Source organism: Enterobacter cloacae complex sp. 309I3, assembly GCF_050031595.1.
GTDB lineage: Bacteria > Pseudomonadota > Gammaproteobacteria > Enterobacterales > Enterobacteriaceae > Enterobacter > Enterobacter cloacae.
In genome coordinates, this window is sequence record NZ_JBLGWI010000001.1 from 4,058,509 (window position 1) to 4,113,210 (window position 54,702).

Consider the following 54,702-nt stretch of genomic DNA (forward strand, 5'->3'; position numbering starts at 1 on the left):
TATCAGGTGCAGGACGGCCCGGCGAAAGATCTGAAGCTGAAACTGCGTTATTCCGTACTGCGCGTCTCCAGCAACGCCAGCGATTACAACGTGGGCGGGGATGAGATCCGCGCTTACGTGGAATACCCGTTTAACGTGTTCTGAGTTTGTCCCCTCACCCTAACCCTCTCCCAAAGGGAGAGGGCCGGGGTGAGGGAAAAACAGCTAGTAAAGCGTCTTCTGTGGGGGCCCGGCAAACTTCAGCGCGCCAATTTGTCCCATCCGCACTTCCACTACCGATGGTCCCGGCATCGCCAGCGCTTCCGTCATCACCGCATCAAAATCCTCTGCCCGCTCAACGCTCCATGCCTGCAGGCCAATCGCCTGTGACAGCAGGGTAAAATCCGGCGTATGCAGCTCGTTATAGTACTGACGGCCACCGAAATATTTGTCCTGTATACCGCGCATCACGCCGTAGCCGCCGTCATTCATGATAAGCAACGTCACGTTGGCCTTCTCCTGCGCCAGTGTCGCCAGTTCGCCCAGATTCAGGCTCAGACCACCGTCCCCCACCAGCCCCACCACTTTGCGCTGTGGGTTGGCAATCGCGGTGCCAATCGCCATCGGCAGGCCCATGCCAATTGCCCCGGCCAGAGAGTGAATATTCATCAGCGGCCCCCTGGCGCGGAACAGTCGGCTGCCCCACAGGCTGCCGGAAACGGTAATATCGCGCACCAGCAGGCCATCTTCAGGTAGCGCTTTCTCTATGGCATCGTTGAGTTGCGCATAGACGCCGCACTGTTCACGCAGCCCACGTTCTGCCTGTGTCACCGCCTCCTGAACCAGACCATCCCACTGAGCATTCCCCCATTCACGCCCCTGTGCTTTTTCAGCCAGCGCGCTCAGCAACGCTGAGCAGTCGGCTACCAGCGTGTTATCCATCAGATAGTTACGGCTTGCCGCCGCCGGGTCGATATCGATCTGTACGCGCGGAGAAGGCAGTTCGAGCGTCCATGAACGGGTCTCATTGCTGCGCAGACGTGAACCGGCGATCAGCGTAAAGTCACACTGCGCGATCAGCGCTTCAACCGATGGCGAGTTGTGGAATGCCCGCAGGCTGGCGCGATGGCTGTCCGGCAGTACGCCGCGCGCGTGAGTACTGGAGATCACGGTGATACCTGCATCCGCCAGCTTTTTCACTGCGTCCGCGCAGCCCAGCGCACCGCCGCCCAGCCACAGCAGCGGCTGTTTCGCCTGCTTGAGTTGCGCCCAAAGCGCATTAACACTCCCTGCATCTACCGGCGAAACCGACGCCGGTTTCACCGGTGCGGTCACCAGCGACAGCGGAATTTTCGCGCCCTGAATATCAATCGGGATCTCCACGGAGACCGGCCCGCACGGCGGCGTCTGCGCCTCCTGAATCGCTTTATGCAAAATCGCTATCGCCTGACTGGCATTGCTGATGCGATACGCCCGTTTTGAGCTGGCCTTCAGGAAAGTCAGCTGATCGCGGGTTTCATGGATAAACCCGGTGTCGGCATCCAGCCAGGCTTTTTCTACCTGCCCGGTCAGGTGCAGCAGCGGCGTGCAGGCGTTCATCGCCTCCACCAGCGCGCCTACAGCGTTACCCGCGCCCGCGCCGGTGCTGGTCAGCGCCACGCCAAGGCCGGAAAAACGTCCGTGGGCATCAGCCATGGTGACAGACCCCGCTTCGCCGCGTGCCGGTACAAAGCGGATGTTGTCGCGCTGCCCTACTGCATCCGCGATGGGCAGGTTGTGAATAGAGATGACGCCGTAGATGGCCTCAACCTGATACTGCTCCAGCGTTCTGGCGATGGCGTCGCCGACGGTTATCATTTCGCTCATTGCTCACCCTTTCTCAGTCGCACCAGTGGTTGACGCTGTTACCCGTCGCCAGATAAATGCTCTTTTGCTGCATCCAGGCTTTCAGCCCCTGAATGCCCTTCTCGCGGCCCAGACCGCTCTCTTTAAAGCCCCCGAACGGGGTCGAAATCGCAAATACTTTGTAGGTGTTGATCCACACCGTGCCGGCCTCAAGCTGTTCGCTTAAGCGCAGCGCGCGCCCGGTATCGCGTGTCCAGATCCCGGCGGCCAGGCCGTAAACCGAGTCGTTGGCCTCGCGGATAAGCGAGGTTTCATCGCGAAACGGCATCGCCACCAGCACCGGGCCAAAGATCTCCTCCTGGCAGACACGGGCGCTGTTGCTCAGCCCTTCGATAATCGTTGGCAGGAAGAAGCTGCCGCTTGCCAGCGTGGGATCGGCCGGGATCTCTCCGCCGCACAGCACGCGGCCCCCTTCACGCTTTGCCAGCTCAACGTACGCCTGTACGCTCTGACGATGTTTTTCATTGATCAGCGGCCCAACGTGGACACCGTCGGCAAACGGATGTCCGACGCGCAGACCGCGGGTTAACTCCAGCAGCCTCGCCATCAGCGGGGCGTAAAGGCTCTCGTGGATAAACAACCGTGAACCGGCAATGCACGCCTGCCCCGCCGAGCTGAAAATGCCGTAGCAGATCCCGCGCGCGGCCTGCTCGATATCCGCATCCTCCAGCACGATAGTCGGCGATTTTCCGCCCAGTTCCAGCGATGCCGGGATCAGTTTTTCCGCCGCCACGTGGGCCAGGTGACGGCCCGTGGTGGTACCGCCGGTAAAGGAAATTTTGCGTACCTTAGGGTGGCGTGCCAGCGCATCGCCAATCACCGAGCCTTTGCCCGGCAGCACGCTCAGCAGCCCGGCGGGCAGCCCGGCCTGTTCAAATATCCGCGCCAGCTCCAGCGCCATCAGCGGCGTGGCTTCGGCGGGCTTGAGGATCACCGCGTTACCCGCGGCAATGGCCGGAGCGACCTTCTGCATCTCGCTGGCAATCGGCGAGTTCCACGGCGTGATGGCCGCCACCACGCCGAGCGGCTCATAGCGGCTCAGGGTCAGTAAATCCGGCTGGCGCGGCGTCGGAAGTTCCCCTTCCAGCAGCTCGCAGGCGGCGGCAAAGTAGCGCGCCGTTCCCGCCGCGCTCATTACCAGCCCGCGGGCCTCCGCCAGCGGCTTGCCGTTATCGCGGCTCTGCATCTGCGCCAGCTCGTCGACGCGGGATTCAATGAGATCTGCCACCTTGTGCAGGATCTTCGCCCGTGTATGCGGCAGGCTGTGGCGCCAGGCGGGATCGCGCCACGCGCGCTCGCCGGCCTCGATCGCGTCATGCAGATCGTCGGGACTGGCCGCATTCAACGTCGCGTTGATCGACCCGTCTGCCGGGAAATAGCTCTGCATCGGGTTGCCGCCACCGTGTCGCCACTGGCCGCCGATAAATATCTTCAGATCGTCCATCGTCACTCCTCAGCTCATGGCCAGCTCGCGGCAGGCACGTACCGCGCTGAGTGCCGCCAGGGTGGAGGTTTTCGGGTTAGAGGCAAGCGGCAGGCCGCTTAGCTCCAGATGGAATTCACCAAACGCGCCTTCAACGTGCAGCGTGTGGGTGTTACGTTTCGTTGACGGGTCGACCATCAGCTGTACGCGCGTGTCGTCCATTCCCACGCCGCCGAGTGCCACGGTGGCCGCCACGTTGGCGTTGGCCGGAAACAGTCGTGCCGCCTCGCGGGCGCTGCCTTCAAAAAAGACCTGCGCAGCAGATACCGAATTAAGATCGATAAGCTGCTCGGCATAGCTGCCGCGCCAGCTGGCCGGGCTTTTACGCGACTGGTAGGTCACACGCGCCAGCCCGCCCTCTTTCGCCGCCGCCAGCCCGTCGATACCGGCTACCGCCCCGGAGAGCAGCGTCAGTCTGCCGCCGGCGTTGAGCAGGCGCTGTTCGAGCGCGCTGTCCGCCAGTGCGCCGGTCGAAATAACCGCCAGATGCCAGCCGCGACGTAAAATATCCTCACCGTACTGCGCTACCGCCTGCTGGCTGGCGCACTCCAGCACCAGGTCGGGCGTTTGCGCGCATTCCAGCGGTGAGGTCAATGCCACTACCGCATCACCAAACTGCGCGTGAATCGCCGCATGATGGGCCTCGCGCGCCACAATCCAGCCGATAGCCACGCCAGCGGGCAGGCGCTCAATCACCGCCTGCGCCATGGCGCCAAAACCAATCAACATAATCTTTTTCATGATGTGTCCTTACAGATGGCGGCAAAAGCCGCCGGAAACGTCCAGTGCCGCACCGGTGGTAAACGAAGCCAGCGGCGAGGCGAGGAACAGCAGCGCCTGCGCGGGCTCCTGCGGCTTGCCGAGACGCGCCATCGGAATACCGCGTTTACGGGCGATCTCCGCCGTCCACTCCGGCCAGCTCTGGCTTTTGTCTGTCCGGTTTTCAAAGCGACGCTGCCACTGCCCGGACTCCACCATGCCAAGCAATATCGAATTCACGCGGATGCCTTTGCCCACCAGCTCTTTTGAGAGCGTCAGCGTCATATTCAACAGCGCGGCGCGGGCGGCAGAGGTGGCAATCATGTGCTCCTCCGGCTGCAGCGCCAGCAGGGAGTTCACGCAGGTGATGGAAGCGATGTCGGACTGCTCCAGCAAAGGCTGAAACGCCTGCACCGGGTTGATCACGCCAAACAGTTTAAGTTCGGCTTCATGCAGCCACGCCTCGCGCGGGGTGTCATGAAAGTGCGCCACGTATCCTTGCCCGGCGTTGTTGATCAGCATGTCCACGGCACCAAAGCGCACCTGAACGGCATCCGCGAAAGCCTGCATCTCGTCAGCGTTCAGCACGTCGCAGCGATAAGAGAAAACCTCCCCGCCGGGGTATTCGTTATGCAGCGCGGCATGGGCGCTGGCGAGGCGATCCGGATCGCGGCCACAGAAGGCCACTTTTGCCCCCTCGCCCAGCAGCAGGCGTAGCGTTTCAAAGCCAATACCAGAAGAACCGCCGGTGACGACCGCTACGCGTCCGTCAATTTGTGCATTCATCGCGCACCTCTTCGTTAATACGTAAAAGCTGTTGGTTAAAAAACGCGTCGTTATCGAGATAGCTGGCATGTCCCGCCTGGGCAATAGCGATAAACGGCATGCCGTAGCGCAGCGCCAGCCCCTGCACCAGCTCGGGTTGCGTGATCGCATCCTGCTCGCCGCACCACACTTCAAAGTTGCCTGAATAGCGCTTCAGCCAGCCATGAATATCGTCGTGCGCCAGCATCCACGCGGCGGCGAGGTAGCCCTCGGGTCGAAGCCTGCGCATGCCCGCTGCCACGGTGGCGATATCCGCTTCACGCGCGCCGGGACGCAGCAGTTTTGCGGCGCGGGTCTGCGCGAGGATTTCGCCGCCGAGTGCAATCTGTTGCTCACGGCTGCGCCAGACCTGCTCGCGCTGCTCCGGCGCGGCGCGGCCGTAACCTTGCGCGGCGTCCGCCAGCACCAGATGCAGCACACGATCCGGATATTTCGCCGCAAAGGCGCTGGCAACCAGTGCCCCGAGTGAATGGCCCACCAGCACCGCCTGCCACACGCCAGCCCGGTCAAGCATCGCCGCCAGCGCATCGGCGTAATCCCCCGCGTTCGCCCGTTCCGCGGCCAGCATCGGGCTTTCGCCATAACCGGGCATGTCCCACGCCAGCACGCGAAAACCGTTCAGCGCCATCTGCTTGTGCCAGGAGGCTGCGCCAGAGCTGATCCCGTGCAGCAGCATCAGCGGAATGCCGCTTCCCTGTTCACGAAAACCCGTCATCATGCCCCCTTAGTTCCGCTTCACTTTCGAGAGCGGATGGTCCGCCGGGTAGGTCGGAATTTCCGGCTTGTTGGTGCCCAGCATGACGCACATCAGCGCCTCTTCTTCGCCGTGGTTAAACAGCCCGCGATAGATCCCCGGCGGCACGGAGATCAGGTCACGCTCGCGCAGCACGGTTTCGGTGTAGTTATCGCCGTCCTGGATCATCAGCGTGATCTGCCCTTTGAGCATGAAGAACACCTCTTCCACATCGTCGTGCAGGTGCAGCGGCCCTTCGCACTTCGACGGCAGTACCATGGTGGAAAAGGTAAAATGCTCCGCCTGTACGGTGTTGGTGTCGCTCGCCACGCCGGTAGCACCGGTGCCGATATAGCGCATCTGTGCGCGGCGGTATTTCGGGTCAAAATCGGCCTGGAACTTCAGCGCGTTCCAGTCGTATTTACGGCCCTCAAAGCGCGCAATACGGGACTCGACCCACTCTTCCATCGTCAGGTGGTCAGGTTTGATGCCAGATGGGTTGGTTACGGTTGAATCAGTCATGACACTCTCCTCAGTAACGTCTCAGCAGCGGCAGTAACAGGACGCAGCCCACCGCCGCCATCACCGCCAGAAAAATCAGCCCGGAATCCATGCTGTGGGTGAAGGCGATAAGCGCGCCCATCACCGCTGGCGACAGCGCGCCCGCAAAGTTTCCCAGCCCGTTGAAAATGCCGCCCGCCGTGGCGCTCACCCGTGGATGGGTGGCCTTTGCCAGCAGGGCGAAAATGTTGGGTGCCCCGGTGCCCCACATGAATGTGCTGAAGCTCATCGCCGCAATGATGGTCAGCGGGGTATCGAGGTGCATTACGGCCGTGAGCCCGACAGCGGCCCCCGCCATGGAGATGAAGCAGGCCGCTGCGCGCTTATCGACCCGGTCAGAGAGCCATGCGCCAATCACTTCCCCCGCCAGCATGGCGATGAACGGCATCGACGACAGCCAGCCCGCATGCTCCAGATGAATGCCCTTCCCCTTGATCAGGTAGCCCGGCAGCCAGCCGTTAATGCCCCACAGGTAGGTCAGGAAAGCGATGTTAAAGATGCAGATGATCCAGAAGTGCGGGCTGACAAACAGCTCGCGCCGTGCAGCACGGCGTTCGTCCCGGGAGGTCTGTGACGTATCGCTTTTCGCCTCCAGACGGATCCCGCGCAGACCGACGCGCACGAAGATCAGCACCGGTACGGTCAGCATCGCCATCACGAAGAAGGTGCTCTGCCAGCCGAAGGTGTTCAGCAGCCAGAGTGAGAGCGGGAAGCCAATCGCCGCCCCTACCGGCGTGCCCAGCAGCCACAGCATGGTGGCGCGCGCCTGCAGATGCTGTGGGAAGTTGTGGCGCACAATGGCGAAGGCCAGCGGGAACAGCGGCCCCTCCGCCACGCCCAGCAGAATGCGCAGCACGATCATCAGCGTGTAGTTATGGGTAAAGCCCATCGCCACCATCAGCACGCACCACACCACCATCATCCCGGTGAGCAGGCGCAGCGGGGCGATTTTGTCCCCCAGCCCACTGAGAAAGACCGATGAAAAGCCGTAGCTCAACAGGAAGGCGCTCATCAGAATGCCGAGGCGCGTGGTGTCAAAATCGATGCCCATCGCCTGCTGGAAATGGCCATCAGAAAATAGCGCGGCAATGCTGATTTTGTCGAAAAACGCCAGCAGCACGCAGGCCAGCAGCGACAGCGGGATGGCCCAGCGCACCGCTTTTTCAGGCGTGCGGGTCCCCTCACCGCTCGCCTCAACGGGCGCGGTGTTAGTGTCTAATGTGGTCATGTCTCCCCCTACGGGTGCGGGTTAGCTATCGCAATGACATCAGTGAAAAAGTCGGGTCGGCGAGCGGCACATCTGATAAATCCCGCCCGGCCGCCATCCAGCGCTTCGCCAGCTTGACGGTGCGCGCATCGTTGAACGCCACCAGCTGCGTCAGGCGCCCGTTTTCGTCCAGCGAGAAGTACAGCGCGTCTTCACGAACTATGGTGCGGCTGCCCGGCTGCGGAATGCCGAGGATCTGAATGTTGTGCTGGTATTGATCCGACCATAGCCACGGCGCGTCGTCATAGCCTGCGGCATCGGGGTTAAGCATCGCTTTTGCCGCCGCCACCGCCTGATTCTGGGCGAAGGCCCAGGACTGAATACAAAGGCCGTAATGATGATGCTGTGCCACATCCCCGGCAGCGAAGATGGACGGATCCGACGTGCGGCCCTGCGCATCCACCACGATCCCGCGTTCGGTTTGCAGCCCCGCGTCGCGCGCCAGCTCCAGATTGAGATCGACGCCGATCCCTACCACCACCGCATCAAAGGTTTCACGTTTGCCATCACAGTGAATGACCGGCAGGCCGTTATCGTCCTCCAGCTCCAGCGCGCCGCAGCCGGTTCGGATCTCCACGCCCTGCTCACGGTGAATGGTCTTTAAGCGCTGCGATACCTCGCCGCTCACCGAGCGCATGCACAGCGCAGGCTGCTGCTCGAACAGGGTGACCGCCACACCGCTTTTGCGCGCAGAAGCGGCAATCTCCAGGCCTATCCAGCCGCCGCCCACAATCGCCAGCTTTTGACTTTCCGCAAGCCGACGTTTCAGGCGCTGCGCGTCCTGCCAGTGGCGGAGGGTGTAGACCTGCGGATGCGCAGCCCATGCCTCGCCCGGCAGGCGCGCCCGCCCTCCGGTGGCAATTAAAAGTATGTTGTAACTAAGACGTTCGCCGTTGCTCAAACGCACCGTTTTCGCATTGCGGTCAATCTGCTCCGCGCGCAGCGGACGGTACCAGGTCAGATTCAGCGCCTGCTGAGCCTCTTCAGTAAAGAGTCGCGGAAGCGACGCGTCCGTCTCCAGCAGAGCCGCTTTCGACAGCGGTGGACGTTCATAAAAATCCCACGCCTCTTCCGCCACCACGCAGATCTCACCGTCAAAGCCCTCGTCGCGCAGGGTTTTCGCCGCCCAGCCTCCCGCCTGACCGCCACCAATAATGACAATGCGCGACGTCATACCGCCTCCGGTTTTTTCTGCTGGCGGCGCGTGTCGTGATCGATCCCGCCTTCCACCGCCCACTCGGTAAAGGAGACCAGCGAATGCTCCAGCTCGCGCGGCTGCCAGTTTTCCGTCAGGTAGTCGTCATTGGTGTAATACTCGAACGCCCCGCCGGTCGGGCTGTTGACGTACCAGAAGTAGGCTGACGACACCGGATGGCGGCCGGGTCCGATAAACGTGCTCCAGGCGTTTTTGTTCATCGCAATCCCGCCGCCGATCACTTCGTGAATATCGCGCACGGTAAAGGCCACGTGGTTCAGGCCGCGCTTGCGGTTCGGCAGCTGCAGCAGGAACAGGTTGTGATGACCCCCGCGCACGCCGCAGCGCAGAAACACGGCGCGGTTGATGTAGCGGTCAGAGACCTGGAAGCCGAGCACCTCGCGGTAAAATGTCTCCACCGCCGCGAGCTCCTCCACGAAGAACACCACGTGCCCCACGTTAATGGGCTGGGCGCGATCGTAAACCGGGCTGGGGGTATCGATACGGCGAGCGTCGCCCCACTGGTTGATCGGCTCAACATTCAGTTCCACGTCGCTCTGCTGGCTGACCTGCACACGCAGCGTCATGCCGTTCGGGTCAAGACACTCCAGGGCATCACCCACTTCGCGAAAGCCGGGTTGCTGCGCAAGCTTCGGACGCAGCGCATCCAGATCGGACTGTGCGGCAACCGCCCACGTCATGCGGCGCAGGGTGTTGCCCGCTTCAAACGCCGGGGGCAGGTCGGGGCTGTCGATCGGGTTTAGTTCCACGCGCGCGCCGCTCAGGGTGGTAAAACGCTGGCCGCTGGCATCGCCCGTCAGGCCAAAATCACGCATAAATTTGGCGCAGTGCGTCAGGTCTTCAACGCCAAATTCCAGCTTTTCAATTCCGGTTACACTCATCGTTCGTTGCCTCATCTGGCCCAAATTGGGCGTAAAACATGCCCGACGCAGCAAAGCGCCTGACGTTAACTCACTGATTTAACTGGCCTGTGATAAATACCCTAAGAAGCCAGAAATTTTGTCCGCCGCCAGACGAACCTCGTTTTGCAGTCGCTCGCGGTCGGCTTGTGGGATCTCTTCCGACGGCACCAGAATGCTCACTACCGCCGCCACGCGATGGCTTCGGTCAAACACCGGATAAACGATGGAGGAGATACCGTGGCGGAAGAAGGATTCACCGATCACGTACCCCCGGGCTTTGTCCTGCTGCACCATCTGCCACAGGGCTTCACGGTCGTGAAGCTGACCCGGTGTGTTGCCCGGCAGGCGCTCATGCGGGAACAGCTGTTCGAAATCGGCGCGGGAAATATCGGTCAACAGCATGCGACCAAGCGAGGTGCAGTGCACCGGCAAACGGGTACCAATGCTGACCTGGTTGATGCGTGATCCAGCGGCGCTGACGCGGGCGATGTAGATGATGTCGCGACCGTCGCGGATCGCCAGATGACTGCTGCACTGGCTCACGTCGCGCAGTTGTTCAATCACCGGCTGACCCACCTGCGCCACATCCAGCGAGGCGATGTACTCAAAGCCCAGACGCAGCACGTTCATGCCGAGCGAGAAGGTATTGGTACGGGTGTTGCGCTCCAGAAAGCCCATATACTCCAGGGTCTGCACCACGCGGTAGGCGGTGGCCTTCGGCATATCCACCAGCCGGTGCAGCTCGGCAAAGGTCAGTTCGCGATGCTGCTCACCAAAGGCTAACAGCAGCTGCAGGCCACGCTCCAGCCCCGGTACCAGATACTTCACTTCCTGATCGTTTGCCATCATCGCCCTACCTTAGTTAAAGACAAAACCGCCGTTGACCGGGATCAGCTGCCCGGTGATAAACCGCGACAGATCGCTTAACAGCCAGACCACGCTGCCGGTGACATCTTCCGGCTGCTGTGCCCCTGTTAACGCCCGGCCGTTTTCGTAGAGTTGGTGTCGTTCGGCGGGAACATATTCCGTTGCCTCGACGCGGGTCAGCCCCGGCGCGATGGCGTTGATTCGAATACGCTTTTCACCAAGCTCGCGCGCCATTGAGCGGGTCATGGCAATCACGGCCCCTTTGCTGGCCACGTAGGCCATCAGGCGCGGCGCGCCCCAAAGTGCTGTGTCGGACGCCACGTTCACGATCCCTGCGCCATCGCGCAGCAGCGGCACGGCGGCGCGCGTCACCAGCCAGGTGCCTTTGACGTTGACGCGCATCACCCGGTCCCACAGATCCGGGTCGTAATCGAGCATATTTTTGCCGCCCACGCCGGTCGCCATCGCCGCGTTATTTACCAACCCGTCAATCTGCCCCTGCTCGCCAATCGCATTGAATACCTGCTCAATGGAGGCCGGATCGGCGAGATCGATAACGTACGATTCGATCGTAAAACCCTGTGCCCGCAGAGCGTGTGCGCTTTCGGCCAGCTCGCCTTCAAGAATGTCGCACATCACCACCGCGGCGCCCTGCTCCGCGCAGGCGCTGGCGAAGTGATAGCCCAGCCCGCGCGCGGCGCCGGTCACCACGATGCGTTTCCCGCTCAGCAGCGCATTCATCAGGCCGCTCCCTGCTGCGCTTCACGCATTGCCAGTTGCTCTTTAGCGGCCTTTTGCATCATGCGGCGCAGGCGCGAGAGGCCGACATCGTGCTGGTACAGGTATTCATGGTCGCGGGCATTTGGCGCCAGGCTTTCCAGCACCACGCGGTCCTGCTCCAGCACCTCCCAGTGCAGCTTTTCCAGGCGGTTGCGGTACATGAAGCGCCACATATCGCGCTGCCAGCCCTGTACGCGGCGGATACGCCAGAAGAAGACGCGGCAGTTGTCGTTATCTTCCGGCACCACCATGCCAACGATGAAGAAGTGGCCACCCGGTCCGAAACGCTTCTTATAGGGAATGGAGAGTCTCATCCAGCAGGTGCCACTATTGCCCAGCTCCACCCAGTCGAAGTTGACGCCGCTCTGCCCTTTTTTCTCGAAGATAAAGCCGGTCTTCGTCGGCTGGAGGACCATGTCGGCCTTGCGATCCCCTTCCGCCATCGAGTGCGAGGAGGAGTGGAGATACGTACCGTGCATCGGATCCATCACGTTTTCCAGCGCGTACTGATAGTTACATTTCCAGGCTGCGGTGCAGAGGAAGTTGCTGAAATGTTCCGTGTCGGCGAGTTCATCCGGGAAGGTCAGCTCGTCCGGCTGCTGATCGGCGGTGACGCCAAACCACAGGAAGATGGCACCGTGCGCCTCCTGCACCTGATAGCTGCGCACGCACTGCTGGCCGACCAGCGGACATTTGTCTACGGCGGGCACGTCTTTCACTTCACCGTTTCCCGCCACTTCCACGCCGTGATACCAGCAGGCGATGCGGTCGCCGAGATTCCAGCCCATCGACAGACGCGCACCGCGGTGCGGACAGCGGTCTTCCAGCGCCTGCACCTGACCATCTTTATTGCGCCAGACCACAATCTGTTCGCCCAGACGAGTAATGCCCACGGGCGCAGACTGCACTTCCCAGCTCGCCAGCACCGGATACCAGAGGCCACGCAGACCTTTATCGAGATAGTTTTGTACGGTAGTTGTCATCGCGTCGTCCTCAGTAGCCGTTAACCTGTAAGAATGCCTGGAAGCTGGCGTCGCTCCACGGCTCGCCCTGCTGGTCATGCATGCGCACCGCATTCAGCCCGTTGACCAGCTCCGGCAAGGTTTCAACGCCCTGCTCAAAGAGATCTTCCAGCGTGGCGATAAGGCTCATTTCCCAGTTTTCCGGCACCCGGCTGCGGGTCTGCCAGATCAGGTTCTGATACTCACCCGGTTTATGAATGGCGCCGTTCCCGCCCTCTGCCGGGGGCGTAAACTGGCGGCTTTCGGGCAGCGCCGGGTTGAAGTTCAGGATGTCGCTCATGCCACGGTCTCCTCGACAAAAGTAATCTGGATTTGGTTTTCAAATACCCGAACCGGGTAGCTGTTGAGGTTTCGGCCGCCGGGGCCGTGCAGGCACTGGCCGGTTTTGACGTCGAACACCGCCTCGTGCAGCGGGCATTCCACTTTGCCGTCCTCGACAAAGCCCTGACTCAGCAGCGCATAGGCGTGCGGGCATACGTCTTCCAGCGCGTAATATTCGCCGTCGATTAAATAAACGCCGATCTCTTTACCTTCAACGTTGCCGCTAAAAGGGAAATCTTCCTGTACTTGTTCTGCGTCACATACGCCTATCCAGCTCATCACGATCCTCCAGGCTTTTGTTTCATATATGAAACTCTGTTTCTTATTTAATACGGTCAATATAAAAGCGATGAATGTTTCGTCAAGCGTCAATGTGACGAATTTGTTAATAAATCGGCAATTAATAAGCTAAGTGTGCAAGGGATCACGAAAAAATGCAGCGATATGAAATTTTCATTATTAAGGCGTGAATGAATACGTTTTAGTGATGAACTCAAAGCGCAAATAAAAAATATTGACTTCTTTTCTTTTTCTTCCTTAAAAATAAACAACTGAAAAAGCACCGTGTTTCACCTGTGAAACACATTTAAAAATACATCTTTAAAAACAACAAGTTTCACTGGTGAACCATTTTACATCCGTGACAATCACATTGATAAAAATATAAATGCGAGAACGCATAAGGCGGGCAATATGACGGCAAGATGGCAAGGCACAATTGCACTGTTATTTCTCATTATTATTTCCTACATTGACCGGGTAAATATCTCGGTGATGATTTTAAACCCGGAATTTGCCGAACACTTTCAGTTAAATGAAAACAGAATGTTACAGGGAATGTTAATGACCTGCTTTCTTCTGGGTTATGGATTATCGGCTTTATTATTAACACCGGTTATCGAAAGCAAACTGCATTATCGACATGGATTATTAAGCAGCATTGCGATTTGGGCTCTGGTCTGCGCCATTTCTCCCTTACTCGGATCGCTAATGGGAATGCTCATCGCCCGTGTGATTCTGGGGATCGCTGAGGGACCGCTCTTTTCACTGAAAACCCGCTTTATCAGCGATAACTTTCGTGCGGAAGAGGTTGGCAAACCCAACGCCGTGACCGCACTGGGCGTCTCACTCGGTCTGGCCGTGGGCTTTCCGCTGGTGACCTGGCTGATGGCCCATCTGAGCTGGGCCGGATCGTTTTATGCGCTGGCGGCAATCAACCTGGTGCTCGGTGGCGGCCTGATCTGGCGTTTCCTGCCGGCACCGCGCGGTACAGTAAAAATGCACAAACGGGGGCTCGCAGAGACAGTGATGCTTGCGTGGCAAACCCCGCTGTTGGGCTGGATCCTGCTGGTTGAAATCGCCACGCTGAGTTATCTCTGGGGGAGCAGCGCCTGGCTCCCGGCGTGGCTACGCGACGAACATCACTTCTCACTGCACGCCACGGGCATGCTCGCGGCCATCCCCTTCCTGTTGAGCCTGGGCTCAAAATTCCTTGGCGGGGTACTGCTCGATAAAATGCGGCCGGAACAGGCACCGCTGCTGTTTGTCGCGGGCGGGGCGCTGACGGCGTTATCCGTGATCGCGCTGATGCTCAGCCATCAGCCTGCCTGGCTGGCGCTGTTTATGCTGTCGGCTAACGTCTTCTGGGGACTTCAGGGCGCGGCCATTCCGGCGGTGATCCAACATCACGCCGCGCGGGAGGCGGTGGGAAGCGCGTACGGCATCATTAATGGGATCGGCAATCTCTGCGCCGCCTTTATTCCACTGCTGATGGGGATGGTGATGAGATCGGTGGGGTCGGTCAGCTCTGGCTTTTCCGTGCTGGTGGTGTCGCAGATTATCACTCTGCTGGCGGGAGGAATGTTGCTGCTGCGCATGCGTCGCGCAGCAGCAATCAGCGCGTAAGGTTTATTCGCCTTTTTTCGCAGCCTGGATATAGAGCATTTCCAGTGCCAGGGTCGCCGCGGCCAGCGCGGTGATCTCGGACTGGTCATAGGCAGGCGCCACTTCCACCACGTCCATCCCGACAATGTTCAGATCCTTCAGGCCGCGCACCAGTTTGATGGCGCGGTCTGAGGTCAGCCCGCCGATCACCGGCGTACCGGTGCCCGGCGCAAACGCCGGATCCAGACAGTCGATGTCGAAGGTCAGGTACACCGGCATATCACCGACGATCTGCTTAACCTGCGCGATGATGTCATCCACGCCGCGATCGTTCACCTGACAGGCGTCCAGCACGGTGAAGCCGTTGTCTTTGTCAAACTCGGTACGGATACCGATCTGCACGGAGTGGTTAGGATCGATCAGACCTTCATTCGGCGCGGTGTAGAACATGGTGCCGTGGTCGAACTCGCAGCCGTTCGCGTAGGTGTCGGTGTGCGCATCGAAGTGCACCAGCGCCATTTTACCGAAGTGCTTCGCGTGGGCGCGCAGCAGCGGCAGGGTCACGAAGTGGTCGCCACCGAAGGAGAGCATGCGCTTACCGGCAGCCAGCAGTTTCTCGGCGTGGGCCTGCAGCTTCTCGCTCATTTCACGGGCGTCACCGAAGGCATACACCAGGTCGCCGCAGTCCACCACGTTCAGGCGTTCGCGCATGTCGAAGTTCCACGGGAAGCGGTTATGCTCCCAGGCCAGGTTGGTGGAAACCTGACGGATCGCCGCCGGGCCGTGACGACCGCCCGCACGGCCTGATGTGGCCATATCAAACGGCACGCCGGTGATCACCCAGTCAGCATCGCTGTCGTACGGCTGGAAGTTCATCGGAAGGCGTAAAAAACCAAACGCGTTAGATACCAGAGAGTTGTCGTACTGATGACCTAAAGTGCTCATGTCCTGACCTCTTTTAAAGTCGATGCGTTAAAAACAGATGAAAAAAAATCCCCTCCGCGTCGTTAAACCCGACGAGGAAGGGATTGATTCGTAAATCGCTTATTGGGGCGAATTATCGCCGTTAATTCATACGGGTTCAAGTGAGTATAGGGCATTGTGCGGCCTTTGGCCCTCACCCTAACCCTCTCCCACGGGGAGAGGGAATTTGAATACCCTCTCCAACCGGGAGAGGGAGGTTTGCCTTATTCGTCTTCCAGGTAGGTGTACCCGTACAGACCCGCTTCAAACTCTTCCAGGAACTGCTGCTGCAGCGCGTCATCCAGACCGGTGTTTTTCACCTGATCGCGGAATTGCGTCAGCAGGGTTTTCGGATCCAGCTGCACGTATTCCAGCATGTCCGCCACGGTGTCACCTTCGTCAGACAGCTCCACTTCCACGCTGCCGTCAGGGAAGACAAACACGTCAACCGCTTCGGTATCACCGAACAGGTTATGCATATTGCCAAGGATCTCCTGATACGCGCCGACCATAAAGAAGCCCAGCATTGGCGGGTTCTCCGGGTCGTATTCCGGCATTGGCATGGTCGTTGCGATACCGTCGCCGTCAACATAGTGGTCGATGGCACCGTCGGAGTCACAGGTGATGTCCAGCAGCACCGCACGACGTTCCGGGGCGTGATTCAGCCCTTCCAGCGGCAGAACCGGGAACAGCTGATCGATACCCCAGGCATCCGGCATCGACTGGAACAGCGAGAAGTTGACATAAATCTTGTCCGCCATACGTTCCTGCAATTCGTCGATAATCGGACGGTGCGCACGGTTGCTCGGGTCCAGCTGTTTCTGCACTTCATGGCACATGTTCAAATAAATCTGCTCGGCCCACGCGCGCTCCTGCAGGCTAAAGGTGCCTGAAGAGTAGCCGACGTGAATATCATGCAGGTCCATCTGGCTGTCGTGCAGCCATTCGCGCAGTGAACGGCGCGTGCCTGGCTCGTGCATCTCCTGCCAGGTTTCCCACATGCTTTGCAGCGAACGCGGGGCATCGTCTTGCGGAGGCGTCGCTTCGGTGATTTCGCTGCGCTCAACGCCGATGATGTTAGAGACCAGCACCGTATGGTGCGCGGTCACCGCGCGGCCAGACTCGGTGATCACCGTCGGGTGCGGCAGGCCGTGCTCTTCACAGGCATCGCCAATCGCCCAGATAATGTTGTTCGCGTATTCGTTCAGGCCGTAGTTCACGGAGCAGTCGGACTGCGAGCGGGTACCTTCATAGTCCACGCCCAGGCCGCCACCCACGTCAAAGCACTGAATATTGACGCCGAGCTTGTGCAGCTCAACGTAGAAACGCGCTGACTCACGCACGCCGGTAGCGATATCACGAATGTTGGCCATCTGCGAACCGAGGTGGAAGTGCAGCAGTTGAATGCTGTCCAGACGACCGCGCTCGCGCAGAATTTCCACCAGTTGCAGTACCTGGTTTGCCGCCAGACCGAATTTAGATTTTTCGCCGCCGGAGGACTGCCATTTACCGGAACCCTGCGAGGCCAGACGCGCACGCACGCCAAGACGTGGCACCACGTTCAGGCGCTCGGCTTCTTCCAGCACGATAGCGATTTCTGTCATCTTCTCGATAACCAGATAGACCTTATGGCCCATCTTCTCGCCAATCAGCGCCAGACGAATGTATTCACGGTCTTTATAGCCGTTACAGACGATCACTGAACGGGTCATGCCCGCATGCGCCAGTACGGCCATCAGCTCTGCTTTTGAACCCGCTTCCAGGCCCAGCGGTTCGCCGGAGTGGATCAGGGATTCAATGACGCGGCGGTGCTGGTTCACCTTGATGGGGTAAACCAGGAAGTAGTCGCCTTTGTAACCGTAAGATTCACGCGCACGCTTGAACGCGGCGTTAATAGAACGCAGACGGTGTTGCAGGATCTGCGGGAAGCAGAACAGTGCAGGCAAACGCTGGCCCTGCGCCTCACGTGCTTTCACCAGTTTGGCGAGATCCACGCGCGCTTCAGGGACGTCCGGGTCCGGGCAGACGCTGATGTGGCCCAGCTCGTTGACGTCGTAGTAGTTATTGCCCCACCAGGCAATATTGTAAGTGCGCAGCATCTTGCTGGCTTCCTGGGAGCTCATCGCAACCTCCTGCATGGAACGTAGTACACCCTGTTCGCCCGCTGACGAAGGCGAAAAAGAAGACATGTCGTCAGACATAGCGAACCTCAACTCTTTGTATTAAGTGTAAAACAGTTGACTACTATCGCAGCGTTATACGGCGATAACAACCCATAAACGGCTCCGTTTCCCAGCAGAGTATGCTGAAATCCAGACCGTGCGACCGGTTTCTTATTCATATCATTGTAAAACACGTATCCGAACTCTGTATGACAAGGTTCGGCGAAACCACGAGAAAACTCTTGTATTAACAAGAGCGCCCTTGTTCAGTTTTCACAAAGCGTGACCGGCTCTGGAATCCTGAGAAGCGCCGAGATGGGTATAACATCGGCAGGTTTGCAGACTAGAAATGCGGGTTGCGGGAATCAAATGCGCGCCAGAACGGCTGCGCTGAATTAGCGGAAAACGATGGTTCATTATCTCGTATCACCTCCACGGCCGCCTCTGCTGAAACGGACCACAAGCCAAAGCTAAAAGTTCACTGCTTAACCCGGCTGGAAGTGGCGACACGATGAGTTCATCGAGCGCTTTTTTGGTATGAGCCGCGCGCCGCGTTTTATACCGAGAACAGGGGTAAAAAGCAAAAGATAAATACGCGGGTTGCCAGGAGCGTCAGGAAAAATTTCCAGTAATGAATTCAACTCAGTGAGAGCGTTGTCAAAAAAAACTGGAAATCGGGCGAAGAAGTGACCTAAAATAGCCATCCAGATGTTAATCCATCTATACTGATTAACACTCATACTGCCAGTGTCAAAAAACCTGCGGCCTTGGTAGAATTATCTCCTTTGGCTATTCCACACAGCAGCTTGAGCTAACCAAATTCCTCTTAGGTGAAATAAAACATGGCAAAACACCTGTTTACGTCCGAGTCCGTATCAGAAGGACATCCTGATAAAATTGCTGACCAAATCTCCGATGCGGTGCTGGATGCGATCCTGACTCAGGATCCGAAAGCGCGCGTAGCGTGTGAAACCTATGTCAAAACCGGCATGGTTCTGGTTGGCGGTGAGATCACCACCAGCGCATGGGTTGATATCGAAGAGATCACCCGTAACACGGTACGTGAGATCGGTTATGTACATTCTGATATGGGCTTTGATGCCAATTCCTGCGCGGTTCTGAGCGCAATTGGTAAACAGTCTCCAGACATCAACCAGGGCGTTGACCGTGCCGATCCGCTGGAACAGGGCGCGGGTGACCAGGGCCTGATGTTCGGCTATGCAACCAACGAAACCGACGTGCTGATGCCAGCACCGGTGACCTACGCGCACCGTCTGGTGCAGCGCCAGGCTGAAGTGCGTAAAAACGGCACCCTGCCATGGCTGCGCCCGGATGCAAAAAGCCAGGTGACCTTCCAGTACGACGACGGCAAAATCGTCGGCATTGACGCGGTGGTTCTGTCTACCCAGCATGCCGAAGATATCGATCAGAAATCCCTGCAGGAAGCAGTGATGGAAGAGATCATCAAGCCTGTTCTGCCAACCGAATGGCTGAGCAGCGCAACCAAATACTTCATCAACCCAACCGGACGCTTTGTGATTGGCGGCCCAATGGGTGACTGCGGTCTGACCGGTCGTAAAATCATCGTTGATACCTACGGCGGCATGGCGCGTCACGGTGGCGGTGCATTCTCCGGTAAAGATCCATCAAAAGTGGACCGTTCTGCTGCTTATGCTGCACGCTATGTGGCGAAAAACATCGTTGCTGCAGGCCTGGCTGACCGCTGTGAGATCCAGGTTTCCTACGCCATCGGCGTGGCAGAGCCAACCTCCATCATGGTTGAAACCTTCGGTACTGAAAAAGTGCCTTCAGAACAGCTGACCCTGCTGGTGCGCGAGTTCTTCGACCTGCGTCCATACGGCCTGATTCAGATGCTGGATCTGCTGCACCCAATCTACAAAGAAACCGCTGCATACGGTCACTTTGGTCGCGAACATTTCCCATGGGAAAAAACCGACAAAGCCGCTCTGCTGCGTGAAGCTGCCGGTCTGAAGTAATCGACTACCCGCTGCTTAAACAGGCCAGCCTTTGTGCTGGCCTTTTTTATGGCGGGTGGCGGCAATGTTTGGAACCGCTTACACCTCACTTTCTATACCCCGCTTTCAGAATATTCTCTTTGCATGATCGCCTTTCTTCTGCTGTTACATTTCCTTTCAGTTAAGTCTGAAATTCAAACAAACGCGATGCACATCAATTAATTTACCTCTATATTTTCAAAGCTTTAATTATTTTTACGGTTGCAGCTTAGTGTAACCGATTACACCATTGTGATTTGTCTCACATATTTTTACGGGTCGCTCACCTACCCTTAACATCGATAAAACTGATAACCCAACTGGAGGGCATAATGCCTGACAATAATAAACAGGGGCGTACGTCCAACAAGGCGATGACTTTCTTCGTCTGCTTCCTTGCCGCCCTGGCAGGATTACTCTTTGGCCTGGATATCGGCGTGATTGCCGGCGCTCTTCCCTTCATCGCAGACGAATTCCAGATTAACGCACACACCCAGGAATGGGTGGTCAGCTCCATGATGTTTGGCGCGGCCGTTGGGGCCGTCGGCAGCGGCTGGCTCTCTTTCAAACTGGGACGTAAAAAGAGCCTGATGATTGGCGCGATCCTCTTCGTCGCCGGTTCCCTCTTCTCTGCCGCCGCCCCTAACGTTGAAGTGCTTATTCTTTCCCGCGTGCTGTTGGGGCTGGCCGTGGGCGTGGCGTCTTATACCGCGCCGCTTTACCTGTCAGAAATCGCGCCGGAGAAAATCCGCGGCAGTATGATTTCGATGTACCAGCTGATGATCACCATCGGTATTTTGGGCGCTTACCTGTCCGATACCGCGTTCAGCTACAGCGGCGCATGGCGCTGGATGCTGGGCGTGATCATCATTCCAGCCGTTCTGCTGCTGATTGGCGTCTTCTTCCTGCCGGACAGCCCGCGCTGGTTTGCCGCCAAACGCCGCTTCCACGATGCTGAACGGGTACTCTTACGCCTGCGAGATACCAGCGCAGAGGCGAAGAATGAGCTGGAAGAGATCCGCGAAAGCCTGAAGGTGAAACAGTCTGGCTGGGCGCTGTTCAAAGAGAACAGCAACTTCCGCCGCGCGGTGTTCCTTGGCGTGCTGTTACAGGTAATGCAACAGTTCACCGGGATGAACGTCATCATGTATTACGCGCCAAAAATCTTTGAACTGGCGGGTTATACCAATACCACCGAGCAGATGTGGGGCACCGTGATCGTGGGGCTGACCAACGTGCTGGCGACCTTCATCGCGATCGGTCTGGTCGATCGCTGGGGACGTAAGCCAACGCTGACTCTGGGCTTCCTGGTGATGGCCGCCGGTATGGGGATTCTCGGTACCATGATGCACATGGGCATTCACTCTCCAACCGCGCAGTACCTGGCGGTAGGTATGCTGCTGATGTTTATCGTCGGGTTTGCAATGAGTGCCGGTCCGCTGATTTGGGTGCTGTGCTCTGAAATCCAGCCGCTGAAAGGGCGTGATTTCGGTATCACCTGCTCTACCGCGACCAACTGGATTGCCAATATGATCGTCGGTGCCACGTTCCTCACCATGCTCAACACGCTGGGTAATGCGAACACCTTCTGGGTCTACGCCGGTCTGAACCTGTTCTTTATTATTCTCACCGTCTGGCTGGTTCCTGAAACCAAACACGTTTCACTGGAACACATTGAACGTAACCTGATGAAAGGTCGTCCGCTGCGCGAAATCGGCGCACACGACTAATCCTCTTGCGGGAGGCGCCTCTTGCGCCTCCCCGCTTCGCGCTTTATGCTCTGCCCCTATGAAAGCACCCCGTCTCCCCATCGCCATTCAGCAAGCCGTTATGCGCAGCCTGCGGGAAAAACTCGCCCAGGCCAACCTGAAGCTCGGCCGTAATTATCCGGAGCCGAAACTCGTCTACCACCAGCGAGGAACCGCGGCGGGTACCGCCTGGCTGGAATCCTATGAGATCCGCCTGAACCCGGTTCTGATGATGGAAAACCAGCAGGCGTTTATCGAGGAGGTGGTACCGCACGAACTGGCACACCTTCTGGTATGGAAACACTTCGGCCGCGTGGCTCCGCACGGCAAAGAGTGGAAATGGATGATGGAGGCGGTACTCGGCGTTCCGGCACGCCGTACTCATCAGTTTGAACTGGAATCGGTACGCCGTAATACCTTCCCCTACCGCTGCCAGTGCCAACAGCATCAGCTCACCGTTCGTCGCCATAATCGTGTGGTACGCGGCGAGGCAACCTACCGCTGCGTGAAGTGCGGCGAGCCACTGGTCGCAGAATAACCAACTGAACTTTCAGGAACTTTCCTGATCTGGCTGATTGCATACCGGAACAACTTTCGCTACGTTGCGGGCTCGTTTTGACACGGAGTGTAAGATGTCCCGTAATTTCTCTCTCGCGGTTGCCTTTTTGACAACGGCCCTCTCCGGCCAGGCTCTGGCCGACGGTATCAACAGTTTTTCCCAGGCCAAAGCGGCAGGCGTGAAGGTCAACGCCGACGTGCCGGGCGATTTCTACTGTGGTTGCAAAATTAACTGGCAGGGTAAAAAAGGGATCGTTGACCTTGGATCCTGCGGCTATAAGGTGCGTAAAAACGAAAACCGCGCCAGCCGCATCGAGTGGGAGCATGTGGTTCCGGCATGGCAGTTTGGTCATCAGCGCCAGTGCTGGCAGGATGGCGGACGTAAAAACTGCGCCAAAGATCCGGTCTATCGTCAGATGGAAAGCGATATGCACAACCTGCAGCCGGCGGTTGGCGAAGTCAATGGCGATCGCGGCAACTTTATGTACAGCCAGTGGAACGGTGGCGAAGGTCAGTATGGCCAGTGCGGTATGAAGGTTGATTTTAAAGAGAAAGTCGCTGAGCCACCCGCCCGGGCACGCGGCAGCATTGCCCGCACGTACTTCTATATGCGCGATCGTTACAACCTCAACCTTTCCCGCCAGCAAACCCAACTGTTTAACGCCTGGAATAAACAATACCCGGTCACCGAGTGGGAATGTCAGCGCGACGAACGCATCGCCAGGGTCCAGGGGAATCATAACCCTTACGTCCAGCGGGCTTGCCAGGCGCAAAAGAGCTAACCTACACTAGCGGCAATTCGCTTACACAGCATGACACATGGAATTTTTGACTATGCGTATTCCTCGCATCTATCACCCTGAACTGATTACCGCTGGCCGCGAAATCGCCCTGTCTGACGATGCCGCCAACCATGTTGGCCGCGTGCTGCGCATGGGGGCAGGCCAGGCGATTCAGCTGTTTGACGGCTCCAACCAGGTTTTCGACGCGGAAATTACGCGGGCGGATAAAAAAAGCGTGCACGTCAATGTGCTGCGCGGCGAAATCGATGACCGTGAATCGCCGCTGCACATTCATCTGGGCCAGGTGATGTCGCGCGGGGAAAAGATGGAGTTCACCATTCAGAAATCCATTGAACTGGGTGTAAGCCTCATTACGCCACTTTTTTCTGAGCGCTGCGGCGTTAAACTGGACGCGGAACGTCTGAACAAGAAGATCCAGCAGTGGCAGAAAATTGCCATTGCTGCCTGCGAACAGAGTGGCCGCAACCGTATTCCGGAGATCCGCCCGGCGATGGACCTGGAAGACTGGTGTGCAGAAGAGGAGAGCGGGCTCAAGCTCAATCTCCATCCGCGCGCCAGCGCCAGCATCAATACGTTGCCGCTGCCCGTTGAGCGTGTACGCCTGCTGATTGGCCCGGAAGGCGGCCTGTCGGCAGATGAAATTGCCATGACGGCGCGTTACCAGTTTACTGATATTCTGTTGGGACCTCGCGTTCTGCGCACTGAGACAACGGCACTCACAGCCATCACCGCGCTACAGGTGCGGTTTGGCGATCTGGGTTGACCCATTAACGGAGAAGAACATGATCAAGCTCGGCATCGTGATGGACCCCATCGCAAACATTAACATCAAGAAAGATTCCAGCTTCGCCATGCTGCTGGAAGCGCAACGACGCGGCTATGAGCTCCACTATATGGAGATGAACGATCTTTATCTGATCAACGGTGAAGCCCGCGCACGCACCCGCATCGTTAACGTCGAGCAGAATTACGACAAATGGTACGAATTCGGCAGCGAGCAGGATATTGCGCTCGCCGATCTCAATGTCATCCTGATGCGTAAAGATCCTCCGTTCGACACCGAATACATCTACTGCACCTATATCCTTGAGCGCGCAGAAGAAAAAGGGACGCTTATCGTCAATAAGCCGCAGAGCCTGCGCGACTGCAACGAAAAGCTCTACACCGCCTGGTTCTCCGATCTGACGCCGGAAACGCTGGTGACCCGCAGCAAAACACAGCTTAAGGCATTCTGGCAGAAGCACGGTGATATCATCATGAAGCCGCTGGACGGCATGGGCGGTGCGTCTATTTTCCGCGTAAAAGAAGGCGACCCGAATATCGGCGTGATTGCCGAAACGCTGACCGAACTGGGTACGCGTTACTGCATGGCACAGAACTATCTGCCCGCGATTAAAGATGGCGATAAACGCGTCCTGATCGTGGATGGTGAACCCGTGCCTTACTGCCTGGCACGTATCCCGCAGGGGGGCGAAACCCGTGGCAATCTGGCGGCCGGTGGTCGTGGCGAACCGCGTCCGTTAACCGAAAGCGACTGGGAAATTGCCCGCCGCGTCGGCCCAACGCTGAAAGCCAAAGGCCTGATCTTTGTTGGCCTGGATATCATTGGCGATCGTCTGACCGAAGTGAACGTCACCAGCCCGACCTGCATTCGTGAAATTGAAGCGGAATTCCCGGTCTCGATCACCGGAATGCTGATGGACGCCATCGAAAAACGTCTCCAGAAATAACTTACCAATACTATTAGTGACAGCACCCCGGTTTGTCCGCATACTGGGGCTGTCGCTTTTTAAACCAGGAAACAGTACCTCTGACAATGAATTTACAGCATCACTTTCTTATTGCCATGCCTGCTCTCCAGGACCCGATTTTCCGCCGCTCCGTGGTTTATATTTGTGAATACAATGAAGACGGCGCGATGGGCATTATCATCAACAAACCGCTGGAAAACCTGCAGGTTGAAGGGATTCTGGAAAAGCTGAAAATTACAGCTGAAGCGCGCCTGCCGGAAATCCGTCTTGATAAACCGGTAATGCTGGGTGGCCCCCTTGCAGAGGATCGCGGGTTTATCCTGCATACGCCGCCCATTTTCTCTTCCAGTATTCGTATCTCTGACAACACGGTAATCACCACCTCCCGCGATGTGCTGGAAACGCTGGGCACCGCAGAGCAGCCTTCCGAAGTGCTGGTGGCTCTGGGTTACGCCTCCTGGGAGAAGGGTCAGCTTGAACAGGAGATCCTGGATAACGCCTGGCTCACCGCACCTGCGGATATGAATATCCTGTTTAAAACCCCTATCGCCGATCGCTGGCGTGATGCGGCGAAACTGATTGGCATTGATATTCTGACCATGCCAGGCGTAGCGGGGCACGCGTAATGAGCGGCACACTTCTGGCCTTCGACTTTGGCACGAAAAGCATTGGCGTCGCCGTCGGCCAGCGTATCACCGGCACCGCTCGCCCGCTCACGGCCCTTAAGGCGAACGACGGCACACCGGACTGGAACCTCATTGAGCGTCTGCTCAAAGAGTGGCAGCCAGACGATGTGATTGTCGGTCTGCCGCTGAACATGGATGGCACTGAACAGCCGCTTACCGCCCGCGCGCGTAAGTTTGCCAATAAAATCCACGGTCGCTTTGGCGTTTCCGTGAAACTCCACGACGAACGATTGAGTACCGTCGAAGCGCGTGCCGGCCTGTTTGAGCACGGGGGTTTCCGCGCACTCAACAAAGGCAGCGTCGATTCGGCTTCTGCCGTCATTATCCTCGAAAGCTATTTCGAACAGGGTTACTGAGCGCCGGGGCCTACAACCGCCCCTGCGCCCGTCGCTCTGCCAGGCTCTGGTCAAAGTTCTGCATCCCCGCCTGCTGACCGGTTTGAATAATCCCGGGCAACTGCCACGTTTTACCTTCGCGGATAAGGTTCGCTGCCGCTGGCGTATTCACCAGCAGTTCATACAGCGCGACGCGCCCACCCTGCAGGTCGGGAAGCAGTCTTTGCGCCAGCACCGCCCGCAGGCTGCCGGCCAGCTGATTACGCACCGGGTCTTTCTCCTGCGCCGGGAACGTATCGACCAGCCGTTCAATCGCCTGAGAGGCACCGCGCGTGTGCAGCGTCGCCAGCACCAGATGCCCGGTTTCAGCGGCCGTCAGCGCCAGGCGGATCGTTTCGCTGTCGCGCAGTTCTCCCAGCAGGATGACATCCGGATCTTCACGCAACGCAGCGCGAAGCGCCTCGGCAAATGAGGGACTGTGCAGGCCTATCTCCCGCTGCTGAATCAGGCAACGTTCGCTCTGATAGACAAACTCCACCGGATCTTCCAGCGTCAGAATATGCCCATCCGTCTGGTGATTAAGAAAATCCACCATTGCCGCAAGGGTGGTAGATTTGCCGCTGCCGGTTGCCCCCGTCACCAGTATCAGCCCACTGTCGTGGGATAAGAGTTCCGGGATAGCCCGGGGAACACCCAAAGCGGAGAGCTGCGGACAGGCCCGGGGCAACAGGCGTAGCGTGATGGAGTTGCCCTTCATCTGTTTAAAGGCACTTGCGCGCAGACGCTGGTTTCCCGTAAGGGTCACGGCAAAATCCACCTGCCCGCTTGCCCACCATGCCCCCTGCTGCTCATCGTTGAGCCACGTTTTCAGTAACGCATCCACATCGGGAGAGGGAAAGGGAGCCGGTTCAAGGCGGCCTACTCTGCGCCAGCGCGGTGGCGAATCACTGCACAGGTGTAGATCGGAGACATTATGCTTTACACTAAGGGCCACAATTTCTTCCACATCCATACATTACTCCTCGGAAAATGAACAACATTGCGCATAACCTGGCACAGGTCCGGGACAAAATCTCAGCCGCAGCAACACGTTGCGGCCGTGCTTCAGAAGAAATTACGTTACTTGCAGTGAGCAAAACCAAGCCTGCGAGCGCCATCGCAGAAGCGATTGATGCAGGCCAGCGTGCATTTGGTGAAAACTACGTGCAGGAAGGCGTGGATAAAATTCGCTACTTCCAGGAGCAGGGGAATACCGGCCTGCAATGGCACTTTATTGGCCCACTGCAGTCGAATAAAAGCCGTCTGGTGGCAGAGCACTTTGACTGGTGCCATACCATCGACCGTCTGCGCATTGCCACACGTCTGAACGATCAGCGCCCGGCGGAGATGCCCGCGCTTAACGTGCTGATTCAAATCAACATCAGTGATGAAAACAGCAAGTCCGGCATTGCGCTGAGCGAGCTGGATGCGCTGGCGGCTGAAGTGGCCGCGCTGCCGCGCTTAACCCTGCGCGGTTTGATGGCAATCCCGGCGCCTGAGTCAAGTTATGAAAGGCAGTTTGCCGTGGCACAGCAAATGGCTGTAGCATTTGAGGCGCTTAAAGCGCGCTATGAAACGGTAGACACGCTTTCTCTGGGCATGTCGGATGATATGGAAGCCGCCATCGCGGCAGGCAGCACTATGGTGCGCATCGGCACGGCAATTTTCGGTGCGCGCGACTACACCCAATAATAAGGAAACCTGAGGAACGCCATGAAGACGTTGACTTTCCTGCTCTCAACGGTCATTGAGCTGTATACGATGGCGCTTTTGCTGCGCGTCTGGATGCAGTGGGCCCGCTGTGATTTTTACAACCCGTTCTCGCAGTTTGTCGTGAAAATCACCCAACCTGTTGTGGGGCCGCTGCGCCGTATTATTCCGGCGATGGGTCCCATTGACAGCGCATCTCTGCTGGTAGCGTTTATTCTGAGCGTTATCAAAGCGATTGTGCTGTTTATGGTCATCACCTTCCAGCCGATCATCTGGATTGCTGCCGTCCTGATCCTGATTAAAACCATCGGTCTGCTGATCTTCTGGGTGCTGCTGGTCATGGCCATCATGAGTTGGGTCAGCCAGGGCCGCAGCCCGGTGGAATATGCATTGATTCAGCTGGCCGAACCGCTGCTGCGCCCTATCCGCAACCTGCTCCCGTCAATGGGCGGCATCGACTTTTCCCCGATGATCCTGGTTCTGCTGCTGTATGTCGTTAATATGGGCATTGCCGAGCTGTTACAGTCCACGGGCGATATGCTGCTGCCGGGGCTGTGGATGGCGCTATGAGTGCAGTAAGCACCTGCGCTAATGGGCTGGTTTTACGGCTGTATATTCAGCCGAAAGCCAGCCGTGACAATATTGTTGGACTGCATGGCGACGAGTTAAAAGTCGCCATCACCGCCCCACCGGTAGATGGCCAGGCAAATGCGCATCTGACCAAATATCTGGCAAAACAGTTTCGCGTTGCCAAAAGCCAGGTCATCATAGAAAAGGGTGAACTTGGGCGGCATAAACAGGTAAAAATCCTTAATCCGCAAACTATCCCGACGGAAGTCGCGGCTCTGATTTAACAGGATAAAACGATGCAGAAAGTTGTTCTCGCTACCGGCAACGCCGGTAAAGTGCGCGAGCTGGCCTCGCTATTAAATGATTTTGGGCTGGATGTGGTGGCGCAGACCGAGCTGGGCGTGGAGTCCGCCGAAGAGACCGGCCTGACGTTTATCGAAAACGCGATCCTGAAAGCACGCCATGCCGCACAGGTCACCGGCCTGCCCGCGATTGCCGATGATTCCGGTCTGGCGGTTGATTTTCTGGGCGGTGCTCCGGGCATTTACTCTGCCCGCTATTCAGGCGTGGACGCCACCGACCAGCAGAATCTGGAAAAGCTGCTTGTCGCCCTGAAGGATGTGCCTGACGAACAGCGTACCGCGCAGTTCCACTGCGTGCTGGTCTATATGCGTCACGCTGAAGACCCCACGCCTGTCGTCTGCCACGGCAGCTGGCCGGGGGTGATTACCCGTGAAGCAGCCGGTAACGGCGGCTTTGGCTACGATCCGATTTTCTTTGTCCCGACTGAGGGCAAAACCGCTGCGGAACTGACCCGCGAAGAGAAAAGCGCGATTTCCCACCGAGGACGCGCCCTGAAACTGTTACTGGAAGCCCTGCGTAATGGCTAATTTGCCGCCTCTGAGTCTTTATATTCATATCCCCTGGTGCGTGCAGAAATGTCCGTACTGCGATTTCAACTCGCATGCGCTGAAAGGTGAAGTGCCGCACGATGATTACGTTGCGCATCTGCTGGCCGACCTGGATGCCGATGTACCTTACGCGCAGGGACGTGAAGTGAAGACCATTTTTATTGGTGGCGGTACGCCGAGCCTGCTGTCAGGCCCGGCGATGCAGACGCTGCTGGACGGCGTGCGTGCGCGCCTGAATCTGGCAGCGGATGCTGAAATTACAATGGAAGCCAACCCCGGTACCGTTGAGGCCGACCGTTTTGTCGAGTATCAGCGGGCGGGCGTGAACCGGATTTCCATCGGCGTGCAGAGCTTTAGCGAGCCGAAGTTAAAACGACTGGGGCGTATTCACGGCCCGGAAGAGGCGAAGCGGGCGGCAAAGCTGGCTACTGGGCTGGGTCTGCGCAGTTTTAACCTCGACCTGATGCACGGCCTGCCGGATCAGTCGCTGGAAGAGGCGCTGGACGATTTGCGTCAGGCGATTGCCCTGAACCCGCCGCATCTTTCGTGGTATCAGCTGACCATCGAGCCCAATACGCTGTTTGGCTCTCGTCCGCCGGTGCTGCCGGATGACGATGCGCTGTGGGATATCTTCGAGCAGGGCCATCAACTGTTGACCGCCGCAGGCTATCAGCAGTACGAAACGTCGGCCTATGCGAAGCCGGGCTACCAGTGCCAGCACAACCTGAACTACTGGCGCTTTGGCGACTATCTGGGCATTGGCTGCGGCGCGCACGGTAAAGTGACGTTCCCTGACGGGCGTATCCTGCGTACCGCAAAAACGCGCCATCCGCGCGGGTATATGGAAGGTCGTTATCTCGAACGTCAGCACGATGTCGAGGCGGTGGATAAGCCGTTTGAGTTCTTTATGAACCGCTTCCGCCTGCTGGAAGCCGCGCCGCGTAAAGAGTTTGCCCTTTATACCGGGTTGCCGGAAACCGTGATTCGCCCACACATTGACGAGGCGCTGGCACAGGGGTATCTCACGGAATGTGAGGAATACTGGCAGATCACCGAGCACGGCAAACTGTTCTTAAACTCCCTTCTTGAGCTGTTCCTCGCCGAAGAATCTGAAGGCTGATTCAGGATTTTGCATCCCGTTCTGCCAGCTAAGGGAAAGGCTGGCAGAGTGTGGGGATGGAAAAATCAAAACAACTCCGCAAACAAATGACGCCCGAAGAGATACGCCTCTGGTATTTGCTCAGAGGTCGTCGCTTCTTTGGGTATAAGTTTCGCCGTCAGATGCCGATTGGTGCGTATATCGTGGATTTTGCCTGCTTTAAGGCAAAGCTAATTGTTGAGCTGGATGGGGGGCAACATCAGGAAAAAGAGGAGTATGACTCGCATCGTACCGAGTTTTTAAATACCAACGGATGGGAAGTCGTACGGTTCTGGAATAATGAGTTTCGCGTTAACGAAGAGGAAGTGTTGCATATCATTCTTCAACGACTGCAGAGCCTGATGCCCTCACCCTAACCCTCTCCCACAGGGAGAGGGAACGATTACACCCTCTCCCATGGGGAGAGGGCTGGGGTGAGGGGCCCTGCGCGCAGAGGGGCTACTTCAACGTCCCCACCAGTGCCTTCCTGCTATCTTCCAGCGACACCACGCGTTTACACACGTCTTTACCGAACTGCTGGAAATCGGCTTCCTGATTCTTCCACTCGTTCTGAATCGAGGTCTGCAGACCGCCCAGGCTACCCAGCACGCCCTGCAGCGGGTTACCGCCGCCTTTCAGTACCGCTTTGGCGCCCATCTCGTTAATGCTGTCCTGCAGGATGCCGCCCATGGCCTGATTCACCAGCTGCTGGCCGTCAGCACGCACCTGATCAATCGCTTTGTAGTGGAACGTCAGGCCGTCGGTACGATGCTCGATAATCCGGTTCATCTGCTCTTTCAGCTGTTTGTCGAGCTTCGTCAGGCGGGTGCGCATGTTGCTGATCTCACCTACCTCTTTGGTAATGATCTTGTCCAGCGCGACGCGGCCTTTTTCAACGCGGGTCAGGGCGCCTTCGTCAATCCACGGCAGCGCAGTACGCAAATCGGCCTGGTAGTCTCTGGCCTGCTCACGCTGCGCGGCGGTCAGGTTGTACTGTTTGCCATTGAACGTGACATCACCCTGCGGCGTGATGACCAGATTGCCGTTCTCACCTTTAACCTGAACGGTTTGCGGACTTAACACCACGTCATCACGCGGGGTGACGCTACATTTATACTCCGCATGGGCGGTGAATCCGGTTGCCATTAAGACAACAGCCAGCAACGTTTTGCGCATCTTTAACACTCCCTCAGACAAAATGGGCCAGCTAATGCTGGCCCCTGACTTCTTTATTAGTCCCACCAAACGTCGAAAAGTTCGCTGACGCGAACATCTTCCAGTTTGTGGTCTTCAAGCCATTTACGTACCAGCGCCTGATGTTCTTCGGTGCATTTACCCACTTCCTGGGTGCAGATAAGACCTTCCCACGCCAGATAGCCGCTACCGTCGAAGGCCAGCTTGTTTGGCTCGATCACCTCGTTGATGAACGCATCAACGTCCTGATCGATCTGCTCAACGCTGGTGCCTTCCGGGAAACGCCAGGCAACGGAGAAGCCCACTTCCTGGAATTCTTCGATGTGCATCTTTTTACGCAGACGACGGCTACGATTCTTTGCCATTATTTCACCCTCTCGAACATTAAGTCCCATACGCCGTGACCAAGACGATGGCCACGCTGTTCAAATTTCGTTACCGGACGCGATTCCGGACGCGGTACATAGTCGTTGCTCTCTGACTGGTTTTTATACCCGTCCAGAGACGACATCACTTCCAGCATATGTTCCGCATACGGTTCCCAGTCGGTCGCCATATGGAAGACACCGCCCAATTTCAGCTTACTTTTTACCAGCTCAGCAAACGGCGCCTGAACGATACGGCGCTTATTATGACGTGCTTTGTGCCACGGGTCAGGGAAAAAGAGCTGAACCATGTTCAAAGAATTGTCAGGAATCATTTTGTGCAGCACTTCTACCGCGTCGTGACACATGACGCGCAGGTTCTCGACCCCCTCTTCGTGGGCGGTGGCCAGACACGCGCCAACGCCTGGGGAATGCACTTCTATGCCGAGGAAGTTCTGCTCCGGGCGGGCTTTCGCCATGGTCACCAGCGAGGTGCCCATACCAAAGCCGATCTCCAGGGTCACTGGCGCATCGCGACCGAACAGGTCGGCAAAGTCGAGCGGCTGCTCGCTGAACTCAACGCCCATCACCGGCCAGTAGTTGTCCAGCGCGTGTTGCTGCCCTTTTGTCAGGCGACCCTGACGGCGGACAAAGCTGCGAATACGGCGCAGCGGGCGACCGTTTTCATCAAATTCCGGTGAAATGACGTCGTTTTTCATAAAAGAGTTGTCTGCTTGTGAGAATGTTCGGGAAACGGGCATTATCCAAAGTTAAGGCTTCTATGCAAGCATGGGAAAGATCCGGTTTACAGCAGATTGACGCTGTGCTGCAATCGGCGTCCCTGATTATACGAATCGATGACCATGCAAGCCTCTCAATTTTCAGCCCAGGTGCTGGACTGGTACGACAAATACGGGCGTAAAACCCTGCCCTGGCAAATTGAAAAAACGCCTTACAAAGTATGGCTCTCCGAAGTGATGTTGCAACAAACGCAGGTTGCCACGGTGATCCCTTACTTTGAGCGTTTTATGGCGCGCTTTCCCACGGTAACCGATCTGGCCAACGCGCCGTTAGATGAGGTGCTGCACCTGTGGACAGGGCTTGGCTATTACGCCCGCGCGCGCAATCTGCACAAAGCCGCACAGCAGGTCGCGACGCGCCACAACGGTAAATTCCCGGAAACCTTCGACGAGGTGGCGGATTTACCCGGTGTCGGACGATCCACCGCGGGTGCCATCCTCTCACTGTCCCTCGGCAAACATTTCCCGATCCTTGACGGTAACGTGAAGCGCGTGCTGGCACGTTGCTATGCGGTTGACGGCTGGCCGGGGAAAAAAGAGGTCGAAAAGCGGCTGTGGGAGATCAGCGAAGCGGTGACCCCGGCAAAGGGCGTGGAGCGGTTTAACCAGGCGATGATGGATCTCGGTGCGATGGTCTGCACGCGCTCGAAACCAAAATGCGAGCTCTGCCCGCTCAATAACCTGTGCGTGGCGTACGCAAACCATTCATGGGCGCAGTATCCCGGTAAAAAGCCGAAGCAGACGCTGCCGGAGCGCACCGGTTACATGCTGTTGATGCAGCACGGGGACGAGGTCTTTCTGGCGCAGCGCCCGCCGAGCGGCCTCTGGGGTGGTCTATACTGCTTCCCACAGTTTGAAGATGAAGCCACGCTCCGGGCCTGGCTTAAACAGCGCGGCATTGCTGCCGATAACCTGACGCAGCAGACCACGTTTCGCCACACTTTCAGCCATTTCCATCTGGATATTGTGCCGATGTGGCTTCCCGTGTCCTCCGTTGCCTCGTGCATGGATGAAGGCACCGCTCTCTGGTATAACTTAGCGCAACCGCCATCAGTCGGGCTGGCGGCTCCCGTGGAGCGCCTGTTACAACAATTACGTGCCGGTGCAATGGTTTAGCATCGGCTAAAAAAGAGGAATGAGTATGGCCAGAACCATTTTTTGTACTTTCCTGCAGCGCGACGCTGAAGGCCAGGACTTCCAGCTCTATCCGGGCGAACTGGGTAAGCGCATTTATAACGAGATCTCCAAAGAAGCCTGGGGACAGTGGCAGAAAAAACAGACCATGCTGATTAACGAGAAAAAACTCAGCATGATGAACCCGGAACACCGCAAGCTGCTGGAGCAGGAGATGGTGAACTTCCTGTTCGAAGGTAAAGACGTCCACATCGAAGGTTATACGCCGCCGGAAAAATAACAGCGCGCGGGGGAAACCCCGCCGTTCAAGCAAACACAACACGCACTCCCGGAATGATGAAAAAAATTTTAGCGCTAGCCCTTGTTGCGCCGTTGCTTGTCTCGTGTTCATCCAAAAAAGGCGATGAATACAATGAAGCCTGGGTTAAGGACACCAACGGTTTTGATATTTTGATGGGGCAGTTTGCCCACAACATCGAGAACATATGGGGATTTAACGAAGTTCTTATCGCCGGACCTAAGGATTACGTTAAGTACACCGACGCCTACCAGACCCGTAGCCACATCAACTTCGATGACGGTACGATCACGGTTGAAACCATCGCGGGAACTGACCCTGCGGCGCATTTACGGCAGGCCATTATCAAAACCCTGCTGATGGGCGACGATCCGGGTTCAATCGATCTCTACTCCGACGCTGACGACATTACCATTTCTAAAGAGCCGTTCCTGTACGGTCAGGTCGTGGACCAGACCGGTCAGCCAATCCGCTGGGAAGGCCGCGCCACGAAATTCGCCGACTATCTGCTGCAAACGCGTCTGAAAAGCCGCACCAACGGCCTGAAAGTGATTTATAGCGTCACAATTAACCTGGTGCCGAACCACCTCGACAAGCGTGCGCATAAGTATCTGGGCATGGTGCGTCAGGCGTCACGTAAATATGGCGTGGATGAGTCGCTGATCCTGGCGATCATGCAGACCGAATCGTCCTTTAACCCGTACGCCGTGAGCCGTTCCGACGCGCTGGGGCTGATGCAGGTTGTCCAGCACAGCGCCGGTAAAGACGTGTTCCGCGCACAGGGGAAATCCGGCACGCCGAGCCGTAGCTATCTGTTTGACCCGCAAAGCAACATTGATACCGGTACGGCCTATCTGGCGATGCTGAATAATGTCTATCTGGGCGGGATTGATAACCCAACCTCACGTCGTTATGCGGTCATTACCGCGTACAACGGCGGTGCAGGCAGCGTGCTGCGTGTCTTCTCGAATGACAAAGTGCAGGCCGCAAATATCATCAACAGCATGGCGCCGGGGGATGTGTACGCCACCCTCACCACCCGCCACCCGTCTGCGGAATCCCGTCGTTATCTGTATAAGGTGAATACGGCGCAGAAGAACTATCGTCGCCGCTAGAAAATAACACCCCTCACCCTGCCCTCTCCCAAAGGGAGAGGGTATTCAAGTTCCCTCTCCCTTTGGGAGAGGGTTAGGGTGAGGGGGCATCAGGCCGCACCTACCCCATCTCACCCCACCCATACGAAAATGTTATTTGCATCACAATCCAAACTGCAAATTAATGTGGATTGCATTTTTTTGCGGGAGGTAACAAAACATATCGTTGCCAACTGATAGAATTGCATCAAATAACAACCCTGAATGTTCCTATAACAACATATCTCCCGCTCACTTGTGAGGAAAGTAACATGAACCTTAAGCTGCAGCTTAAAATATTGTCGTTTCTGCAGTTCTGCCTGTGGGGTAGCTGGCTGACTACACTCGGCTCCTATATGTTTGTGACGCTCAAGTTCGATGGTGCGTCAATCGGTGCCGTCTACAGCTCGCTGGGTATCGCGGCGGTCTTTATGCCAACGCTGCTGGGGATCGTGGCGGATAAATGGTTGAGTGCGAAATGGCTGTACATGCTTTGCCACCTGGTGGGCGCGGGCACGCTGTTTATGGCAGCCCAGGTCACCACGCCGGGGGCGATGTTTATGGTGATCCTGCTTAACTCGCTGGCCTACATGCCAACACTTGGGCTGATCAACACCATCTCCTACTACCGCCTCAAATCCGCCGATATGGATATCGTGACCGACTTCCCGCCTATCCGTATCTGGGGCACCATCGGTTTTATTATGGCAATGTGGGGCGTGAGCTTCGCGGGCTTTGAACTGAGCCATATGCAGCTCTACATCGGTGCGGCGCTCTCCGTGGTGCTGGCACTGTTTACCCTGACGCTGCCGCATATTCCGGTATCTAACCAGCAGAAAAACCAGAGCTGGAGCACCATGCTCGGCCTGGACGCCTTCGCGCTGTTTAAAAACAAACGCATGGCGATCTTCTTTATCTTCTCCATGCTGCTGGGCGCGGAACTGCAAATCACCAACATGTTCGGCAATACCTTCCTGCACAGCTTCGATAATAACCCGCTGTTCTCAGGCAGCTTTATCGTTGAACATGCCTCGGTAATGATGTCCATCTCGCAGATCTCTGAGACGCTGTTCATCCTGACCATCCCGTTCTTCCTGAGCCGCTACGGCATCAAGAACGTCATGCTGATCAGTATTGCCGCGTGGATGCTGCGCTTCGGCCTGTTCGCCTACGGCGACCCAAGCCCGTTCGGCACCGTGCTGCTGGTTCTGTCGATGATTGTTTACGGCTGCGCCTTCGACTTCTTCAACATCTCCGGTTCGGTGTTTGTGGAAAAAGAGGTGAAACCTGAAATCCGCGCCAGCGCACAGGGTATGTTCCTGATGATGACCAACGGCTTCGGCTGTATCCTGGGCGGCGTGGTGAGCGGTAAAGTGGTTGAGATGTATACCACCAACGGCATTACCGACTGGCAGCCAGTGTGGCTTATCTTCGCCGCATACTCGCTGGTGCTGTTCTTCGCGTTTATCGTGCTGTTCCAGTACAAGCATGTACGCGAACCGCACGGCGCACAGCCAGTCGCGCATTGATTATTGTGCCGGGTAGGCGAAGCCGCCACCCGGCTATTTTATTGCAGCAAGCACCCACCCCACCGACAGCAAATCCGCGCTGCCGCCCGGGCTCAGGTTGCGTTCAATTAATGCGTTATCCATTCTACGCAACGCTTCACCATCCCAGCCGTCAGCCAGCAGTTCCCGCGCATAGTCCTGAACGTAGCCCAGCCCCTCAATGCCGCCGCGCGACACCAGATTGCTGTCCTGATTGATTGCCATCAGGCGTAACAGCAGGCCGTGAAGTGAATGTCCGTTCCACTGCGCCAGCGCTTTACGCACCGTCGCAAATCCACTCTCCGCCTCGCCGCGCGCGCCGGTTAAGCCGTACTGCCGGAACTGCCGCTCCCCCGCCGTCGCCTGCCCTCTGCGTTCGGCCAGCTCCCGCGAAACCAGCCCGTGGCAGATGTTACTCACCTCACAACAGAGGCTTTCTGCGGAGATATTTTTCACACGCCCGGCGGCGAAGCAGAGTAAACCAAGGGCAAAAATGCCCCCTTTGTGCGTGTTCACCCCGTTCGTCGCGGCATACATCGCCTGCTCACAGGCCATCCCCATCGGGCGGAGGATCCGTAACTGTTCGCCTGCGGGTTTATCGGCATGCGTGTTACCCAACTCAGCAAAGCGCGAAAACCACGGCGTAATCGCCATAATGCTGCGGACAAACAGCGCGTGATCCATATCGCGATGGGAGCCGTTATTGAGCCTGTCCACCAGCCCCGGTTTCGGTGTCAGCGCCAGCTCCTGCCACAGCGCCTCTGCGGCAAGCGCGGGGACGTTAAGCGGGCGCGGTTTAGTCGCGAGCAAACCAGTCATCGATCATCTTCTCCACGCGCGCCACCACCTGCTCCACAGGATGTTTGCGCGAACGGGAACAGGCGTGGGCCGGTTCATCACAAATCAGGCAGCGTCTGAGATGGGAGCCCAGCGACTGACGTCCAACGTGGCCGTTTTCAGGGCAAATCACATCCAGATCCCACAGCCTGCCAAGCGGGTGCGTCTGCTCCAGCTCTGCACAGTGGGCTTTGATTTCTGCCGCGGGATGGGCCACGCACCACAGCGCTTCGGGCCCGGTCGGGAGCCACAGCACCTGGCGGTCCAGCACCTGCCAGCGGTTTTCCCACAGCAGCTGGTCGCACATTTGTAACGCCACGCCCATGGTGTTGCGATAGCGCAGGCTGTCTTTGATCTCCCCGGGTGTTACCAGCGTGAGGGAGATCACCGGTTGTTGATAGTGCTTAAGCCAGTCAGCCTGACGGGCTGCGCGGCGCTCTTTCGCCGCAAGCAGCGCGTCCAGGCTGACACCCGCCCGCACGGGTGTCGCAATGGTCATATTCACTCCTTTACCTGTCGAACGGTGTCGATCACGCTGCCGTCGCGGTAGCGGATCACCCCGACAATTTTGTCGGTGAACTCAATTGGTTTCGGTACGCCTGTCAGCGAAATTGCCCGCTCATAGAGGGCGTTGATATCCACAACCTTCAGCCCTGCTTCCATGAGGCGTTCGCGGATCTCCGGGCGCGCCGGGTTGACCGCAATGCCGTGATCGGTGACCAGCACGTCGATGCTTTCGCCCGGCGTGAGGCGTGTGGTAACGCGCTTCACCACCGTCGGAATGCGGCTACGCAGCAGCGGCGCAACGACGATGGTCAGGTTCGCCGCGGCGGCCACGTCGCAGTGCCCGCCGGACGCGCCGCGCATCACGCCATCGGAGCCGGTAATGACGTTAACGTTGAAATCGACGTCAATCTCCAGCGCGCTGAGGATCACTACGTCGAGCTGGTCGCAGCTTGCCGCCTTACTGCCGGGGTTGGCGTAGACGTTAGTGGAGATCTCCACGTGGTTCGGGTTGCGCGCCAGCGAGGCCGCCGCCTGGCCGTCGAAGCACTGGGTATCGAGCAGCTTTTCGATCAGCCCCTTCTCGTGCAGATCTACCAGGCTGCCGGTGATGCCACCCAGCGCAAAGCGTGCCTTCACGCCGCTGCGCTCCATCTTCTCTTCCATAAAGCGGGTGCAGGCGGTGGCCGCCGCGCCGGAGCCGGTCTGCATCGAGAAGCCCGGTTTAAAATAGCCGGAGTGCTCAATCACATCCGCCGCATAGCGGGCAATCATCAGCTCGCGCGGGTTACTGGTGACGCGCGCCGCGCCGACGCTGATTTTTGCCGGATCGCCCACGCTCTCCACCTGCACGATGTAGTCCACCTGATCCTGCACCAGGCTGGCGGGCATATTGGGGAACGGCACCAGCGCTTCCGTCAACAACACCACCTTGCGGGCAAAATGGGCGTCCACCATCGCGTAGCCCAGCGAGCCGCAGCACGATTTCCCGTGCGTGCCGTTGGCGTTACCAAACTCATCGCTGCACGGCACGCCAAGAAACGCCACGTCAATGTTCAGCTCACCGTCCTGCAGCAGCTTTACGCGCCCGCCGTGAGAGTGAATTTGTACCGGCTCGTTCATCAGCCCGTGGGAGATGGCATCCGCCAGCTTGCCACGCATGCCGGAGGTGTAGATCCGGGCGATCACCCCGCTTGCAATATGCTCGATCAGCGCGTCGTTGCAGGTCATCAGCGAGCTGGAGGCGAGGGTCAGGTTTTTGAAGCCCATCCGCGCCAGCAGCGCCACGACGGTGTTGATCACCCGGTCGCCTTCACGAAACGCGTGGTGGAAGGAGATGGTCATTCCGTCCTTCAGGCCGCTACGCCTCACCGCCTCTTCAATGGAGGCGCAGAGTTTACGGCTGTGTTTCGCGTCGCTGTCCGCCAGCCACGGCGTGGCGCTGTGGGCGGTATCAAACGGTTTTAACTCCCGCAGATGGGGAAAATTCACATGGAGAAGTTCTGTCTGGTTCATTGTGTCATCCTTACCGACGCACGCCGGAGGCCGCCGCGCGTTCGAGCACCACCTGCGCGTGGTTAATAATCGGTGCATCCACCATCTTGCCGTTGAGCGACACCACGCCAAGGCCGTTACGTTCGCCCTCTTCTGCCGCTTCAATCACCCGCATGGCGTGATCCACCTCTTCCTGGGTCGGCGCGTAGGCGTTATGCAGCAGGTCTATCTGGCGCGGGTTGATCAGCGATTTGCCGTTAAAGCCCATCTTGCGGATCAGATCGACCTCGCGCAGGAATCCGGCCTCATCGTTAACGTCTGACCACACCACGTCGAAGGCGTCGATGCCTGCTGCGCGAGCAGCGTGCAGCACGGCGCAGCGGGCGTAGAACAGCTCGGTGCCGTCGCCGCGCTCGGTCTGCATGTCCATCACGTAGTCAAAAGCCGCCAGCGCAATGCCGATCAGGCGCGGCGAGCTACGGGCAATCGCCACGGCGTTGATAACGCCAATGGCCGATTCAATCGCCGCCATCACGCGGGTGGAACCAACCTCGCGCCCGCACTCCTGCTCGATACGCTCAAGGTGGCCTTCCAGCTCGTAGATGTCGTCCGGGGTGTCGGTTTTCGGCAGGCGGATCACATCCACGCCGGCACGCACGGCGGCTTCCAGATCCAGCAAGCCAAACGGCGTGCTCAGCGGGTTAATGCGCACCACGGTTTCGATGTCCTGATACATCGGGTGCTGCAGGGCGTGGAACACCAGCATTCGCGCGGTGTCTTTCTCGCGCAGAGCAACGGCATCTTCAAGGTCAAACATGATGGAGTCTGGACGGTAGATAAACGCGGTTGAAAGCATGGCGGCGTTGGCGCCCGGCAGGAACAACATACTGCGGCGGAGTTTGCTCATTTCAGCGCCCCCCAGTTAATGGCCTGTTCATCGGCAGCACGCAGAAGCGCACTTTGCAGGCGGGCGCGGATCACACAGTCCAGCGCCCCTTTGTCTTCAATAATGATAAGTCCCTGGTGCACGTTCATGGCGCGCAATGTCTCGTTGACCACCTGGCGAATTTGCTCGCCAAACTGCTTAATCACTTCACTGTGGATGACTATCTCCAGCTCGCCGTGAGCGGGAGCAATTTTCACCATCAGGTCGCTGGACTCCTGCGTTCCGGCCAGCGCCTCCCTTACAATTTTCATGATAAATTCCTGGTAGTTAAGCGACTTCGGCACTCGCACGGTAGTGTGTTTCGAGGTGCGCGAAGGTGGAGTCCGGGACAATCTCCCGGATCCGGGAAAACTGCTGAGTCTTGAGCAAGCGGCGCACTTCGGACGCTGAAATGGCATTGCCGGTGGCCTTGATGCGCGGCATTTCCACCACCTCAATCTGCGGGCTCAGCAAGGCGTGCAGCGTCTGGTTGTACTGACGGGTGATATCGCAAAACGGCTCGGAACCGATAAAACGATGGGTAATGCCCAGCGCCGGTGCGATAAAGTCGCGGAAGATCAGCACGTCGATTTCGCTCCACGCCTGCTGCACTTTGCCGGTCTCTTTCAAAAAGTAGGCCGGGAAGGTGGCGCGGGAGATGATGTACTGCGAGCCTTCGTGCACGGTCACATTTGGCAGATGCGCGACGCCCGCACGCACCATTCCGAGGCGCGCGCTGAACGGAAAGAACGAGGCATCTTCACGCACCACAAACAGGTGCAGGGCGTCACACTGCATCGCCGCCTGCTCCACCAGATGACGGTGGCCGAGGGTGAACGGGTTGGCGTTCATCACTATCGCGCCAGTCTTCTCCCCGCCCTTGCGCATCCTGCCCAGGGAACGGCAGTAACGCTCGATCCCCTGCGGAGTGTTCTCCATCAGCACGGCGTTGTTGCCGCTCTGGGCAATCGGCCAGAAGCCGCTACGCGCAAAGCGCTCCTTATTGCACGGTCGCGTGCAGAGGAAGAGGTGAAAATGACCGCGCTCCAGCGCCGCATTCTGCACCTCCGCCAGCAAGCGCGCACTGAGGTTCTCGCCGCGAAGCTGCTCGTTCACGGCCACACACTTGATGACGTTGGCGGCAAGACCGGCGCAACCCACCAGCTGCGCGCCGGACCAGGCTTCGACAAACAGCGTGATGTCGTTGTCCAGGCCAAGGCCGCTGTCTGCCAGCAGATAACGGATCTGGCTTAAGCGTTCCGGGTGTTTCGCCACCAGCGTGTGGCGAAAATCGATGGGTTGACTGTTCATGCCGCCTTTCTCAGTGTGCCGCCGCAAGCCCGGTGGCTGGCGCTTCCACAATCACGTTGCTCAGATGACCGATATGCTCGATCTCCACTTCAATGCGATCCCCCTCTTTCATAAACAGCGGCGGATTACGCTTTTTACCCACCCCGCCCGGGGAGCCGGTGATGATCACATCGCCCGGACTTAAGCGGGTAAAGGTGCTGATGTACTCGATCAGCTCCGCAACCTTGTGGATCATGCTGCTGGTGTTATCTTCCTGCACCATGCGGCCATTCAGCCAGGTGCGGATCGCCAGCCTGTGCGGGTCCGGGATCTCATCGGCCGTTGCCATCCACGGGCCAAACGCGCCGGTCTGACGCCAGTTCTTACCGGCAGTAAACCAGGTGTGCTGCCAGTCGCGGGCGGAGCCGTCCATGTAGCAGCTGTAGCCCGCCACGTGGCGCAGCGCCTCGTCACGGCTGATGTTTTCCCCGCCCTTGCCGATGATCACCGCCAGCTCGCCTTCGTAGTCGAATTCGCTGGAGTGACGCGGCTTCAGCACCGGCTCGTTGTGGCCGGTCTGCGAATCCGGGAAGCGCACGAACAGCGTCGGTGCCGGGTTGTGCTGGTCAAACTCCTTGCGCTTGTCGGCGTAGTTCATGCCGACGCAGAGGATTTTTTCCGGCTGCTCAATCACCGGTAAGAAGGTGATGGCGCTCATCGGCACGTCCACGGTATCGTTCAGGTAACGGGTGGCCTGCGCCAGCCCGTTGCCCTGCAGCAGCGCTTTGAGGTCGCTGTAGCGGTCGCCGAGACGGCGACCTAAATCAATCACACCTTCGGCCTGGACGATGCCGTAGCTGCGTTTTCCCTGGTATAAAAAGCTTGCGAGTTTCATTGTTCTTTCCTGAAAACTTAAACGAGGAAGTTGCCCAGAATCAGCAGTGAGATAGAGACGTTAATCGCGCCGCCGATACGGGTAGCAATCTGGGCGAAGGGCATCAGGCTCATACGGTTGCCTGCGGTCAGGATCGCCACGTCACCGGTACCGCCCTGGCCACTCTGGCAGCAGGAGACGATGGCGACATCAATCGGGTGCATACCAATCTTTTTGCCGACGAAGAAGCCGGTCGCCACCAGTGAAGAGACGGTACTGATAATCACCAGCAGGTTAGTCAGCGTGAAGGCCGCGACCAGTTCATGCCATGGGGTGATCGCCACACCGACCGCGAAGAGGATGGGATAGGTCACCGAGGTCTGGAAGAATTTGTACACCACCTGAGAGCCTTCCAGCAGACGCGGAGAGGCACCGTTGCAGAGCTTCACCAGCACCGCCATAAACAGCATGCCAACCGGCGCAGGCAGACCAATCAGCTTGTGGCCGAGCATGCCCAGCATGTAGAGCAGCACCGCCAGCAACGCACCGGAGGCGATGGTGGTGACGTCCGCTTTGCCAGAGAACGCCGGTTGAGAAACGGTGGCATCGGCATTCGCGCGGTTCGGCATCAGCTGACCTTCACCGGTCAGGTGTGGATAACGCTTGCCCAGCTGGTTCAGACAGCCGGAGATGATGATAGCGGTCAGCCCGCCGAGCATGACCATCGGCAGCACGCGACCGAGCGCCACGCCCTGATCCATGTGCAGCAGGGTGGCGTAGCCGATGGAGAGCGGGATAGCCCCTTCGCCCACGCCGCCTGCCATAATCGGCAGAATGATAAAGAAGAAGATCTGGAACGGCTCAAGACCCAGCGCCAGACCCACGCCCATCCCCACCAGCATGCCGACGATCTCGCCGCACAGCATCGGGAAGAAGATGCGCAGGAAGCCCTGAATCAGCACGGTGCGGTTCATGCTCATGATGCTGCCGACAATAATGCAGCAGATGTAGAGATAAAGAATGTTGGTGGATTTATAGAACTTAGTGGTGGATTCCACTACCACATCCGGCAAAAGGCCGTAATAGACCAGCGCGGAGGGGATAAAGGTGGCGCAAATCGCCGCCGCGCCGAGCTTGCCGACAATCGGCAGGCGTTTGCCGAACTCACCGCAGGCAAAACCGAAGAACGCCAGCGTCGCCACCATCACCACGATATCGCTTGGCAGTTTTCCGCCCAGACAATCAATGGCAATCAGCGCGCCCGCCAGGACAAACAGCGGCAGAGGAATAATCCCGATTTTCCAGGTATCCATAATATGCCACCAGCGCTCTTTGAGCGATGGCCGCTGAATATCAATCGGGTCGTGGGTAACAGAGAAAGAATCGTCAGTTGTGCTCATAATAAGCCCCTTAGTTATTTTGTGCGTTCAGCTTAGAGTCACAAAGGCTTACTTTATGTGAGGAATGGCATATTAAAAGCGAAGTTTTAATGGCGACTATGGTTTTAATGGTTTCTTTTATTTAATGTGATTTGCCCCTTATTTATTGCCGTGGTTTTTATGGTTTCTTTTCTAAACCGAACAAACAAATAACATTTACACGGTGGTGTTTAAGGGAAAACCCTTTCAGATAATTCTTTTGCAGGCCTTGCTGTGCAAGGGATCACAAGTTTTCGGCAAAGCGGGTATCCACGCGAAAAAAGATGATATATTGACAAACTTCGTTGATACCACGCGTGATTGTTATGAAAGTATCGTTTCAGATTAAGCTGTTTGTTTCGCTGGTTGTCTTTTTCTCAGTGCTTTTTGCTTTGCTGGGCGGATATTATTATGTCGACGTTAGCCGACAGCTTTATCAGGAAATGAGCGCACGCGCAAAAATACAGGCGGAAGAGATCGCCCTTATTCCGTCATTACGAAAAGAGGTCGAACAAAAAGATATCAACGCCATTCACGATTTTATGCAGAAAATAGCCACCCACAGTGATGCCAGTTTTATTGTGATTGGCGATAACAAAGGGCTGCATCTGTTTCATTCCGTTTTTGCGGACAGAGTGGGCCATACGCTGGTCGGCGGAGACAACGAAGAGGTGCTGCGCGGTAAAAGCACCACCACTATCCGCAAGGGAGGATTAGGCATTTCGCTGCGCAGCAAAGCGCCCATTTTTAACGATACCGGTCAGGTAGTGGGAATTGTCTCGGTAGGCTATCTCACCAGCTATCTTGAAACCATCACCGTCAGTAAAGTGGTTAACATCCTGATCGCCGCCGTACTGTTACTGCTTGCCCTTTTTATCTTCTCCTGGTTCTTTACCCGCAGTATCAAGAAGCAGATTTTCTCCCTGGAGCCGCGAGAGATTGGTCTGCTGGTGCGCCAGCAGAAGGCGATGATGGAGTCCATTTATGAAGGGGTGATCGCCATTGACGATGAACGGCGAATAGAAGTGATTAACCAGGCGGCACGCAAACTGCTGGGCCTGAGCCAGCCGGCCCGGGAACTGCGCGGGCAGCTGATAAGCGAGGTAATCGATCCTGTTCCGTTCTTCGAAACACAAACGATGCTCGCCAAAGATACCCATGACGAGATTTGCCGCTTTAACGATCTCACGGTGATCGCCAGCCGGGTGCGCATCATGCTTGAGAACTCTCTGCAGGGCTGGGTGATCACCTTCCGCGATCGCAACGAGATCGACTCGCTCAGCGCCCAGCTCAGCCAGGTTAAACGCTATGTTGATAACCTGCGCATTATGCGTCACGAGCAGCTAAACCGGATGACCACTCTCTCCGGCCTGTTGCATATGGGCCGCTACGAGGAGGCGATTGGCTACATTCAGGCGCAGTCGGAACACGCTCAGGAGCTGCTGGACTTTATCTCTTCGCGCTTCAGCTCCCCGACACTGTGCGGCCTGCTGCTGGGGAAAGCCGCGCGGGCGCGGGAGAAAGGCGTCGAGCTGAACTTCGACCCGATCTGTCGTCTGGACAGACCGTTCCTCGCGCTGCCTGAGGAGGCGCTGATTTCTATCATTGGCAACCTGCTGGATAACGCCATTGAAGCGACCCAGCGCTCGCCGCTTCCGCATGCTCCTGTGGAAGTGCTGATAAAACTGAGCGAACAAGAACTCATCATCGAAGTGGCCGATCAGGGCGTTGGCATTGAACCGGAGATCCGTGACAGGATATTTGAGCGCGGCATCACCACCAAAACACGCGGCGATCACGGCATTGGTTTGTATCTGATCGAAAGCTATGTCACACAGGCTGGCGGTGCAATTGAGGTTGCCGATAACACGCCGCGGGGGGCGATTTTCTCACTGTTTATCCCCGCCACGGGAACCGCCCGGCATCCCGCACAGGAACAGGAAGATACCGATTATGCAACATGAACTTATCGACGTACTGATAGTTGAAGACGAGAACGAACTGGCGCAACTGCACGCAGAGCTGATCGGCAAACATCCGCGTCTTAGACTGGTGGGGATTGCCTCGTCGCTGGCGCAAGCGCAGGTTGAGCTTGAAAGTAAACAGCCGCAGCTGATGTTGCTGGATAACTACCTGCCGGACGGGAAAGGCATCACCCTTATCAGTAACCCGATGCTCGCCCGCGCCAACTGTTCGGTGATTTTCATCACCGCCGCCAGCGATATGGACACCTGCAGCCAGGCCATTCGTAACGGGGCGTTTGATTACATCCTGAAGCCGGTTTCCTGGAAGCGGCTCAGCCAGTCGCTGGAGCGTTTTGTGCAGTTTGCTGAGCAACAGCGGGTCTGGAAGATTGTTGACCAGCAGAACGTCGATTCTTTATATCAGCTACAGGCGAAAAACTACCGCCAGGACAACGGCAGCAAAGGCATTGAGGAAAATACGCTGGCGCGGGTGCAGGCGCTGTTTAACGACAAGGCGACGCACTGTTTTACGGTGGATGAGGTGGTGAGTGAAACGGGTCTGAGTAAAACCACCACCCGGCGCTATCTGGAGCATTGCGTGGAGGCAGGTTTTCTGACGGTGGAGATGCTGTACGGCAAGATTGGGCATCCGCGGAGGATGTATAAACGTAGTGCGGTTTGAAGAAAAGTTCCCTCTCCCTGTGGGAGAGGGTTAGGGTGAGGGCAACAGCCCGCACTATCTCAATACATACCCATAAAGCCGCTTAATCCCGTCGGCATCCTTTTCGCTGTATACGCCCTGCAGCTCCGGCGAGAAGCCCGGCAGCAGGTTAATCCCCTCTTCCAGCGCAAGGAAGTAGCGCTGCACCGCCCCGCCCCAGACTTCTCCCGGCACCACGCACAGTACACCAGGCGGATACGGCAGCGCGCCTTCGGCAGCAATGCGCCCTTGCGCATCACGGATGCGCACCAGCTCCACGTTCCCGCGAATGTACGCCTGATTGGCATCCTGCGGGTTCATCACCACCGCGGGCAGGCTCTCCTTGCGGAACATCGCTTTCTGCAGATCTTTCACATCAAAACTGACGTAGAGATCGTGCATCTCCTGACACAGCTGGCGGAGTGTGTAATCCCGGTAGCGTACCGGGTATTTCTGATAGATGGTCGGCAACACGTCCGCCAGCGGCGTATCGTCTTCAATATGCTGTTCAAACTGGCCAAGCATCGCCACCAGCTGCGCCAGCTTCTCGCTGCTTTCGGCAGGCGTCAGCAGGAAGAGGATCGAGTTCAGATCGCACTTCTCCGGCACGATGCCATTTTCCCGCAGATAGTGCGCAAGGATGGTCGCCGGAATACCAAAATCAGTATATTCCCCGGTTTCAGCATCGATGCCCGGCGTGGTCAGCAGTAGCTTGCACGGATCGACAAAGTACTGATCGCGGGCATAGCCCTCAAATCCGTGCCATTTGGCCCCCGGCTCAAAGCTGAAGAAGCGACGTTCGCTGGCGATGGCCTGAGTTGGATGATCCTGCCACGGACGGCCTGCCACCACTGGCGGAATAAACGGTTTGATCATACGGCAATTTGCAATGATCGCCTTACGCGCTTCAATCCCCAGCTCGACGCACTCCGCCCACAGCCTGCGTCCGCTCTCCCCTTCGTGAATTTTTGCGTTCACATCCAGCGCCGCAAACAGGGGATAAAACGGGCTGGTGGAGGCGTGCAGCATAAATGCGTTGTTCAGGCGTTTGTGCGGACAGAAACGCGCCTGACCCCGGATGTGGTTATCCTTTTTATGGATCTGCGAGGTTTGCGAGAACCCGGCCTGCTGTTTATGCACCGACTGGGTCACGAAAATGCCCGGATCGTTCTCGTTCAGCTCCAGCAACAGCGGGGAGGTTTCCGCCATCATCGGAATAAATTGCTCGTAGCCCACCCACGCAGAGTCAAAGAGGATGTAATCGCACAGATGGCCGATCTTGTCGATCACCTGACGGGCGTTGTAGATCGTGCCATCGTAAGTACCAAGCTGGATCACTGCCAGGCGGAACGGGCGGGGCTCGTCTGCCTTCTCCGGCGCAACGTCGCGGATCAGATTGCGCAGGTACGCGTCGTCAAAGCAGTGTTCGTCAATCCCACCGATAAAGCCAAACGGGTTACGCGCCGCTTCCAGATACACCGGCGTCGCGCCCGCCTGAATCAGCGCCCCGTGATGGTTAGATTTGTGGTTATTGCGATCAAACAGCACCAGATCGCCACGGGTCAGCAGCGCGTTGGTCACCACCTTGTTGGCCGCCGACGTACCGTTCAGCACGAAGTAGGTTTTATCCGCGTTGAACACTTTCGCGGCGAACTTTTGCGCATGCTTGGCGGAACCTTCGTGGATCAGCAGATCGCCGAGCTTCACGTCGGCATTGCACATATCGGCGCGAAAAACGTTCTCACCAAAGAAGTCATAGAACTGTCGTCCCGCCGGGTGTTTTTTGAAAAACGCCCCGTGCTGGTGGCCCGGACAAGCAAAAGTGCTGTTGCCCATTGCAACATACTGGCTCAGGGTGTCGAAAAACGGCGGTAACAGGTTCTCTTCGTAACGACTGGCGGCAGATTCCAGTTCCAGGAACTCCTGCGCTTTACCCGAGATGACAGCCGTGGCGCCATCGGGCACGTCCGTCGGCTCTTGCGAGAATAAATAGACCGGTAAATGAAAGCCCGTGCGTTTCAGCAACGCAAGAATGCCACTGCGACTCTCCGCGAGCGTAATGACGACTGCCGCCACATCGGTAAAATCAGTGTTATCCAGCGTCACCTTTTCGCGATGCGTGGACACAGTGGAAACCAGCTCACGGCTGACGGCGATTTTCATGGTTTTCATAGGCGCTATATACCCTCACCGAATGGTGAGACAGGGAGGAGAAAATTCGCGCAATAATGTCACCTTTTATTTTGAGGTGCAAGAAGGAATCAGTATGCACTTCACCACCCAAAGCTAAGCGTAAAAAAGCGCTGGCGTGTCATAATCATGCAATACCTATGATTAAGTAACAGGAGTTTTCCGTGGTTATCGGGCCATTTATCAACGCGAGTGCCGTATTGCTGGGCGGCGTACTCGGTGCAGTGTTAAGTCAGCGATTACCGGAGCGTATTCGCGTCTCTATGCCCTCCATTTTTGGCCTGGCCTCCCTCGGGATTGGCATTCTGCTGGTGATCAAATGCGCCAACCTGCCGGTTATGGTGTTGGCCACTCTGCTCGGGGCGCTGATTGGTGAGTTTTGTTATCTGGAAAAGGGGATTAATAACGCGGTCAGCAAAGCGAAAAACCTGATAGCCCGTCCGGGCAAAGCCAAACACGGCACCCATGAGACGTTTATTCAAAACTACGTTGCCATCATTATTCTCTTTTGCGCCAGCGGCACCGGGATTTTCGGTTCGATGCAGGAAGGGATGACCGGTGACCCCAGCATTTTAATCGCGAAGGCGTTTCTCGATTTCTTCACCGCTACGATTTTTGCCACCACGCTCGGTATCGCGGTGGCCGCGATTTGTGTGCCAATGCTGCTGATTCAGCTGGCGCTTGCCACCTGCGCCACCCTGATCCTTCCGCTGACCACGCCCGCGATGATGGCGGATTTTACCGCCGTTGGCGGTCTACTCCTGCTGGCAACAGGGCTGCGCATCTGCGGGATCAAGATGTTCGCGGTGGTGAATATGCTGCCCGCCCTGCTGCTCGCCATGCCGCTTTCCGCGCTGTGGACCCACTTTTTCGCTTAAGATTGCGACGAACTGGTGAGAGATTGTGCATCCTGTAACGAAAACAACATTTTTCGTTGACGGCGGAGAGTGAATCGGGTTTAATGCGCCCCGTTGCCCGGATAGCTCAGTCGGTAGAGCAGGGGATTGAAAATCCCCGTGTCCTTGGTTCGATTCCGAGTCCGGGCACCACTATTTAAAGAACCCGCCAAAAAGGCGGGTTTTTGCTTTTGAGCCAGTCTAACAGCTCAATGCTTCCTTCTTTATGTTCTTAGCCAACGCGGTGCTTTTAACGTTTCGGCACAGGATCATGGCGCTTCCCTAAAACGCTCGCAGTTATCCGCGAGTTCCGTGAAGTCGGTTTCGTGATTGAAGGGAACGGTAAATAAAGGGCGAATCGAGGTTGGGATAGTAGCCATAGCGCTCTTTATTCAATACTAAAGAGTTCTGTATATCTGCTAAATACTCGCCATCAAATCCCCCAACGTCACCATCAATATCATCGGATCCATTGGCGATGGCTCAAACCCCACCCGCAGATAAAATTCCCGCGCTTCATCCGACAGCGCATGAACCAGCATTCCGCGAATGCCGATGGTCTCCGCCACCTGGATCACCCGCAGCCCAGCGTCGCGTACCAGTGCCCGACCAACGCCCTGTCCATGCAGAGACTGATCTACCGCCAGGCGTCCCAGCACAACAACCGGGATGGGATCGGGCATATTGCGACGAAAGCGACCGGGTGCGGTATTCGTCATGACCGCACTGGATGCCAGCGAGTAATAAGCCAGAACGTTAGAATCGTTGCCACAACAGACAAAGGTACGGGATGCACCACTGACCTGATTTTTCATCGCCCGCTGCTTCAGCCAGTTATCCATCGAATCCACACCACAGCAAAATGGAGTAAGAATATGACCGGCGTGAAGGGGTTCTGGGGCAGAGATCATTTTTCCCGCTCCCACGGCGCAGGGGTCTGCATAGTTTTACGCAGTGTGGCATTAGGTGCTGGAGCCTGATCCAGACGAGCCAGAAATTCCTGATAAGCCTCTGGATCGGCCATAATGATGCGTTGTTCGATCAGTGCCTCTTCCGCAGCAGCGCGGGCTGCTTCCAGCACAAAGTCAGTGCGGTTTTTCCCTCTCGCTTTCGCCGCCCGATCGATAAGATCTCGCTCGGCAGGCCTGATACGCAGGTTCAGGGTTTCGCGTTTCATCGCCATAGTGTTTGCAGCTGGCATGGTGTTGTCCTCCTGTGTTTCATTGGGTATTAAGCATACAACACGCGTAACGCAGATGTCATTACAACGATTCTAAAGGAATCGAACCGAAAGGATTTCTATTATTAATATTCACCTTTATGTTTTATAAAATGAAATAAGACTCACTCTCTGGGACTTCACAATAAATAACAAAAGAATTTTCGAAATAAATCAAATCGTTAAGTAATTTGGAACCCGCAAAAAATCAATACTTCTACACTCCCTTCTATCCACGACTCCCCGACCACTGTGTCAGCAACGCATGCAGTTTAGCCGGCTCCAGAGGCTTACGTAGCACCATGTACCCTTCCTGCTCCGCCTCCAGCAGAACCGGCGAATTAAATTCGCCGCTGACCATCGCGCCACTCATGTCCGGCAGACGTTCAAATAGCGCTTTCAGGATGTCGAAGCCGCTTTCGCCGGATCGCAGACGCTGGTCGCACAGCACGGCGAACGGCGTGAAGCCATCGTCGATGATAGCGAACGCTTCTTCAGCGGAGGCCGCACAGCGCACGTTGATTCCCCAGATGCTCATCAGGCTCTCCCAGGCAGACGTCACCAGCGGGTCGTCATCAACCACCAGACAGGAACCGTGCAGCGGCGCATAGCGTACCGGCGTGGCGATGTTGTCATAGGCGGGTGGCATCTCCGGCGCGATCTCTTCGCCAGCATATTGGGTAAAGCACATCCAGAAGCGTGAACCTTTACCTTCAAAGGATTGCATCCCGTACTTCACCTTCATCAGCTTGGCACAGCGGGCAACGACGGCCAGACCCAGCCCGTGTCCTGCACTGTCGATCTTCCAGGCCAGTTCGGGGCGATAGTAAGGTGAGAAGATTTTACCTTTCTCGTCATCGGCAATACCGACACCAGTGTCCCACACCTCCACCATACACCTGTCACCACGTGGTCGGATGGCGACCAGCACGCCGCCCTGTAGCGTGTAGCGGAGGGCATTTTGAATAAGGTTAATGAGCGATTGTCGCACCAGCAGCGGATCGCCCATCACGTAGATGCGGCGTTTAGGCCGCCAGGTGCGCAGCCTGAGTGCACGGCTGTTGGCCTCTTCGCGAAACAGCGTGATCACCGAGTCGAGCAGCGCGCCGATGTCCACTCTGGCAGGGGCAGTAAGCACATTCCCGGATTCAATCTTGCTGAGGTCAAGGAGGGAATTGAACATCAAATGCACCGAGCGGACGCTCTGCTGCAAATCAAGAAGCTGGGGCGTGAGGCTGTCGTCCCGGTTTCGGTGGATAATCGCTTCGATCAGAAACCCCATGGCGTGTACCGGTTGGCGCAGGTCGTGGCTGGCGGTCGTCAGGAACTGATTTTTATCCAGCAGCGCCTGCTCAGCTTCCTCTTTGGCCTGGCGAAACTGTTCTGCCAGGCGTGAGCTTTTTTCCTCAAGCAGCGCCTGCTGAATAAAGAACGCGTGCGATGTTAATGCATGGCGGTAAATGGCGAAGCCGTACAGCAGGTTCAACATCAGCACAATGAACATCAGATCGTCCAGCCGCCAGATAATGCCAAGATTCAGTACACCCCAGGAGGCGAAGAAAAAGCATGTAAAGGTGCTGATGACCGGCGTCAGATGCGTCGCATTGGCGGCAACGATGGCGGCAATACTGATATTGAGGAGCAGGAAAAAGTCAAAGTTCTGCGTCTGCGGCGTAATTAAATAGAGAGATGAAATCCCCAGCCCGTGAATAAAAGCGATCTTATTTATACGCGGCAGCCAGCGGCGCAGGACGTCTGCTTCATCATGCTCTTTCGCTTCGCGCTGGTAGCATCGGTGCAATATTCGGATCGCCACGGCACATAGCAGGTAAATAATTATCCAGGTAATGGTTGGGCCGAGTTCATCGCCCAGCAAATTAATCCAGATGGCGAAAGGAATACCGACGAAAGGGACAGCGCTGAAACTGAACACCAGCCGCAAAAAGGTATTATTTAGCAAACGGATCTGCGCGGGAGGAGAGATGCCAGCGTTCTGTAAGCTCTGTAAAAATCTCATTCCGACGGTTCCCGTTTGCCATGCAGAAGCGTGATGGCTTCGACCCGACTGTTAACGCCTATCTTTTTCAATATATTGCTGATGTGCTCTTTGACTGTAGGCTCAGAAATAGAAAGTTGCGCGGCAATTCTTTTATTTGGCAGGCCACGCATAATCATATTTAACACGTCTATTTGTCGCGGCGTTAAGTTAAATTTACTTAACTTCTCATTATTCGACTCAACGGAAAATTCGTTTCCCTCAGGAAACCAGGTGAGATTATCAGTGAGGGCAAAAACGGCCCGTGAAAACATTTCAGGTGGCTCGCTTTTCAATACGAAACCGTGCCCCCCGGCGGCGTGAACTTTCTGCCAGATATCGTTATTGTCATCCCCACTAACCACCAGGAGCCTTACCTGTGGGTAAAGTTGTTTTACTTCTTTGAGTAATTTCAACGCGGTACCGGACGAGAGCCAAAAATCGATTACCAGCAAACGTGGCGGGCCATTATCCCTAATTTGACGGTAGCAATCATCCTCATTCGTCACCACACTCGCCTGCTTAAATCGGCAATGTGTAATCAGAAAATTGGCGATACCGCTTGCTACCAATGGATGGTCATCAACGACCAACGCATAATTCTGCCCCAAAGGATCCTCCTTTTACCTTCGCATATTAGAGAGTACGGATGAATTATTATCTACCCACCCTACTTTAGGAGGGTTTTTTCGATTAGGAAAGGGAAATATATTATTCGCAGATTTGAGTAATAGAAAACATAAATACAATCAGCGAAATTAACTGATTGGATATAAAGGATAATTTATGAAAAAACCACTACTCTTTTTAACCGTTACGTTGATGCTAGCCGGTTGTTCCACGCTAAAAACCGATCAGGCCATTCCACTTCTGCAGGCGGAAACCGCTAAAATGCTGGGGCTGGGCTCATCGGATGAAATAACCGTAACCAATGTTAATGGCGCCCAACCGGATGCACTGGGAGGGCAAAAGCTGTCTTATCGCGCTACGACGGAAAAAGGGCGTATTTTCGATTGCTCATCTATGATGATGCCAGGGATTTTAGGATCCGCCCCGACGCTGAGCGCGCCAACCTGTACACCTGTGGTCACCCATAAATAATTAACTTCACATCATAAGGCGTACACATATTACGCCTTTTACTTTTTCTGTCGTATCGCATTTTTCATATAAAACCGATTTTCCAGACATCACGCTAATGAGTACGGAGATACCCTGTGAATAACTCTACATCGCATTCTTTAGCGGTAAAGACGCCGCTTTCCAGGCTTTACCTCGCTCTATTTTCCGCGCCGCTGTTACTGCTTTCACCTGCCGATTTCGCGCGTGCAGCCGATGCCATTTTTGATGGCGACTCACGTATTACCGAAACGCTGGGTTACACCGGAGACGTTTACGTTGGACGCAATCAACGCGGAAACCTGCTGATCGATAATGGCAAAATCACCGCCTATAACATCAATATCGGTCGGCTGTTCGACGGCCAAATTTATGAAAGCGTGGTCACAGTCCGTGGGCCAAACGCTGAGCTTAACGCGGTGAACGATCAGTACGTCCTGCGCGGCGACCTGAATCTCGGCCTCGGCACCCTTCGAGTCGAAGAGGGCGCGCTGGCGAGCGCGAAAGAGATCGTTGTCGGCACCACCCGCGGCTACGACAGCCACCTTATCGCCACGGGCGCCGGATCTCGCGTAACCAGTAATTTTCTCAGCGTAGGCACCGATCTGGGCGCACGCTCCACGCTGGCGATTGAGGACGGCGCCGCGCTCAATACCACCTACGATGCGCGCATCGGCAATGGTACCGGGCCGGATGAAACCGACACACTGAGCCCGAAAGCCACCGTCACGGGGAGCGGCTCACAGTGGAATGTTGGCCGTACGCTGACGCTTAATGGCGACCTGGACGTGCTGAACGGCGGAGCGGTTAACGTTGGCGGCGTGCAGGTGGCGGGCGTCTCCGGGGCCGGAAAAACCGCCGAGCTGGTTATTG

The 54,702-nt window shown here is 56.9% G+C and carries 60 protein-coding genes and 1 tRNA gene (2 of these 61 cut by a window edge); 26 read left to right on the top strand and 35 right to left on the bottom strand.

Annotated elements, in window-relative coordinates; genetic code table 11:
• A protein-coding gene (locus tag ACQG22_RS19390) for an OprD family outer membrane porin (RefSeq protein ID WP_062856364.1) crosses the window boundary here: on the top strand, positions 1-144 show its end. Its footprint begins 1,125 nt before the window's first position; the window shows 144 of its 1,269 coding nt (coding positions 1,126-1,269); the start codon falls outside the window, past its left edge; it ends in the stop codon at positions 142-144.
• Between the two features lie 60 nt (positions 145-204).
• On the opposite strand, the gene ACQG22_RS19395 is transcribed toward ACQG22_RS19390, so the two are convergent.
• From ACQG22_RS19395 to ACQG22_RS19460, 14 genes are all read right to left on the bottom strand, one after another.
• Entirely contained in the window at positions 205-1,845 is a 1,641-nt protein-coding gene (locus ACQG22_RS19395) for a thiamine pyrophosphate-binding protein (protein ID WP_284958064.1), read from the bottom strand.
• 13 nt (positions 1,846-1,858) lie between these two features.
• Positions 1,859-3,328: an aldehyde dehydrogenase gene (locus ACQG22_RS19400; protein ID WP_222168917.1), complete on the bottom strand. Its 1,470-nt coding sequence runs from the start codon at positions 3,326-3,328 to the stop codon at positions 1,859-1,861.
• A gap of 9 nt (positions 3,329-3,337) precedes the next feature.
• Complete coding sequence (locus ACQG22_RS19405; protein ID WP_029883147.1) at positions 3,338-4,108, bottom strand: aspartate dehydrogenase; 771 nt, start codon at positions 4,106-4,108, stop codon at positions 3,338-3,340.
• Positions 4,109-4,117: 9 nt separating this feature from the next.
• Positions 4,118-4,912 carry an SDR family oxidoreductase gene (locus ACQG22_RS19410; protein WP_038420550.1) on the bottom strand — a complete coding sequence of 265 codons (795 nt, stop codon included), beginning with the start codon at positions 4,910-4,912 and terminating at the stop codon, positions 4,118-4,120.
• Positions 4,896-5,666 carry an alpha/beta fold hydrolase gene (locus ACQG22_RS19415; RefSeq protein ID WP_045902711.1) on the bottom strand — a complete coding sequence of 257 codons (771 nt, stop codon included), beginning with the start codon at positions 5,664-5,666 and terminating at the stop codon, positions 4,896-4,898. The genes ACQG22_RS19410 and ACQG22_RS19415 overlap by 17 nt, the downstream gene beginning before the upstream one ends.
• 9 nt (positions 5,667-5,675) lie before the next feature.
• Complete coding sequence (locus ACQG22_RS19420; protein ID WP_013098646.1) at positions 5,676-6,206, bottom strand: cupin domain-containing protein; 531 nt, start codon at positions 6,204-6,206, stop codon at positions 5,676-5,678.
• A 10-nt stretch (positions 6,207-6,216) separates the two neighbouring features.
• Positions 6,217-7,473 (bottom strand): MFS transporter, encoded by a 1,257-nt coding sequence (locus ACQG22_RS19425; protein WP_100168075.1) that lies wholly within the window; start codon positions 7,471-7,473, stop codon positions 6,217-6,219.
• A gap of 25 nt (positions 7,474-7,498) precedes the next feature.
• The gene (locus ACQG22_RS19430; RefSeq protein ID WP_369706547.1) at positions 7,499-8,686 is read right to left on the bottom strand and encodes an NAD(P)/FAD-dependent oxidoreductase; all 1,188 of its coding nucleotides are present in this window, start codon (positions 8,684-8,686) and stop codon (positions 7,499-7,501) included.
• Positions 8,683-9,609 carry a VOC family protein gene (locus ACQG22_RS19435; protein ID WP_038983556.1) on the bottom strand — a complete coding sequence of 309 codons (927 nt, stop codon included), beginning with the start codon at positions 9,607-9,609 and terminating at the stop codon, positions 8,683-8,685. Before ACQG22_RS19435 ends, ACQG22_RS19430 begins: the two co-directional genes overlap by 4 nt.
• A gap of 78 nt (positions 9,610-9,687) precedes the next feature.
• Entirely contained in the window at positions 9,688-10,476 is a 789-nt protein-coding gene (locus ACQG22_RS19440; RefSeq protein WP_038983568.1) for an IclR family transcriptional regulator, read from the bottom strand.
• 12 nt (positions 10,477-10,488) lie between these two features.
• Complete coding sequence (locus ACQG22_RS19445; RefSeq protein ID WP_349705444.1) at positions 10,489-11,238, bottom strand: SDR family oxidoreductase; 750 nt, start codon at positions 11,236-11,238, stop codon at positions 10,489-10,491.
• Positions 11,238-12,260: an aromatic ring-hydroxylating oxygenase subunit alpha gene (locus ACQG22_RS19450; protein WP_013098652.1), complete on the bottom strand. Its 1,023-nt coding sequence runs from the start codon at positions 12,258-12,260 to the stop codon at positions 11,238-11,240. Before ACQG22_RS19450 ends, ACQG22_RS19445 begins: the two co-directional genes overlap by 1 nt.
• Before the next feature lie 10 nt (positions 12,261-12,270).
• Entirely contained in the window at positions 12,271-12,579 is a 309-nt protein-coding gene (locus ACQG22_RS19455; protein ID WP_020687064.1) for a recombinase-like helix-turn-helix domain-containing protein, read from the bottom strand.
• Entirely contained in the window at positions 12,576-12,899 is a 324-nt protein-coding gene (locus ACQG22_RS19460) for a Rieske (2Fe-2S) protein (RefSeq protein ID WP_369706554.1), read from the bottom strand. Before ACQG22_RS19460 ends, ACQG22_RS19455 begins: the two co-directional genes overlap by 4 nt.
• A gap of 414 nt (positions 12,900-13,313) precedes the next feature.
• On the opposite strand from ACQG22_RS19460, the gene ACQG22_RS19465 reads away from it, so the two are divergent.
• Positions 13,314-14,525 (top strand): MFS transporter, encoded by a 1,212-nt coding sequence (locus ACQG22_RS19465; protein WP_369706546.1) that lies wholly within the window; start codon positions 13,314-13,316, stop codon positions 14,523-14,525.
• A gap of 3 nt (positions 14,526-14,528) precedes the next feature.
• On the opposite strand, the gene speB is transcribed toward ACQG22_RS19465, so the two are convergent.
• From speB to ACQG22_RS19485, 4 genes are all read right to left on the bottom strand, one after another.
• On the bottom strand, positions 14,529-15,449 hold the full coding sequence (speB, locus tag ACQG22_RS19470; RefSeq protein WP_002434404.1) for an agmatinase: 921 nt from the start codon (positions 15,447-15,449) through the stop codon (positions 14,529-14,531).
• A 242-nt stretch (positions 15,450-15,691) separates the two neighbouring features.
• Entirely contained in the window at positions 15,692-17,668 is a 1,977-nt protein-coding gene (gene speA, locus ACQG22_RS19475; RefSeq protein WP_102751602.1) for a biosynthetic arginine decarboxylase, read from the bottom strand.
• A gap of 8 nt (positions 17,669-17,676) precedes the next feature.
• Positions 17,677-17,808: an acid stress response protein YqgB gene (gene yqgB, locus ACQG22_RS19480; protein ID WP_127312443.1), complete on the bottom strand. Its 132-nt coding sequence runs from the start codon at positions 17,806-17,808 to the stop codon at positions 17,677-17,679.
• 94 nt (positions 17,809-17,902) lie between these two features.
• Positions 17,903-18,046: a hypothetical protein gene (locus ACQG22_RS19485; RefSeq protein ID WP_418250466.1), complete on the bottom strand. Its 144-nt coding sequence runs from the start codon at positions 18,044-18,046 to the stop codon at positions 17,903-17,905.
• Positions 18,047-18,471: 425 nt separating this feature from the next.
• Here ACQG22_RS19485 and metK point away from each other — a divergent pair, with 425 nt between their 5' ends.
• From metK to ruvX, 8 genes are all read left to right on the top strand, one after another.
• The gene (metK, locus tag ACQG22_RS19490) at positions 18,472-19,626 is read left to right on the top strand and encodes a methionine adenosyltransferase (protein ID WP_013098658.1); all 1,155 of its coding nucleotides are present in this window, start codon (positions 18,472-18,474) and stop codon (positions 19,624-19,626) included.
• A gap of 350 nt (positions 19,627-19,976) precedes the next feature.
• The gene (gene galP / locus ACQG22_RS19495) at positions 19,977-21,374 is read left to right on the top strand and encodes a galactose/proton symporter (RefSeq protein WP_013098659.1); all 1,398 of its coding nucleotides are present in this window, start codon (positions 19,977-19,979) and stop codon (positions 21,372-21,374) included.
• 58 nt (positions 21,375-21,432) lie between these two features.
• On the top strand, positions 21,433-21,930 hold the full coding sequence (locus ACQG22_RS19500) for a SprT family zinc-dependent metalloprotease (RefSeq protein WP_028027997.1): 498 nt from the start codon (positions 21,433-21,435) through the stop codon (positions 21,928-21,930).
• Between the two features lie 94 nt (positions 21,931-22,024).
• Positions 22,025-22,732 (top strand): deoxyribonuclease I, encoded by a 708-nt coding sequence (gene endA, locus ACQG22_RS19505; RefSeq protein ID WP_246932805.1) that lies wholly within the window; start codon positions 22,025-22,027, stop codon positions 22,730-22,732.
• 52 nt (positions 22,733-22,784) lie between these two features.
• Positions 22,785-23,516: a 16S rRNA (uracil(1498)-N(3))-methyltransferase gene (rsmE, locus tag ACQG22_RS19510; protein WP_013098662.1), complete on the top strand. Its 732-nt coding sequence runs from the start codon at positions 22,785-22,787 to the stop codon at positions 23,514-23,516.
• A gap of 19 nt (positions 23,517-23,535) precedes the next feature.
• Positions 23,536-24,483, top strand: coding sequence for a glutathione synthase (gene gshB, locus ACQG22_RS19515; RefSeq protein WP_023620782.1), 948 nt, complete (start codon positions 23,536-23,538; stop codon positions 24,481-24,483).
• Between the two features lie 86 nt (positions 24,484-24,569).
• The gene (locus ACQG22_RS19520; protein WP_013098664.1) at positions 24,570-25,130 is read left to right on the top strand and encodes a YqgE/AlgH family protein; all 561 of its coding nucleotides are present in this window, start codon (positions 24,570-24,572) and stop codon (positions 25,128-25,130) included.
• On the top strand, positions 25,130-25,546 hold the full coding sequence (gene ruvX / locus ACQG22_RS19525; RefSeq protein ID WP_006811925.1) for a Holliday junction resolvase RuvX: 417 nt from the start codon (positions 25,130-25,132) through the stop codon (positions 25,544-25,546). Before ACQG22_RS19520 ends, ruvX begins: the two co-directional genes overlap by 1 nt.
• Before the next feature lie 10 nt (positions 25,547-25,556).
• On the opposite strand, the gene ACQG22_RS19530 is transcribed toward ruvX, so the two are convergent.
• Complete coding sequence (locus ACQG22_RS19530) at positions 25,557-26,537, bottom strand: type IV pilus twitching motility protein PilT (RefSeq protein ID WP_029883139.1); 981 nt, start codon at positions 26,535-26,537, stop codon at positions 25,557-25,559.
• A gap of 17 nt (positions 26,538-26,554) precedes the next feature.
• Between ACQG22_RS19530 and ACQG22_RS19535 the strand changes: the two genes are divergently transcribed.
• The 6 genes from ACQG22_RS19535 to ACQG22_RS19560 are packed head-to-tail and all read left to right on the top strand — an operon-like array spanning position 26,555 to position 30,270.
• Positions 26,555-27,256: a YggS family pyridoxal phosphate-dependent enzyme gene (locus ACQG22_RS19535; RefSeq protein WP_020687058.1), complete on the top strand. Its 702-nt coding sequence runs from the start codon at positions 26,555-26,557 to the stop codon at positions 27,254-27,256.
• Positions 27,257-27,277: 21 nt separating this feature from the next.
• A complete protein-coding gene (locus ACQG22_RS19540) occupies positions 27,278-27,844 on the top strand; it encodes a YggT family protein (protein WP_013098667.1) in 567 nt (188 codons plus the stop codon).
• On the top strand, positions 27,841-28,128 hold the full coding sequence (yggU, locus tag ACQG22_RS19545; protein WP_161670622.1) for a DUF167 family protein YggU: 288 nt from the start codon (positions 27,841-27,843) through the stop codon (positions 28,126-28,128). The genes ACQG22_RS19540 and yggU overlap by 4 nt, the downstream gene beginning before the upstream one ends.
• A 12-nt stretch (positions 28,129-28,140) precedes the next feature.
• The gene (locus ACQG22_RS19550; RefSeq protein ID WP_013098669.1) at positions 28,141-28,734 is read left to right on the top strand and encodes an XTP/dITP diphosphatase; all 594 of its coding nucleotides are present in this window, start codon (positions 28,141-28,143) and stop codon (positions 28,732-28,734) included.
• Positions 28,727-29,875 (top strand): radical SAM family heme chaperone HemW, encoded by a 1,149-nt coding sequence (gene hemW / locus ACQG22_RS19555; RefSeq protein ID WP_130626698.1) that lies wholly within the window; start codon positions 28,727-28,729, stop codon positions 29,873-29,875. Before ACQG22_RS19550 ends, hemW begins: the two co-directional genes overlap by 8 nt.
• Positions 29,876-29,931: 56 nt before the next feature.
• A complete protein-coding gene (locus tag ACQG22_RS19560; protein WP_038420556.1) occupies positions 29,932-30,270 on the top strand; it encodes an endonuclease domain-containing protein in 339 nt (112 codons plus the stop codon).
• A gap of 82 nt (positions 30,271-30,352) precedes the next feature.
• Here ACQG22_RS19560 and ACQG22_RS19565 read toward each other — a convergent pair whose 3' ends face one another.
• Genes ACQG22_RS19565 through trmB form a run of 3 tightly spaced genes read right to left on the bottom strand, consistent with a single transcriptional unit; the run spans position 30,353 to position 32,171 of the window.
• Positions 30,353-31,069 (bottom strand): DUF2884 domain-containing protein, encoded by a 717-nt coding sequence (locus ACQG22_RS19565; RefSeq protein ID WP_369706545.1) that lies wholly within the window; start codon positions 31,067-31,069, stop codon positions 30,353-30,355.
• Between the two features lie 56 nt (positions 31,070-31,125).
• Positions 31,126-31,452 (bottom strand): YggL family protein, encoded by a 327-nt coding sequence (locus ACQG22_RS19570; protein ID WP_003862421.1) that lies wholly within the window; start codon positions 31,450-31,452, stop codon positions 31,126-31,128.
• Entirely contained in the window at positions 31,452-32,171 is a 720-nt protein-coding gene (trmB, locus tag ACQG22_RS19575) for a tRNA (guanosine(46)-N7)-methyltransferase TrmB (RefSeq protein ID WP_020689542.1), read from the bottom strand. The genes ACQG22_RS19570 and trmB overlap by 1 nt, the downstream gene beginning before the upstream one ends.
• Before the next feature lie 138 nt (positions 32,172-32,309).
• On the opposite strand from trmB, the gene mutY reads away from it, so the two are divergent.
• The 4 genes from mutY (at position 32,310) to ACQG22_RS19595 (ending at position 36,346) form a co-directional block, all read left to right on the top strand.
• The gene (gene mutY / locus ACQG22_RS19580) at positions 32,310-33,368 is read left to right on the top strand and encodes an A/G-specific adenine glycosylase (RefSeq protein ID WP_040021718.1); all 1,059 of its coding nucleotides are present in this window, start codon (positions 32,310-32,312) and stop codon (positions 33,366-33,368) included.
• Between the two features lie 25 nt (positions 33,369-33,393).
• Complete coding sequence (locus ACQG22_RS19585; RefSeq protein WP_013098674.1) at positions 33,394-33,666, top strand: oxidative damage protection protein; 273 nt, start codon at positions 33,394-33,396, stop codon at positions 33,664-33,666.
• A gap of 56 nt (positions 33,667-33,722) precedes the next feature.
• Complete coding sequence (gene mltC / locus ACQG22_RS19590; RefSeq protein ID WP_013098675.1) at positions 33,723-34,799, top strand: membrane-bound lytic murein transglycosylase MltC; 1,077 nt, start codon at positions 33,723-33,725, stop codon at positions 34,797-34,799.
• A gap of 290 nt (positions 34,800-35,089) precedes the next feature.
• Positions 35,090-36,346: a nucleoside permease gene (locus ACQG22_RS19595; RefSeq protein ID WP_013098677.1), complete on the top strand. Its 1,257-nt coding sequence runs from the start codon at positions 35,090-35,092 to the stop codon at positions 36,344-36,346.
• Between the two features lie 33 nt (positions 36,347-36,379).
• On the opposite strand, the gene citG is transcribed toward ACQG22_RS19595, so the two are convergent.
• From citG to ACQG22_RS19635, 8 genes are read right to left on the bottom strand one after another with little or no spacing between them, the layout of a single operon-like run.
• Positions 36,380-37,183, bottom strand: a complete 804-nt coding sequence (gene citG / locus ACQG22_RS19600) for a triphosphoribosyl-dephospho-CoA synthase CitG (RefSeq protein WP_369706544.1) — start codon at positions 37,181-37,183, stop codon at positions 36,380-36,382.
• On the bottom strand, positions 37,161-37,700 hold the full coding sequence (gene citX / locus ACQG22_RS19605) for a citrate lyase holo-[acyl-carrier protein] synthase (RefSeq protein WP_335261103.1): 540 nt from the start codon (positions 37,698-37,700) through the stop codon (positions 37,161-37,163). Before citX ends, citG begins: the two co-directional genes overlap by 23 nt.
• Positions 37,701-37,702: 2 nt before the next feature.
• Complete coding sequence (gene citF / locus ACQG22_RS19610) at positions 37,703-39,220, bottom strand: citrate lyase subunit alpha (RefSeq protein WP_058650704.1); 1,518 nt, start codon at positions 39,218-39,220, stop codon at positions 37,703-37,705.
• Between the two features lie 10 nt (positions 39,221-39,230).
• A complete protein-coding gene (citE, locus tag ACQG22_RS19615; RefSeq protein ID WP_368267558.1) occupies positions 39,231-40,106 on the bottom strand; it encodes a citrate (pro-3S)-lyase subunit beta in 876 nt (291 codons plus the stop codon).
• Positions 40,103-40,396: a citrate lyase acyl carrier protein gene (citD, locus tag ACQG22_RS19620; RefSeq protein ID WP_013098682.1), complete on the bottom strand. Its 294-nt coding sequence runs from the start codon at positions 40,394-40,396 to the stop codon at positions 40,103-40,105. The genes citE and citD overlap by 4 nt, the downstream gene beginning before the upstream one ends.
• Before the next feature lie 16 nt (positions 40,397-40,412).
• Positions 40,413-41,435, bottom strand: a complete 1,023-nt coding sequence (gene citC / locus ACQG22_RS19625; protein WP_013098683.1) for a [citrate (pro-3S)-lyase] ligase — start codon at positions 41,433-41,435, stop codon at positions 40,413-40,415.
• 10 nt (positions 41,436-41,445) lie between these two features.
• A complete protein-coding gene (locus ACQG22_RS19630; protein ID WP_040021720.1) occupies positions 41,446-42,309 on the bottom strand; it encodes a fumarylacetoacetate hydrolase family protein in 864 nt (287 codons plus the stop codon).
• A gap of 17 nt (positions 42,310-42,326) precedes the next feature.
• The gene (locus ACQG22_RS19635; protein WP_013098685.1) at positions 42,327-43,688 is read right to left on the bottom strand and encodes a 2-hydroxycarboxylate transporter family protein; all 1,362 of its coding nucleotides are present in this window, start codon (positions 43,686-43,688) and stop codon (positions 42,327-42,329) included.
• A 344-nt stretch (positions 43,689-44,032) separates the two neighbouring features.
• On the opposite strand from ACQG22_RS19635, the gene ACQG22_RS19640 reads away from it, so the two are divergent.
• Together ACQG22_RS19640 and ACQG22_RS19645 are read left to right on the top strand one after the other, a co-directional pair.
• On the top strand, positions 44,033-45,670 hold the full coding sequence (locus ACQG22_RS19640; RefSeq protein ID WP_222168911.1) for an ATP-binding protein: 1,638 nt from the start codon (positions 44,033-44,035) through the stop codon (positions 45,668-45,670).
• Positions 45,660-46,352: a response regulator gene (locus ACQG22_RS19645; protein WP_014833240.1), complete on the top strand. Its 693-nt coding sequence runs from the start codon at positions 45,660-45,662 to the stop codon at positions 46,350-46,352. The genes ACQG22_RS19640 and ACQG22_RS19645 overlap by 11 nt, the downstream gene beginning before the upstream one ends.
• Positions 46,353-46,406: 54 nt before the next feature.
• On the opposite strand, the gene ACQG22_RS19650 is transcribed toward ACQG22_RS19645, so the two are convergent.
• Positions 46,407-48,542 (bottom strand): ornithine decarboxylase, encoded by a 2,136-nt coding sequence (locus ACQG22_RS19650; protein ID WP_102751599.1) that lies wholly within the window; start codon positions 48,540-48,542, stop codon positions 46,407-46,409.
• A gap of 182 nt (positions 48,543-48,724) precedes the next feature.
• On the opposite strand from ACQG22_RS19650, the gene ACQG22_RS19655 reads away from it, so the two are divergent.
• The gene (locus tag ACQG22_RS19655) at positions 48,725-49,438 is read left to right on the top strand and encodes a DUF554 domain-containing protein (protein ID WP_013098689.1); all 714 of its coding nucleotides are present in this window, start codon (positions 48,725-48,727) and stop codon (positions 49,436-49,438) included.
• Between the two features lie 95 nt (positions 49,439-49,533).
• Positions 49,534-49,609: transfer RNA gene (locus ACQG22_RS19660), tRNA-Phe, on the top strand.
• Between the two features lie 266 nt (positions 49,610-49,875).
• On the opposite strand, the gene ACQG22_RS19665 is transcribed toward ACQG22_RS19660, so the two are convergent.
• The 4 genes from ACQG22_RS19665 to ACQG22_RS19680 all read right to left on the bottom strand — a co-directional run bounded on the left by ACQG22_RS19665 (position 49,876) and on the right by ACQG22_RS19680 (position 53,321).
• On the bottom strand, positions 49,876-50,367 hold the full coding sequence (locus tag ACQG22_RS19665) for a GNAT family N-acetyltransferase (protein ID WP_029882967.1): 492 nt from the start codon (positions 50,365-50,367) through the stop codon (positions 49,876-49,878).
• The gene (locus ACQG22_RS19670; RefSeq protein ID WP_029882966.1) at positions 50,364-50,657 is read right to left on the bottom strand and encodes a DUF1778 domain-containing protein; all 294 of its coding nucleotides are present in this window, start codon (positions 50,655-50,657) and stop codon (positions 50,364-50,366) included. Before ACQG22_RS19670 ends, ACQG22_RS19665 begins: the two co-directional genes overlap by 4 nt.
• A gap of 247 nt (positions 50,658-50,904) precedes the next feature.
• Positions 50,905-52,692, bottom strand: coding sequence for a hybrid sensor histidine kinase/response regulator (locus tag ACQG22_RS19675; protein WP_161657702.1), 1,788 nt, complete (start codon positions 52,690-52,692; stop codon positions 50,905-50,907).
• Complete coding sequence (locus ACQG22_RS19680; RefSeq protein WP_013098693.1) at positions 52,689-53,321, bottom strand: response regulator transcription factor; 633 nt, start codon at positions 53,319-53,321, stop codon at positions 52,689-52,691. Before ACQG22_RS19680 ends, ACQG22_RS19675 begins: the two co-directional genes overlap by 4 nt.
• A 175-nt stretch (positions 53,322-53,496) precedes the next feature.
• Here ACQG22_RS19680 and ACQG22_RS19685 point away from each other — a divergent pair, with 175 nt between their 5' ends.
• Positions 53,497-53,811 (top strand): lipoprotein, encoded by a 315-nt coding sequence (locus ACQG22_RS19685; protein WP_013098694.1) that lies wholly within the window; start codon positions 53,497-53,499, stop codon positions 53,809-53,811.
• 116 nt (positions 53,812-53,927) lie between these two features.
• Positions 53,928-54,702 carry the 5' portion of an autotransporter outer membrane beta-barrel domain-containing protein gene (locus ACQG22_RS19690; protein ID WP_369706543.1) on the top strand. It continues 2,228 nt past the right edge of the window, so the window shows 775 of its 3,003 coding nt (coding positions 1-775); the start codon lies at positions 53,928-53,930; the stop codon falls past the right edge of the window.

Excerpts from the sequence above, each read along its gene's own strand:
- ACQG22_RS19395 (WP_284958064.1), bottom strand. The coding sequence starts at position 1,845 with ATGAGCGAAATGATAACCGTCGGCGACGCCATCGCCAGAACGCTGGAG.
- ACQG22_RS19400 (WP_222168917.1), bottom strand. The coding sequence starts at position 3,328 with ATGGACGATCTGAAGATATTTATCGGCGGCCAGTGGCGACACGGTGGC.
- ACQG22_RS19405 (WP_029883147.1), bottom strand. The coding sequence starts at position 4,108 with ATGAAAAAGATTATGTTGATTGGTTTTGGCGCCATGGCGCAGGCGGTG.
- ACQG22_RS19410 (WP_038420550.1), bottom strand. The coding sequence starts at position 4,912 with ATGAATGCACAAATTGACGGACGCGTAGCGGTCGTCACCGGCGGTTCT.
- ACQG22_RS19415 (WP_045902711.1), bottom strand. The coding sequence starts at position 5,666 with ATGACGGGTTTTCGTGAACAGGGAAGCGGCATTCCGCTGATGCTGCTG.
- ACQG22_RS19420 (WP_013098646.1), bottom strand. The coding sequence starts at position 6,206 with ATGACTGATTCAACCGTAACCAACCCATCTGGCATCAAACCTGACCAC.
- ACQG22_RS19425 (WP_100168075.1), bottom strand. The coding sequence starts at position 7,473 with ATGACCACATTAGACACTAACACCGCGCCCGTTGAGGCGAGCGGTGAG.
- ACQG22_RS19430 (WP_369706547.1), bottom strand. The coding sequence starts at position 8,686 with ATGACGTCGCGCATTGTCATTATTGGTGGCGGTCAGGCGGGAGGCTGG.
- ACQG22_RS19435 (WP_038983556.1), bottom strand. The coding sequence starts at position 9,609 with ATGAGTGTAACCGGAATTGAAAAGCTGGAATTTGGCGTTGAAGACCTG.
- ACQG22_RS19440 (WP_038983568.1), bottom strand. The coding sequence starts at position 10,476 with ATGGCAAACGATCAGGAAGTGAAGTATCTGGTACCGGGGCTGGAGCGT.
- ACQG22_RS19445 (WP_349705444.1), bottom strand. The coding sequence starts at position 11,238 with ATGAATGCGCTGCTGAGCGGGAAACGCATCGTGGTGACCGGCGCCGCG.
- ACQG22_RS19450 (WP_013098652.1), bottom strand. The coding sequence starts at position 12,260 with ATGACAACTACCGTACAAAACTATCTCGATAAAGGTCTGCGTGGCCTC.
- ACQG22_RS19455 (WP_020687064.1), bottom strand. The coding sequence starts at position 12,579 with ATGAGCGACATCCTGAACTTCAACCCGGCGCTGCCCGAAAGCCGCCAG.
- ACQG22_RS19460 (WP_369706554.1), bottom strand. The coding sequence starts at position 12,899 with ATGAGCTGGATAGGCGTATGTGACGCAGAACAAGTACAGGAAGATTTC.
- ACQG22_RS19465 (WP_369706546.1), top strand. The coding sequence starts at position 13,314 with ATGACGGCAAGATGGCAAGGCACAATTGCACTGTTATTTCTCATTATT.
- speB (WP_002434404.1), bottom strand. The coding sequence starts at position 15,449 with ATGAGCACTTTAGGTCATCAGTACGACAACTCTCTGGTATCTAACGCG.
- speA (WP_102751602.1), bottom strand. The coding sequence starts at position 17,668 with ATGTCTGACGACATGTCTTCTTTTTCGCCTTCGTCAGCGGGCGAACAG.
- yqgB (WP_127312443.1), bottom strand. The coding sequence starts at position 17,808 with ATGAATAAGAAACCGGTCGCACGGTCTGGATTTCAGCATACTCTGCTG.
- ACQG22_RS19485 (WP_418250466.1), bottom strand. The coding sequence starts at position 18,046 with ATGAACCATCGTTTTCCGCTAATTCAGCGCAGCCGTTCTGGCGCGCAT.
- metK (WP_013098658.1), top strand. The coding sequence starts at position 18,472 with ATGGCAAAACACCTGTTTACGTCCGAGTCCGTATCAGAAGGACATCCT.
- galP (WP_013098659.1), top strand. The coding sequence starts at position 19,977 with ATGCCTGACAATAATAAACAGGGGCGTACGTCCAACAAGGCGATGACT.
- ACQG22_RS19500 (WP_028027997.1), top strand. The coding sequence starts at position 21,433 with ATGAAAGCACCCCGTCTCCCCATCGCCATTCAGCAAGCCGTTATGCGC.
- endA (WP_246932805.1), top strand. The coding sequence starts at position 22,025 with ATGTCCCGTAATTTCTCTCTCGCGGTTGCCTTTTTGACAACGGCCCTC.
- rsmE (WP_013098662.1), top strand. The coding sequence starts at position 22,785 with ATGCGTATTCCTCGCATCTATCACCCTGAACTGATTACCGCTGGCCGC.
- gshB (WP_023620782.1), top strand. The coding sequence starts at position 23,536 with ATGATCAAGCTCGGCATCGTGATGGACCCCATCGCAAACATTAACATC.
- ACQG22_RS19520 (WP_013098664.1), top strand. The coding sequence starts at position 24,570 with ATGAATTTACAGCATCACTTTCTTATTGCCATGCCTGCTCTCCAGGAC.
- ruvX (WP_006811925.1), top strand. The coding sequence starts at position 25,130 with ATGAGCGGCACACTTCTGGCCTTCGACTTTGGCACGAAAAGCATTGGC.
- ACQG22_RS19530 (WP_029883139.1), bottom strand. The coding sequence starts at position 26,537 with ATGGATGTGGAAGAAATTGTGGCCCTTAGTGTAAAGCATAATGTCTCC.
- ACQG22_RS19535 (WP_020687058.1), top strand. The coding sequence starts at position 26,555 with ATGAACAACATTGCGCATAACCTGGCACAGGTCCGGGACAAAATCTCA.
- ACQG22_RS19540 (WP_013098667.1), top strand. The coding sequence starts at position 27,278 with ATGAAGACGTTGACTTTCCTGCTCTCAACGGTCATTGAGCTGTATACG.
- yggU (WP_161670622.1), top strand. The coding sequence starts at position 27,841 with ATGAGTGCAGTAAGCACCTGCGCTAATGGGCTGGTTTTACGGCTGTAT.
- ACQG22_RS19550 (WP_013098669.1), top strand. The coding sequence starts at position 28,141 with ATGCAGAAAGTTGTTCTCGCTACCGGCAACGCCGGTAAAGTGCGCGAG.
- hemW (WP_130626698.1), top strand. The coding sequence starts at position 28,727 with ATGGCTAATTTGCCGCCTCTGAGTCTTTATATTCATATCCCCTGGTGC.
- ACQG22_RS19560 (WP_038420556.1), top strand. The coding sequence starts at position 29,932 with ATGGAAAAATCAAAACAACTCCGCAAACAAATGACGCCCGAAGAGATA.
- ACQG22_RS19565 (WP_369706545.1), bottom strand. The coding sequence starts at position 31,069 with ATGCGCAAAACGTTGCTGGCTGTTGTCTTAATGGCAACCGGATTCACC.
- ACQG22_RS19570 (WP_003862421.1), bottom strand. The coding sequence starts at position 31,452 with ATGGCAAAGAATCGTAGCCGTCGTCTGCGTAAAAAGATGCACATCGAA.
- trmB (WP_020689542.1), bottom strand. The coding sequence starts at position 32,171 with ATGAAAAACGACGTCATTTCACCGGAATTTGATGAAAACGGTCGCCCG.
- mutY (WP_040021718.1), top strand. The coding sequence starts at position 32,310 with ATGACCATGCAAGCCTCTCAATTTTCAGCCCAGGTGCTGGACTGGTAC.
- ACQG22_RS19585 (WP_013098674.1), top strand. The coding sequence starts at position 33,394 with ATGGCCAGAACCATTTTTTGTACTTTCCTGCAGCGCGACGCTGAAGGC.
- mltC (WP_013098675.1), top strand. The coding sequence starts at position 33,723 with ATGAAAAAAATTTTAGCGCTAGCCCTTGTTGCGCCGTTGCTTGTCTCG.
- ACQG22_RS19595 (WP_013098677.1), top strand. The coding sequence starts at position 35,090 with ATGAACCTTAAGCTGCAGCTTAAAATATTGTCGTTTCTGCAGTTCTGC.
- citG (WP_369706544.1), bottom strand. The coding sequence starts at position 37,183 with ATGACTGGTTTGCTCGCGACTAAACCGCGCCCGCTTAACGTCCCCGCG.
- citX (WP_335261103.1), bottom strand. The coding sequence starts at position 37,700 with ATGACCATTGCGACACCCGTGCGGGCGGGTGTCAGCCTGGACGCGCTG.
- citF (WP_058650704.1), bottom strand. The coding sequence starts at position 39,220 with ATGAACCAGACAGAACTTCTCCATGTGAATTTTCCCCATCTGCGGGAG.
- citE (WP_368267558.1), bottom strand. The coding sequence starts at position 40,106 with ATGAGCAAACTCCGCCGCAGTATGTTGTTCCTGCCGGGCGCCAACGCC.
- citD (WP_013098682.1), bottom strand. The coding sequence starts at position 40,396 with ATGAAAATTGTAAGGGAGGCGCTGGCCGGAACGCAGGAGTCCAGCGAC.
- citC (WP_013098683.1), bottom strand. The coding sequence starts at position 41,435 with ATGAACAGTCAACCCATCGATTTTCGCCACACGCTGGTGGCGAAACAC.
- ACQG22_RS19630 (WP_040021720.1), bottom strand. The coding sequence starts at position 42,309 with ATGAAACTCGCAAGCTTTTTATACCAGGGAAAACGCAGCTACGGCATC.
- ACQG22_RS19635 (WP_013098685.1), bottom strand. The coding sequence starts at position 43,688 with ATGAGCACAACTGACGATTCTTTCTCTGTTACCCACGACCCGATTGAT.
- ACQG22_RS19640 (WP_222168911.1), top strand. The coding sequence starts at position 44,033 with ATGAAAGTATCGTTTCAGATTAAGCTGTTTGTTTCGCTGGTTGTCTTT.
- ACQG22_RS19645 (WP_014833240.1), top strand. The coding sequence starts at position 45,660 with ATGCAACATGAACTTATCGACGTACTGATAGTTGAAGACGAGAACGAA.
- ACQG22_RS19650 (WP_102751599.1), bottom strand. The coding sequence starts at position 48,542 with ATGAAAACCATGAAAATCGCCGTCAGCCGTGAGCTGGTTTCCACTGTG.
- ACQG22_RS19665 (WP_029882967.1), bottom strand. The coding sequence starts at position 50,367 with ATGATCTCTGCCCCAGAACCCCTTCACGCCGGTCATATTCTTACTCCA.
- ACQG22_RS19670 (WP_029882966.1), bottom strand. The coding sequence starts at position 50,657 with ATGCCAGCTGCAAACACTATGGCGATGAAACGCGAAACCCTGAACCTG.
- ACQG22_RS19675 (WP_161657702.1), bottom strand. The coding sequence starts at position 52,692 with ATGAGATTTTTACAGAGCTTACAGAACGCTGGCATCTCTCCTCCCGCG.
- ACQG22_RS19685 (WP_013098694.1), top strand. The coding sequence starts at position 53,497 with ATGAAAAAACCACTACTCTTTTTAACCGTTACGTTGATGCTAGCCGGT.